The 57,671-nt window shown below is 61.3% G+C and carries 41 protein-coding genes, 5 tRNA genes and 1 pseudogene (1 of these 47 running past the window's edge); 7 read left to right on the top strand and 40 right to left on the bottom strand.

The window, feature by feature from the left end; genetic code table 11:
- Positions 1-46: 46 nt before the first annotated feature.
- From nusG to queA, 12 genes are all read right to left on the bottom strand, one after another.
- A complete protein-coding gene (gene nusG, locus GYH26_RS05820) occupies positions 47-607 on the bottom strand; it encodes a transcription termination/antitermination protein NusG (RefSeq protein WP_161540847.1) in 561 nt (186 codons plus the stop codon).
- A gap of 15 nt (positions 608-622) precedes the next feature.
- Positions 623-811, bottom strand: coding sequence for a preprotein translocase subunit SecE (gene secE / locus GYH26_RS05815; RefSeq protein ID WP_012843605.1), 189 nt, complete (start codon positions 809-811; stop codon positions 623-625).
- Positions 812-890: 79 nt separating this feature from the next.
- A tRNA-Trp gene (locus GYH26_RS05810) sits at positions 891-966 on the bottom strand.
- Between the two features lie 70 nt (positions 967-1,036).
- On the bottom strand, positions 1,037-2,233 hold the full coding sequence (tuf, locus tag GYH26_RS05805; RefSeq protein ID WP_161540846.1) for an elongation factor Tu: 1,197 nt from the start codon (positions 2,231-2,233) through the stop codon (positions 1,037-1,039).
- An 87-nt stretch (positions 2,234-2,320) separates the two neighbouring features.
- Positions 2,321-2,392, bottom strand: a tRNA-Thr gene (locus tag GYH26_RS05800).
- A gap of 12 nt (positions 2,393-2,404) precedes the next feature.
- Positions 2,405-2,477: transfer RNA gene (locus GYH26_RS05795), tRNA-Gly, on the bottom strand.
- Positions 2,478-2,484: 7 nt separating this feature from the next.
- A tRNA-Tyr gene (locus GYH26_RS05790) sits at positions 2,485-2,571 on the bottom strand.
- 66 nt (positions 2,572-2,637) lie between these two features.
- Positions 2,638-2,710, bottom strand: a tRNA-Thr gene (locus tag GYH26_RS05785).
- Between the two features lie 75 nt (positions 2,711-2,785).
- Positions 2,786-3,409 (bottom strand): DedA family protein, encoded by a 624-nt coding sequence (locus GYH26_RS05780; RefSeq protein ID WP_161540845.1) that lies wholly within the window; start codon positions 3,407-3,409, stop codon positions 2,786-2,788.
- A gap of 6 nt (positions 3,410-3,415) precedes the next feature.
- Complete coding sequence (gene ispF, locus GYH26_RS05775) at positions 3,416-3,910, bottom strand: 2-C-methyl-D-erythritol 2,4-cyclodiphosphate synthase (RefSeq protein ID WP_161540844.1); 495 nt, start codon at positions 3,908-3,910, stop codon at positions 3,416-3,418.
- Entirely contained in the window at positions 3,907-4,644 is a 738-nt protein-coding gene (gene ispD, locus GYH26_RS05770) for a 2-C-methyl-D-erythritol 4-phosphate cytidylyltransferase (protein WP_014066683.1), read from the bottom strand. The genes ispF and ispD overlap by 4 nt, the downstream gene beginning before the upstream one ends.
- Before the next feature lie 15 nt (positions 4,645-4,659).
- Complete coding sequence (gene queA, locus GYH26_RS05765; protein ID WP_161540843.1) at positions 4,660-5,706, bottom strand: tRNA preQ1(34) S-adenosylmethionine ribosyltransferase-isomerase QueA; 1,047 nt, start codon at positions 5,704-5,706, stop codon at positions 4,660-4,662.
- 230 nt (positions 5,707-5,936) lie between these two features.
- On the opposite strand from queA, the gene GYH26_RS05760 reads away from it, so the two are divergent.
- Both GYH26_RS05760 and GYH26_RS05755 read left to right on the top strand, forming a co-directional pair.
- Entirely contained in the window at positions 5,937-6,368 is a 432-nt protein-coding gene (locus tag GYH26_RS05760) for a hypothetical protein (protein ID WP_242006613.1), read from the top strand.
- Positions 6,365-8,608 carry a TonB-dependent receptor gene (locus GYH26_RS05755; protein WP_161540841.1) on the top strand — a complete coding sequence of 748 codons (2,244 nt, stop codon included), beginning with the start codon at positions 6,365-6,367 and terminating at the stop codon, positions 8,606-8,608. The genes GYH26_RS05760 and GYH26_RS05755 overlap by 4 nt, the downstream gene beginning before the upstream one ends.
- A 31-nt stretch (positions 8,609-8,639) precedes the next feature.
- Here GYH26_RS05755 and GYH26_RS05750 read toward each other — a convergent pair whose 3' ends face one another.
- From GYH26_RS05750 to GYH26_RS05700, 10 genes and pseudogenes are all read right to left on the bottom strand, one after another.
- A complete protein-coding gene (locus GYH26_RS05750; RefSeq protein WP_012843597.1) occupies positions 8,640-8,984 on the bottom strand; it encodes a M48 metallopeptidase family protein in 345 nt (114 codons plus the stop codon).
- Complete coding sequence (locus GYH26_RS05745; protein ID WP_161540840.1) at positions 8,981-11,905, bottom strand: type I restriction endonuclease subunit R; 2,925 nt, start codon at positions 11,903-11,905, stop codon at positions 8,981-8,983. Before GYH26_RS05745 ends, GYH26_RS05750 begins: the two co-directional genes overlap by 4 nt.
- A complete protein-coding gene (locus GYH26_RS05740; protein WP_161540839.1) occupies positions 11,892-12,554 on the bottom strand; it encodes a transposase in 663 nt (220 codons plus the stop codon). Before GYH26_RS05740 ends, GYH26_RS05745 begins: the two co-directional genes overlap by 14 nt.
- On the bottom strand, positions 12,551-13,726 hold the full coding sequence (locus GYH26_RS05735; protein WP_161540838.1) for a TIGR02391 family protein: 1,176 nt from the start codon (positions 13,724-13,726) through the stop codon (positions 12,551-12,553). Before GYH26_RS05735 ends, GYH26_RS05740 begins: the two co-directional genes overlap by 4 nt.
- Complete coding sequence (locus GYH26_RS05730) at positions 13,723-14,310, bottom strand: hypothetical protein (protein ID WP_161540837.1); 588 nt, start codon at positions 14,308-14,310, stop codon at positions 13,723-13,725. The genes GYH26_RS05735 and GYH26_RS05730 overlap by 4 nt, the downstream gene beginning before the upstream one ends.
- Before the next feature lie 39 nt (positions 14,311-14,349).
- Positions 14,350-15,003 carry a hypothetical protein gene (locus GYH26_RS05725; RefSeq protein WP_161540836.1) on the bottom strand — a complete coding sequence of 218 codons (654 nt, stop codon included), beginning with the start codon at positions 15,001-15,003 and terminating at the stop codon, positions 14,350-14,352.
- Positions 15,000-15,767 (bottom strand): hypothetical protein, encoded by a 768-nt coding sequence (locus GYH26_RS05720; protein ID WP_161540835.1) that lies wholly within the window; start codon positions 15,765-15,767, stop codon positions 15,000-15,002. The genes GYH26_RS05725 and GYH26_RS05720 overlap by 4 nt, the downstream gene beginning before the upstream one ends.
- Positions 15,764-17,095, bottom strand: coding sequence for a restriction endonuclease subunit S (locus GYH26_RS15070; RefSeq protein ID WP_206751742.1), 1,332 nt, complete (start codon positions 17,093-17,095; stop codon positions 15,764-15,766). Before GYH26_RS15070 ends, GYH26_RS05720 begins: the two co-directional genes overlap by 4 nt.
- Before the next feature lie 118 nt (positions 17,096-17,213).
- The gene (locus GYH26_RS05705) at positions 17,214-18,560 is read right to left on the bottom strand and encodes an AlbA family DNA-binding domain-containing protein (RefSeq protein ID WP_161540834.1); all 1,347 of its coding nucleotides are present in this window, start codon (positions 18,558-18,560) and stop codon (positions 17,214-17,216) included.
- Between the two features lie 3 nt (positions 18,561-18,563).
- Positions 18,564-20,147, bottom strand: a pseudogene (locus GYH26_RS05700) (N-6 DNA methylase).
- Positions 20,148-20,505: 358 nt separating this feature from the next.
- On the opposite strand from GYH26_RS05700, the gene GYH26_RS05695 reads away from it, so the two are divergent.
- The 4 genes from GYH26_RS05695 to GYH26_RS05680 are packed head-to-tail and all read left to right on the top strand — an operon-like array spanning position 20,506 to position 24,519.
- Positions 20,506-22,545, top strand: coding sequence for a TonB-dependent receptor plug domain-containing protein (locus GYH26_RS05695; RefSeq protein WP_161540833.1), 2,040 nt, complete (start codon positions 20,506-20,508; stop codon positions 22,543-22,545).
- A 20-nt stretch (positions 22,546-22,565) separates the two neighbouring features.
- Entirely contained in the window at positions 22,566-23,237 is a 672-nt protein-coding gene (locus GYH26_RS05690) for an HmuY family protein (protein ID WP_161540832.1), read from the top strand.
- A gap of 20 nt (positions 23,238-23,257) precedes the next feature.
- A complete protein-coding gene (locus GYH26_RS05685; protein WP_161540831.1) occupies positions 23,258-24,157 on the top strand; it encodes a sirohydrochlorin chelatase in 900 nt (299 codons plus the stop codon).
- Positions 24,158-24,171: 14 nt separating this feature from the next.
- Positions 24,172-24,519 (top strand): hypothetical protein, encoded by a 348-nt coding sequence (locus tag GYH26_RS05680; protein ID WP_161540830.1) that lies wholly within the window; start codon positions 24,172-24,174, stop codon positions 24,517-24,519.
- Here GYH26_RS05680 and GYH26_RS05675 read toward each other — a convergent pair whose 3' ends face one another.
- Positions 24,520-25,470 (bottom strand): cobalamin-binding protein, encoded by a 951-nt coding sequence (locus tag GYH26_RS05675; RefSeq protein ID WP_161540829.1) that lies wholly within the window; start codon positions 25,468-25,470, stop codon positions 24,520-24,522.
- 133 nt (positions 25,471-25,603) lie between these two features.
- Between GYH26_RS05675 and GYH26_RS05670 the strand changes: the two genes are divergently transcribed.
- Entirely contained in the window at positions 25,604-25,987 is a 384-nt protein-coding gene (locus tag GYH26_RS05670) for a PAS domain-containing protein (protein WP_242006610.1), read from the top strand.
- A gap of 5 nt (positions 25,988-25,992) precedes the next feature.
- On the opposite strand, the gene GYH26_RS05665 is transcribed toward GYH26_RS05670, so the two are convergent.
- The 17 genes from GYH26_RS05665 to GYH26_RS05585 form a co-directional block, all read right to left on the bottom strand.
- Complete coding sequence (locus GYH26_RS05665; RefSeq protein ID WP_161540827.1) at positions 25,993-26,613, bottom strand: DUF2179 domain-containing protein; 621 nt, start codon at positions 26,611-26,613, stop codon at positions 25,993-25,995.
- Positions 26,614-26,756: 143 nt separating this feature from the next.
- Positions 26,757-29,141, bottom strand: coding sequence for a glycoside hydrolase family 3 N-terminal domain-containing protein (locus tag GYH26_RS05660; protein ID WP_161540826.1), 2,385 nt, complete (start codon positions 29,139-29,141; stop codon positions 26,757-26,759).
- 29 nt (positions 29,142-29,170) lie between these two features.
- On the bottom strand, positions 29,171-31,549 hold the full coding sequence (locus GYH26_RS05655; protein WP_161540825.1) for a glycoside hydrolase family 3 N-terminal domain-containing protein: 2,379 nt from the start codon (positions 31,547-31,549) through the stop codon (positions 29,171-29,173).
- A 63-nt stretch (positions 31,550-31,612) separates the two neighbouring features.
- Positions 31,613-33,793, bottom strand: a complete 2,181-nt coding sequence (locus GYH26_RS05650; RefSeq protein WP_161540824.1) for an alpha-glucuronidase family glycosyl hydrolase — start codon at positions 33,791-33,793, stop codon at positions 31,613-31,615.
- Positions 33,794-33,926: 133 nt separating this feature from the next.
- Entirely contained in the window at positions 33,927-35,453 is a 1,527-nt protein-coding gene (locus GYH26_RS05645; RefSeq protein WP_161540823.1) for a RagB/SusD family nutrient uptake outer membrane protein, read from the bottom strand.
- 46 nt (positions 35,454-35,499) lie between these two features.
- Complete coding sequence (locus GYH26_RS05640; protein WP_161540822.1) at positions 35,500-38,937, bottom strand: SusC/RagA family TonB-linked outer membrane protein; 3,438 nt, start codon at positions 38,935-38,937, stop codon at positions 35,500-35,502.
- A 71-nt stretch (positions 38,938-39,008) separates the two neighbouring features.
- A complete protein-coding gene (locus GYH26_RS05635) occupies positions 39,009-40,052 on the bottom strand; it encodes a FecR domain-containing protein (protein WP_161540821.1) in 1,044 nt (347 codons plus the stop codon).
- A 75-nt stretch (positions 40,053-40,127) separates the two neighbouring features.
- The gene (locus GYH26_RS05630; protein ID WP_161540820.1) at positions 40,128-40,691 is read right to left on the bottom strand and encodes an RNA polymerase sigma-70 factor; all 564 of its coding nucleotides are present in this window, start codon (positions 40,689-40,691) and stop codon (positions 40,128-40,130) included.
- A 4-nt stretch (positions 40,692-40,695) separates the two neighbouring features.
- A complete protein-coding gene (locus GYH26_RS05625) occupies positions 40,696-42,465 on the bottom strand; it encodes a peptidylprolyl isomerase (RefSeq protein WP_161540819.1) in 1,770 nt (589 codons plus the stop codon).
- A gap of 29 nt (positions 42,466-42,494) precedes the next feature.
- On the bottom strand, positions 42,495-44,081 hold the full coding sequence (locus GYH26_RS05620; RefSeq protein ID WP_161540818.1) for an endo-1,4-beta-xylanase: 1,587 nt from the start codon (positions 44,079-44,081) through the stop codon (positions 42,495-42,497).
- Between the two features lie 94 nt (positions 44,082-44,175).
- Positions 44,176-46,905: a sugar-binding protein gene (locus tag GYH26_RS05615; protein ID WP_161540817.1), complete on the bottom strand. Its 2,730-nt coding sequence runs from the start codon at positions 46,903-46,905 to the stop codon at positions 44,176-44,178.
- Positions 46,906-46,961: 56 nt separating this feature from the next.
- Positions 46,962-48,020 carry a PorV/PorQ family protein gene (locus GYH26_RS05610; RefSeq protein ID WP_161540816.1) on the bottom strand — a complete coding sequence of 353 codons (1,059 nt, stop codon included), beginning with the start codon at positions 48,018-48,020 and terminating at the stop codon, positions 46,962-46,964.
- A gap of 10 nt (positions 48,021-48,030) precedes the next feature.
- The gene (locus tag GYH26_RS05605) at positions 48,031-51,462 is read right to left on the bottom strand and encodes a hypothetical protein (protein ID WP_161540815.1); all 3,432 of its coding nucleotides are present in this window, start codon (positions 51,460-51,462) and stop codon (positions 48,031-48,033) included.
- Between the two features lie 23 nt (positions 51,463-51,485).
- Positions 51,486-54,245, bottom strand: a complete 2,760-nt coding sequence (locus GYH26_RS05600; RefSeq protein WP_161540814.1) for a TonB-dependent receptor — start codon at positions 54,243-54,245, stop codon at positions 51,486-51,488.
- A 266-nt stretch (positions 54,246-54,511) separates the two neighbouring features.
- Entirely contained in the window at positions 54,512-55,561 is a 1,050-nt protein-coding gene (locus GYH26_RS05595) for a LacI family DNA-binding transcriptional regulator (protein WP_012843571.1), read from the bottom strand.
- A 76-nt stretch (positions 55,562-55,637) separates the two neighbouring features.
- Positions 55,638-57,338 (bottom strand): amidase, encoded by a 1,701-nt coding sequence (locus GYH26_RS05590; protein WP_161540813.1) that lies wholly within the window; start codon positions 57,336-57,338, stop codon positions 55,638-55,640.
- A 19-nt stretch (positions 57,339-57,357) separates the two neighbouring features.
- Positions 57,358-57,671: the end of a M28 family metallopeptidase gene (locus GYH26_RS05585; RefSeq protein WP_174238095.1), read on the bottom strand. 1,054 nt of this gene lie beyond the right edge of the window; 314 of the gene's 1,368 nt are visible here — the last part of the coding sequence; the start codon falls outside the window, past its right edge; the stop codon is at positions 57,358-57,360.

Raw genomic sequence — 57,671 nt, 5'->3', positions numbered from 1 at the left:
GGTTTCCGGACCGGATCGGCCGTTTCTTTTTTCACAGAAAGCCTGCCTACGATTCCCGCTCCACCTGCAGGTAATCGACTTCCAGGGGCGTCTTGCGCCCGAAGATGGAGACCATCACCTTGAGCTTGAGCTTGTCGGGATAGACTTCCTCGACCACGCCGGTGAAATTGTTGAACGGCCCCTCGATGATGCGCACCACGTCGCCGGGCTTGAACGGGATCTCGGGCTGTTCGCCCATTTCCCGGGCCTCATCGGCCTTCCCGAGAATGCGCCGGACCTCGTCCGGACGCAACGGCGTGGGCTGATCTCCACTTCCAAGAAAGCCTACCACCGAGGGCATGTTGGCGATCAAATGCTGCAACTCGCGGTCGAGCACCGCCTCGATCAGAATATAGCCCGGGAAGAAGGTGCGCTCACGGGTCCGTTTTTTTCCGCCGCGTAGTTCGAAGACGGTCTCCGTCGGAATCAGGATCTGTCCGACCCGGTCCTGCAGGCCCAGCCGTTCGATTTCGCGTTCCAGGTACTGTTTGACCTTCTTTTCGTGCCCGGAAAAGGTGCGCAGTACGTACCACTTACGCACCCCCTCCTGTTTTTTTTCTTCGGTCATGACCCCGGCTCCGCTTTACAGGGAGTAGATGAATTCCAGCACCGTGGCAATCACCCGATCGGCCAGGAAGATGAACAGCGCCAGCACGGTCGAGGCCACCAGCGTCAGAATGGTGTTGTTGATCAGCTCCTGACGCGAGGGCCAGCTCACCTTCTGCATTTCGCGGTAAACTTCCTGGAGATAATCCCGGACTTTTGCAAACATGGCCGATGCAGTTGATGGACGGTACCGCTCCGGACAAACAGGAAGGGCGAACCGGTGTTCGCCCTTCTCCTTTACGTGCTGGCACGGGCGGCAGGACTCGAACCTGCAACCTGCGGTTTTGGAGACCGCTGCTCTGCCAATTGAGCTACGCCCGTGTGTCCTCCGGGTCCATTGTACGCCCTGGGGGCGCCAGGATCCCGGAGGTTATGACATCAAAGGTTGACTTCAGTCGAGGATTTTGGTGACGACGCCGGCCCCGACGGTCCGTCCACCTTCACGAATCGCAAAACGCAACCCCTCCTCCATCGCCACCGGATAAATCAACTTCACCCGAAAACGCGCATTGTCCCCAGGCATCACCATCTCCACACCCTCCGGCAACGTAATATCCCCCGTCACGTCCGTCGTCCGAAAGTAAAACTGCGGCCGATACCCGTTGAAAAACGGCGTGTGTCGACCACCCTCCTCCTTCGACAACACGTACACCTCGCACTCAAACTCCCGATGCGGCGTCACACTACCCGGCGCACACACCACCATCCCACGCTCCACATCATCCTTACCTATACCACGCAACAACAACCCCACGTTGTCGCCAGCCTCACCCTGCTCCAACTGCTTGCGGAACATCTCCACACCCGTCACCACCGACGTCAACTTCTCCTCCCGCAATCCAATGATCTCCACCGGATCACCCACCTTGATCACACCCCGCTCAATACGACCCGTCACCACCGTACCACGACCCGTGATCGAAAACACGTCCTCGATCGGCATCAAAAACGGCTTGTCCTTATCACGTACCGGCGTCGGAATGTACTCGTCCACCGCGTTCATCAACTCCATGATCTTGTCCTCCCACTGCGGATCCCCATTCAACGCACCCAACGCACTACCCCGAATCACCGGCACCTCATCCCCAGGAAACTCGTACTGGCTCAACAACTCCCGCACCTCCATCTCCACCAACTCCAGCAACTCCTCGTCGTCGACCAGGTCCACCTTGTTCAAAAACACCACAATGTAGGGCACCCCCACCTGACGCGCCAGCAGAATGTGCTCGCGCGTCTGCGGCATCGGACCATCGGTGGCCGCCACCACCAGAATCGCCCCGTCCATCTGCGCCGCACCCGTGATCATGTTCTTCACGTAGTCGGCATGCCCCGGACAGTCCACGTGCGCATAGTGCCGCTTCTCGGTCGCATACTCCACGTGCGACGTCGCGATCGTAATCCCGCGCTCCCGCTCCTCCGGCGCGTTGTCAATCGAATCAAACGTGCGCGGCTTGTTGACCGGGTCCGGCACCCGCTTGGCCAACACCTGCGTGATGGCCGCCGTCAGCGTCGTCTTGCCGTGGTCGACGTGACCAATCGTCCCTATGTTCACGTGCGGCTTCGTCCGCTGAAATACCTCCTTCGCCATGGCTGTTGTCCTTTTTGGTTTTCATGCATAGTGAAAAAGCGCTCCCTTTCGGGAGCACGGCCCGATGCCCGAGGGCATCGTCGTTTGAGCCGCCTGTCGGATTTGAACCGACGACCCCTTCCTTACCATGGAAGTGCTCTACCACTGAGCTAAGGCGGCTTTGCTATCAGGAGCGGGAGACGGGACTCGAACCCGCGACCCTCAGCTTGGAAGGCTGATGCTCTACCATCTGAGCTACTCCCGCTCGACCGTGGTGGGCAGGGGAGGATTCGAACCTCCGAAGGCGTTGCGCCAGCAGATTTACAGTCTGCCCCGTTTGGCCACTTCGGTACCTGCCCGTTTCGTTCCCTTAAATGAACATCGCCGCCCCCGTGTGCCCACCCCACGCCAAATTTACAATCAGGAGCTGGCGGAGGGACTCGAACCCCCAACCTGCTCATTACAAGTGAGCTGCTCTACCAGTTGAGCTACGCCAGCTCGTCGGAGCAGCTTCGAGAATGCTAATTTAGCCCAGGAGTTCCGCGGCTGTCAATAAAAATGCGCTTCAAGAGCTCATGAAACGCGCGTCTTTCGGGCGCGCCGCCACCAGGCACGCATGGCTACGCCCAGCGCAATCAGCCCCAGTACGCCCAGTACAATCCAGCCGTACACCTGCAGATAGCGGCGCACCACGGGCCAGTTTTCGCCGACGGCATAGCCCAGATAGGCGATCAGCATGGTCCACACAAATGCGCTGAGGGTAGCCAGCAGGGCCGTCTTGCCCGGATGCATGTGGGCCATACCCACGGTCAGCGAAATGACCGAACGGGCGCCGCTCAGAAACCGATTGGCCGCCACGATCCCGTAGCCCCAGCGCTGCATCCAGCGTTGGACCTGGTAGATACGCTGCTTGGGAAGCCAGCGAAGCCGCTCGGGGTCCAGCACGGCCGTTCCGATCCGGTAGCCCACCGCGTACATGGTCATGAAGCCGGCTGCGCCTCCTATGGTCGAAAGCAGAATCACCAGCCACAGCTCCAGCGTGCCCCGCCCCGCCAGGTAGCCACAGAACACGACGAACAGATCGCCGGGAATGGGCGGCACCACGTTTTCGCCGTAGGCGATCACCAGCAGCGCCACATATACCCAGAACGGCGGCACCTGTAGCGCCCACTGCGTCAGATCGGCCAGCCAGTCCATGTGCGCTTATGATTCAACGGTGCGTGGGCGAAGCAGACAGACAGCAAACGCCACGGCCCCCTCGCCGATCCCGACAAAGCCCATACCCTCGCTGGTCGTGGCCTTGACCGAGACGGCTTCGGCCGGAAGGGCCAGCACGCGGGCAATATTAGCGCGCATCGTATCGATATAAGGCCGAAGACGGGGGCGCTCCAGTACGACGGTACTATCGACGTTGGCCACTTCGTAGCCGGCCGCAACGACCTGATGATACACCTGACGAAGCAGCTCCAGGCTGTCGGCATCCTTCCAGCGCGGATCGGTGTCCGGGAAGTGCTGGCCGATGTCGCCCAATGCGGCGGCTCCCAGCAGGGCGTCGGCGATGGCATGCAGCAGCACGTCGGCGTCGGAGTGGCCGGCCAGCCCCCGCTCCGAGGGGATGCGTACGCCGCCCAGGATGAGCGGACGCCCCGGGACCAGTCGATGTACGTCGTAGCCGAAGCCGATGCGAAAAGCCGTCATGCGTTCTCGGTCAGCTTTTGGCGCAGGCGTGTTTCCCACTGCGGCCAGAGCATCTGGGCCAGCTCCCAGTCCTCGGCCGTGGTGATCTTGAAGTTGAAGCTGCTACCGGGCACACACGCGACCGGGTAGCCCAGCCGCTGCACCAGTTCGACATCGTCGGTGGCGGCGGCTTCGCCGGGTTGCCGGTGGGCGGCTTCCAGCCAGTCGCGCCGGAATCCCTGCGGCGTCTGCATCCGGTAGAGGCCGGCACGCGGCACCGTCTCGCCCAGCAGGCCGTCGCGCACGCGCCGCACGGTGTCGGCTTCCGGAATGGCCAGCGCAGCCGCCCCAACGCGGCGCGTCGCTTCGATAACGGCCGAAATCTGCTCCGGCAGGATGAACGGCCGCACGGCATCGTGAACGAGTACCAGCGCCACATCCGGAGGCAAGGCGGCAAGCGCCGCCTGCACCGACTCCTGGCGCGTCCGTCCCCCGGCTACCACCTGCCAGACCTTCGGGATTCCGGCGGCCTGAAGCGACGTCGCCACCTGTTTCACCCGATCGGCCGGCACCGCGACGATCAGGCCGTCCACCTCCGGGTGCAGCGCGAAAGCACGAAGCGTCTGCTCCAGGAGTGGCCGTCCGCCCAGTCGCCGAAACTGCTTTCGCGGTCCTCCCAGCCGCGATCCGCGCCCGGCCGCCGGCACCAGCACAGCTACCCGACCCACGCCTTGCTGCTGCACCGCCTCGGTCATTCGCCTACCCTCCCATCAGAGAATCAGCATGGCATCTCCGAAGGAAAACAGCCGGTATTTTTCCTGAACGGCGGTGCGGTAGGCCTCCATGACAAAGTCGTACCCGGCAAACGCCACCACCAGCGCCAGCAGCGTGCTGCGCGGCATGTGGAAGTTGGTAATGAGCCGCTCGACGATTTTGAAGTCGTAAGGCGGATAGATGAACTTGTCCGTCCAGCCAAAACCGGGCTTGACCGTGCCGGTGGCCGAGATGCTCGACTCGAGCGCCCGCACCACCGTCGTCCCCACGGCCGTCACGGTGTGCTCCGGGGAAAGCAGGGCGCGATTGATGCGCTCGGCCGCCTCCTCGGTGATGGTAAAGTACTCAGAATCCATGCGATGCTTGGTGAGGTCCTCGACCTCGATCGGCCGGAACGTGCCCAGTCCCACGTGCAGCGTGATGGGCACGATGTCGACGCCTTTCTGCTTCAGGCGCTCGACCAGCTCCGGCGTAAAGTGCAAACCGGCCGTCGGAGCCGCCACCGAACCCGTCTCCTGCGCAAAGATTGTCTGATAGCGCTCGCGATCCTCCGGCTCGTCTTCGCGCTTGATGTAGGGCGGCAGCGGCATGTGGCCGACTTCTTCGATTTTCCGGTAGAGCTCTTCGTCGCTGCCGTCAAAAAGGAACCGGATCGTACGGCCGCGCGAAGTCGTGTTGTCGATCACCTCGGCCACCAGCCCGCCGTCGAAGTAGATCTTGTTGCCCACCCGGATCTTGCGGGCCGGATCGACGAGCGCATCCCAGAGGCGGCTTTCGGCATTCAGCTCGCGCAGCAGCAGGACTTCGATTTTGGCTCCAGTTTTCTCCTTGCGGCCGTAGAGCCGCGCCGGAAAAACTTTCGTATTATTGACCACCAGAACATCGCCTTCGTTGAAATAATCGACAATGTCACGGAAGATGCGATGTTCGATGGTCTTACGCTTGCGATCAAGCACCATGAGCCGGGCGCTGTCGCGCGGCTCGGCCGGATACTTGGCGACCAGGCTTTTAGGATAATCGTAGTGCAGATCAGACAACCGCATCGATGATCTTCTGGCTTACGTCCATAGAAACCGCTTACAACCGCGTCGAGCCTCGGTGGCTGTTTTTCTGCATGCACGGCTCGAACTGCAAGACGGCGGTCGAAAATATACATTCACACGGCTCCGGCGCCAAACCCTGCGCGGCGCATTCAACACGTTCCCGACCGGTTCGGTCCCGAATTCACGGACAACCCACGCGAAAGCCTTTAACCCTTTTATTTCCGGTCATCTTGCTGCTGGCCGGTTGCGACGGCGGACTGGCCCCGCCTCCGCCTTCGCCGCTGGCCGTCATCGAGGGCACCGTGTACTACAACGGTCCCTGGCCGCATCCGGACTCGGTGCGCGAACTGCGCTTCGTGGCAATGCGCTTCGTGCCCCAGAGCACGCAGGAGCTGCTACTACGCTTCAACGAGATAGAACGTAGCGACACGCTGCGGCGCTTTGTCGATTCGGACACGTTCCGCGTCGTGATCGATCTGGAAGGCGTGGCCGCCGACACGTTTCGCTACAGCGGCATCGCCTGGAAATTCGGTCCGAATCCGTTTGATTGGCGGCCGCTGGTGGTCTACGACCGGCCGCTCATCCTCCGTCCGGGCGAGCGCCGCCCCATCGTGCTGGAGGCCGACTTTCGCAATCCTGCCAGTTTTCCGGGATCGCCATGAGATACAGCAGCCTGCTGCTCCTCCTTATCGCCCTGCCGCTGCGCGCCCAGCCCGAACGGGCCACGCTGGAAGGCACCGTGCGCGACGTCTACGGCACGCCGCTCGCCGGCGTGAACGTGGTACTCGTGGGGACGCTTTATGGCGCCGCCACCGACGCCGCTGGACGCTACCTCATTGCGAACATTCCGCCCGGCACGTACACGGTACGCGCGTCGGCCGTCGGCTACGTGCCGGCGGAACAGACCGTCACACTCACGCCGGGCGCGCATCGGCGTCTGGACTTTGCACTGGTCCCCACCGTCATCGAGGCCCCGGAAGTGGTCGTGACGGCCGCGCGGCGAGCCCAGCCGCTGGAACAGGTGCCCATCAGCCTGTCGGTGCTGTCGCTGGCCGACGTGACCGCACGCGGCCTGTTCACGCTCGACGACGCACTGCGTTACATTCCCGGCGTGCAGATGACGGGCAATCAGGTCAACATCCGGGGCTCGTCGGGCTTCACCTACAATGCAGGAAGCCGCGTGCTGCTGCTGATCGACGGCTTCCCAATGCTGTCGCCCGATGCCGACGGCGTGCCCTTCGAACTGCTGCCCATCGCCCAGATCGACCGGATCGAAGTGCTCAAAGGTCCGGGCTCGGCCCTCTACGGAAGCGGCGCGCTGGGCGGTGTGATTCAGGTCGTCACGCGCGATTTTCCGGAACAGCCCGAAACGGAAGTGCGCCTTTCCGGCGGTGCCTACGAGCCTGTGCGTCATGAGGAATGGCGGGCACACTGGGAAGGGGCGCGGCACTGGCGGCCCTTCGGCACCGCGATTTTCACGCATGCCCGACGCCTGAGCGACCGGCTCGGCGGCTGGATCCACCTCACCTATCTGCGCGACACGGGCCACCTGAACTTCAGCGAACGCACCATGCTGCAGGGTTACACGAAGCTGCGCTGGCAGCCGGCCGCCGGTGCACGCGTCGTAGTGCTCTCGGGCCTGACCTGGCGACGCAACGACTCGTTTCTGTACTGGAACGGCCTGCGCGACCCGCTCAACCCCGGCAGCATTCCCACCACCGGGGCCAGAGACGCCGTCGGTGCCAACGATACCCAGTCGCTCCAGTGGACGCTCCTGCCGGCCTTCACGCACGCGCCCGGCCACAGCTTCTTCTACACGATCGGCGGTCGGCTCTACGTACTGGCGCTGCGCCCCCTCGATGAACAGGGCCGCCCCAAACCGCTCTCGAAAGGCACGCTGGGCTTTCGCTACGGCGGACAGCTTCAACTCGACTGGCAACCTGCCGAAGGGCGCTACCTGACCTTCGGCGCTTCGGCCGACGCCGTCGCCACGCGCTCCTCGTTCTTTCCGTCCGAAGACGGTCATCCGTTTCGGAGCCAGCCCGAAGTGGCCGTCTTCGGCCAGTGGGAAGAGGCGCTCACGGCGCGCTGGCGCCTGACCGGCGGCCTGCGCTTCGACGCCTACCAGATCCGCGCCGACCGGTGGATTACCCGGCTCAGTCCACGCACCAACGTACTGTTCCAGGCGCGGCCCGGTCTGACGCTGCACGCCGCCTTCGGACTGGGCTTCCGCGTGCCCGGCGTGGCCGAGCGCTACATCGAAAACCAGGAATTCTTCCCGATCGTCGCCAACCCGGACCTGCGTCCCGAAACCAGCACCGGCTACGAAGTCGGGCTCCGCTATCGTTACCGCGCGGGTCTGCTGGCCGAGCTGAACGGCACGCTGGCGCTGTTCTGGACCGACTACCGGGACCTCGTCGAGCCGCGCTTTCAGGCCGAGCGCCTGGCCTTCCAGTTCGTCAACCTGACACGCGCCCGCATTCGCGGTCTGGAGACCACCCTGGACGTCCGCCTGCTGGGCGGCTGGCTGGAAGGAATGCTCGGCTACACCCTGCTGGACGCGAAAGACCTGACCGGTCCCGAACCCCTGCCGCTGTCGTTCCGAAGCCGCCACCTGCTCAAAACGAGCCTCACGATGATGCTGCCGTCCCATCTGGCGCTGGGTGCAGACCTGCGCGTGGCCAGCCGCCCGGAGCGTATCGATACCGAGTTTGCGCGCTTCGTGCCGGACGCCGAGGTGACCGTGCCGGTGCGCGTGCTCGACCTGCGCCTGCGCTGGCAGGTCTCGTCGCTAACGCTAACTTTTCTAGTCAAAAATGCCCTGGACTACTACTATGTAGAACGGCCTGCCTTGCTGGCCCCACCCCGCCACTTTCAGCTTCAACTTCAGTGGCACCTGTAACGCCCTGCTTCCAGCCCGTACCGCCTGGCCTTTATGCATCCCTACCTTCATACTGAGTCAGATAGGCCCGCACCAGGGCGTGGAAGAGTTTCGTGTGCCCGCCGTGGCGGAGTTTGAGGTGCACCAACTCGTGCACAATGACCTGGCGCCGAAAGGCCGCTGGTTGGTCGAGCAGGTCGCGGCTCAAGGTCAGCCGCCCGCGGGTGGAAACGCTGGCCCACTTGCGCGTCATGGGCTGGATGCGCACCTCGCGCAGGCGCTCCTCCACGCCGATGCGTCGCGCCCAAGCCCACACCTCGGCCAACAGGATGTCACGGGAGATGGCCTCCTGCAAGGGCGATGTGGCTTCTGCGTGCTTTGTTCCGCGTTGGCTCATGAGGATATCCCCCGTAACAGGGTCAACACTTCGTCGGCCCAGGCGACCACTTCCTTGACTCCCGCCTCGACCAGGATTTTGTAGAGTTGCTTGCGCAGCTCGCGCTCCTGGTACTGGCTGGTGGCCCAGTGGGGGAAGGCCTGGAAGGCCGGTTCGATTTGGGCGGCCAGACGATGGGCTTGCGGTGCGTCCATCTCCTTTTGCACCCGCAACCACCAGGCCACGGCAAAGGCTTCCGGTGTAAGGTCGCTCTCGCGCCACTCTTCCTCGGCTTCTTGCAGGCGGCGCACCAGGTCGTTCAGGGCTTCCAAGGCCTGCTGGCTGTTCATCTGCCGCGCTTCGTAAGCCTGACGGATGGCTTCGGCCCGCTCGCCGATGGGGATCAGGTGGGGCTGTTCCTTCCCTTGGGCTTCCACCAGGCGATGCAGTGCCCGGAGCAGGTTGAAAACCTTGACCGCGTCGGGTTTGTCCTGAGCGACGAGCGCCAGCAGCGCACCGGCGCCGATCTCGTAGGTGGCCTGGGGCTCGTGGACGGCCTGCGTGGTGGTGTGTTGTTGGACGATCTCGGCCGTCTTGCGCAGGAAGGATTTGTCTACCGACACGTGCGGCTCATAGGCGCTGCGCAGCAGACGGTACATCGCCACCAGGGCGCGATAGTCTTCCAGGAAAGGGCGCAGGAAGGGATCGGGCGAAAGGATTTCGTACACCTCCTGCAGTTCGCGAAAGTAGGCGTAGAAAGCCTCGCGCGCCTCCCGGTCGCGGAAGTGCTCCAGCACGGCATCGGCCGCCTTGTCTTCGCTTTTGCCTGCACGCAGGGGTAGATACGCCTCCCGCCCTTGTTGCATCAAGATCTCAAAGCGCTCCTTAAGCACATCCAGCCCTTCCACCACCCCTTCCACATCCTGGGAATCGAAGGCCAGGGCCCGCTCCAGGTTGTCGAAGATGCCCACGAAGTCCACGATCAGGCCGTTGGTCTTGCGCCGGCCCTCGTCGTCCTCATAGGGACGGTTGACCCGCGCAATGGCTTGCAGGAGCACATGGTCGCGCATGGGCTTGTCGAGGTACATGGCGTAGAGGATGGGCGCGTCGTAGCCGGTGAGCAGCTTTTCGGTGACGATGAGGATGTAGGGAGGCTGATCGGGCTTGCGGAAGGCTTTGCGCACGGCTGCCTCTTCCTCATCGCTCAGATGCCAGCGCTTGAGTTCGGGCGGGTCGTTATGCCCTCGGCTGATGACCACCTGGCTGTATTCCGGCGGCAGGTGGTGATCCAGGGCTTCCTTGTACAGGCCGCAGGCCTCGCGGTCCACGGCGACGAGAAAGGCTTTGTAGCCCATGGGCTCCACATAGGTGCGGTAGTGCTTGGCCACAAAGGAGGCAATGCGCTCCACGCGCTGGCGGTTCTTGAGCAGGTTCTTGAGGGTCACGGCCCGGTCCAGGACACGGTTGAGTTCTTCCACATCGGTCACTCCCTCCAGGGCGGCGGCCTTCCAAAACTCCGCTTCCATGGCGCTCCGGTCCACGATCAGGTCGTTGGGGGCCATCTGGTAGTGCAGGGGCACGGTGGTGCCGTCCTCGATGGACTCGCGAATGGCGTATTTGTCCAGATAGCCGCCGGGGTCATCCCCGCCGAAGGTCTTGAAGGTGCCCTTGCCGTGGGCGCTTTTGTCGATGGGCGTGCCGGTGAAGCCGATGAAGGTAGCGTTGGGCAGGGCGCCCATCAGGTAGTTGCCCAGGTCGCCGCCGGTGGAGCGGTGGGCTTCGTCGATGAGCACGAAGATGTTGGCGCGGGTGTTGAAGTTCGCGTCGGCCTTGTCGAACTTGTGGATCATGGACACGATCAGGCCGCGGGTGTCCTGGCGCAAAAGTTCGCGCAGATGACGTTTGCTCCGGGCCACATGCACCCGGCCAAAGCCGACGGACTCCAGGTTTTGGAAGAGTTGCTGCTGGAGTTCGTTGCGGTCCACGATCATGAGGACCGTGGGGTTCTGGAAGCGCGGGTCCTCCAGCAGTAGTTTGGCCACCGTAATCATGGTGTAAGTCTTGCCCGAACCCTGGGTGTGCCAGACCAGGCCACGGCGCCTCTGCGGGTCCCGAGCGCGGGCAATCACCTTTTCGGTGGCCCGCATCTGGTGGGGGCGCAGGACCACCTTGCTCAACTCGCCATCACGGCGGGTGAAAAGGATGTATTCGGTGAGCACGCGCAGCACCCGCCGCGGAGCGACGAAGGATTTGACCAAGGTTTCGAAATCGGCAGGTTGTCGGGACACGGCGCGCTGTCTCTCAAGATCTTCCCGCCAGTTGAAGAGAGTTTTGCGCGATAGGCTCCAGGTGGCACCGTAGAAAAACCTGACCAGGTGGGTGAGGGCGAAGATCTGCGCCTGGGCCATGAGTTCAGGCGCTTCCTGGTGGTAACGGCGGATCTGGTCGAAGGCTTCGGCAATGCCTTCGGGGCGGGTGGCCGCCTTGGTTTCCACGACGATCACGGGGATCCCGTTGACGAAGAGCACCACATCCGCGCGGATGGCGACGTGGCCGCTGACGAAGCGAAACTCGTCGGTGACATGGAAGCGATTGGCCTCTATGTTCTCCGTATCGAGCAGGCGCAGGTTGCGCTCGCGGCGCTCGGCTTCGACGAAGACGGTTTTCATCCCCTTGAGGTACTCCCAGGCTTCCAGGTTACCTTCGATGTTAGGCCGGACGCGGATGAGACGGTTGAAGACCTCCTCGGCCTTGGTCACCGAATCCACAATTCCGGGGTTTAAGCGCTGCAGTTGCTCGATAAAAACGGTGTGCAGGATGGGGCTATCCTCTCCGCCGCGGAGCCGCAGGGCTTCCTCCGGAGATAGATACTGCCAGCCGGCCTCCTCGGCGTAGCGAATGAAGGGGTTTTGGACGATGCGGCGTTCGCTAGATAAGGTCATGGCTGGCCTCCCGTAAGGGCGACGCAGCGCGTCGCCTTACCGTTTGGGCATCTTCCTTTATCATTTGCCAGATCTCCCATGCCTGGGGGTCGGTGCCGGTAGCGTAGGGGTTGTAGCGGTCCAGGTGCCAGTGCAGGGGATTTTCGGCAATGTAGCGCCGGATGGCGTTCAGGGCGCGCTCGGTGCGGATGATGTGTTCGTAGTAATTGCGTTGCCAGACGGATGTGCCGGGAGTGCCGCACCGTTGGTTGATGCGCTGCGTGACCGCGGATTTGAATGCACCCACAATGGCGCCAATAGAACCCGGCGCAGGCCCACGCGGTTTATTCCGTCGGGGCGACGCATGTAGGGGCGACGCATGCGTCGCCCCTACGTTGTCCACGATGCATACGATGCAGTGGACATGATTGGGCATCACCACGAAGGCGTCCAATTCCACGTGTTGGAAATGGTCCGGGATTTCATGCCAACACGCGCGCACGATTTCCCCCATGTCGTTCAACCGCATTTCCCAGTCCACCACGTCGCCGAACAGAGGGGCGCGCCCGTGGGTGCAGATGGTGACGAAATACGCGCCCGGTTGGGTGTAATCGTATCCCTTCAACCGGATGGAACGGCGGTGGTGGCGTTGGAATTTGTAATAGGTCACAGCGTTTCCTCTGAACCTAATTTTGCTTGAGCCCTTTCTACTCGCTTGAAAATGTAGCTGATAATCACAAGTTGATCCAATGCTTCCAAAGCGTCTATTTGCACCTGAGGGCTATCCTCCGGCTCGTGTCCTTTAGGGTTGCGAAAAGCAGCACAAATGCCTTCTGCTATCAACTTTAATCCCTCTTGTTCATTTTTTTCTGATTTAGTACGACAGTTGTTGAATTTAATGCGAGGAGAATTCCCGCCCATGCTTTGCTGCACCAAAGGACGGCATGTTTGTTCTATTCCTGTCAGCTCCTTTAAATACTTCTCAAAAGCTTTTGCAGCTTCAAAAACCGCAGTCAAATAGTTACCATTTTCGAAATGTTTTCGGGCAATATCCTTTACGCGTGGATGAAGCAGATAAAACTCAAACAGCAAATTGGGATCGGGCTCAGCAGTCTCACGAGTGAGTGCTTCATACAGCAGGGCTACTTCCGAATCTGAAAGAACACGGACTCCTTCGCGCACTTCATCTCGGTCAAAAGATAACCCATCCTTGATGTTTTCAAAGGCCTTCCACAACTTTGCCTGCTCACCGCTTGGGGCATATCGCTCCCAATACCATACTAACGCGATAACATCGCTGGGATCGCTCACGTCTTCTATGGATATGGAAGGATTCTCGCCCAACTCCCTTAACGCTGCGCAGTAAAGGATCCGGCGCTTGATCGCGCCTTGGATTCGTGTACGGGCTACCTCTTTCAGAAAATCCTTGAGGCTCTGAGAGGCTTCCTCCAGAAATCCAACCAGCAGAGCCATTGGGAAGACCTGCTCTGGATCATTCACCGGCGAAAACTTGTGGCTCTTCTGCTCCTCTAATCGCTCGATCTGCTCCAAGACCCGATCTGTGAAGTCCGGTGCATCTTTGGACATTTTGCTCAGGAAATAGCCCAGGAAACATAGCGCTCCCAGGTTCCGTCGCGCAGCCCAGGCCTCATCGTTTTCTGCCCAACGGCTAAGCCTTCGGACTAATTCTAATAACGGTTGATTTTCTTCAAAACCATCTTGGCTAAGAGCATAGGCCAACCAAGAAACACCAAATGGGTCCCATGCAGAGTTCAGACGAGCGACCCGCTGGAGAATTGCTCGCTTGACCTCTTCTCGATACCGGTAGAAGTTCATTCTCATAGGAACCATGCCTTATCCCTCAATCGACCTGCACTGATAACTTGGTTCCATCTATTCGCACCGATCTCTACGATAAGACGGGCGATGAGGTAGGAATAGTTGAGTGTAACGGGAACGGCACGCGCGTTAAACCCACGCCAATTAACCCGGGCGAAATTGTAGATCTGGCGAACCAAACGGGGGAATTCATCAGCGGAGATCGTAGAGCGTTTATCCATGGAAATATCTAACACCCGTGGTACGCCTCTACGATAGCGCCTATCACCGATGCGTCCATCAAGCAGTAACAGGACGTTGCGCCGGCCCAAATCCACCTTCAGCCCGGCCTGGGGGACATAAGTGGCGTGACTTGTATCGAATAGCCGATAACTACTGTCGTCGTTGAGATGGATCAGGGCATAAGGAACATCGCCTATCTGCTGAAGGGCTCGCTGCACAGCCTCAACCTCCCGGAAGCGGCCAGGCCGTTTGCAAAGGTGCAGTATGATTGCGTCAGGTGTGCCTTGAATCTCGCGATATTCGTGGTAGGCCTCGACGATCAAGTCGGTTAGCCCTTTTACGTATTTCTCCTGCTCCCATTCCAAAACCGGTGCCAATGAGTGCAGCAATAGAAAATCACCATCCTAGGTAAAAAGAGTGACGAATCCCACGAGAAACTGCTTGTTACGATCTTGCGTACGGCTGATGCCGATAACAAGTTCGCGTCGACTGCTCTCGGAAGCAATAACCCAGGGGGTGCCCCCACTTTTAGCGTAGCAGGCTAACGCAATATTTTCTAACACCCAAGGCAATTGTCTTGCATCACGCAACTTCTCAACTGTCACAATCTGGTTTGGGATACCGTTGCCTAGGAGTTCTTGCTTGATGATTCGATATAGGTCTCCATCCTGTGAAGTGATAAGAATTAACGCCAGATCTACGTTGCCCTGACACGCCAAGTCTCGGATTGCACTCTGTACTTCTTTCTCATTCTCTACAGAAAGGGGATATTCTCTCTCTATGCTTAAAGAGATTTTAAAGAGGTTTTTAAAGCCTCTAAACGATCCGTGCTTGGATGTATAACCGTTCGTTAGCCAGCGTACCAGCGTAGTCTTTTCTCTATCATACTGAGAAGGGAAAATCACAGCAGCGCGGATACGATCTTTACCCAGGATGTCAGAGTCGTAAGGGCCATAAGTTTTTAGTCCTTCCCGTGGGTTGTCATGCTGAGCAGAGGTTGATGAGTAATTAAATCGCAGTGCTGGCGGCTTAAGCATTTCACCTGTAAAAGTGCTCATTGCTCCTCACCTCCCAGGATGATTCGGATAGGCTTCGCGTGAATCCGGGCCACCCCACCGCAAGGCAGTTCAAACTTTGAATGTCTTTGGATGAAAGGTAGTATATTCTCCCGGAATCGCTGACGAGCCACTTCGGTATTGATCCTATTGCTACCCGGCAAGTATTCTCCTTGAACTTTGCCAACTTCAATTATCGCATTGTACCCATATCGCTGCCTGATCTGGCGCATATTGAGCGACTGATTTTCATCGTCCCGCAGTGCCCAAATAATGTCCACGATCAACCCGAAGGCAAGCTGTTCAGAAACGATGTCTTTCCAGAAGAAAGCACGCAGGTCATACCCTTGATGCACGCGAATCCCACTACCGGCAACTTTTTTGAATTGGTTCGGGTGATAGAGTTGCCAGCGTCCCTTGATTGATTCGGAGCGTTCCTTTGGAAAAAGAGTCTCATAGCCTTCCTGCCTAAGTAGGTTCACTATCCCTTCGACGATTAGCCAAGCAGCCAATCTGGGTGTTTCTCTAAGCCTGACCTCAGTTTCCTGAAACCCCTGATCTTTCAAAATGGCTTTGTCAGGGCCGTAGCCATATACGATTTTTCCGTCTGGATAAACCCACACTTTGTGGTTGTTGATCCTTTCACGAAGAGGTCGCAAGTCGGTCCACGATGCCCTATTAGCTTGAACCATAGGAATGGGGTCGTCCGGCAACGTCACGGGAAATACATTTAGGTAAATGCCAGGGTCTAAATGAATAGGATTCATGGTTCCAAATCCTCCTTGCTAAATCCTTTCACGAATTCCTCGGGCAGGCGAATCTTGGCCGTCATCAGGTGGTGCAGCAGGGTCTTGAAGAGCGCCTCCAGCGCGGCTTTTTTCTTCTCCTCGGCCTCGATGCGGGCGTCCACGGCCTGCAGCATGCGGGCGATTTCCTGCTGTTCGGGGAGCGGGGGGAGGGGGATAGCAAAGCTTGCCAAACGACTTCTTGAGAGATTGGGAATCGTGGTTTTATTGCTTGTACCAAGATAAAGCCCCAATAAAGTCATCGCTGTCTGCATCCAATACATTACAAAACGGGGCTCAACATCCTGGCTCTTTGCGCGCAAGCGGTGAAGGTGATTCTGGTAATACACGTCTTTTAATTGCCCTTCCCAAATGGCTGTACGCCCAACATCTCCACCTTCGCATACAAGCAGATCCCCTGGCCTCAATGCGTACTTCTTCTCTTCCTCCTCGCTAAAATCCATTTGATCCAAATTTGACAAGTCAAGACGTCCCCAAAAGACATTGGCAGTTCGCAAAAATGGACGCGGTCGTAAGCCTTTGTCCTTTTTGCGAGAAAGTGCCTTACCTTGTTGGATATCAAACACCTCCTCCAACCTAACCACCCGCCAGTGGGCGGGGAGGGGGCCGATTTCAGTCTCCTGCAATTCCACGCGTTCAATGGCGTCCACGGGCACAGGGCCGTAGGTGAAAAGATGCCGCATTAGGCTCTTTTTCAATTCCCGCAGAACAGTAATGACCCGCTCCGTAGCTTCCTTACTCTCCTGAACCGTGCGCAGAACATAAGCAATAGCCCGCTGTTCGGGGAGAGGGGGGAGGGGGATTTTTGTTTCCTTTATCTCGCTCAATCTAAGAGTTGGATATCCCTCTGCCTTGGTCTCAGCGAAACGTACGTTCCTCAGAGCATAAAAAGCAAAGAGACCAAGCACACGGCTCTCATCAGGTAACACTGCACATAAATGACTCACAAGGTAAGCATCAACGGGAAGCATTGCTCGTTTCTCAAGGCGGATAGCGGCCCCGCTTTTGGGGAAAACAATAGTCCCTTTCGGAAAGAGTTTCAGCTTGTACCTTTTTACGGCTTTATCGGTGATGAGATCCCAGCGGCGTACCATATCATTGTCAACATCAAGGTGTTGTACTCGTACGAAAGGATAAGGGCCACCAAAATAGCGGTTACCTTGCGGCGCCGAACCCCCTGACGCAATCGTTGCCACCTCCCCCAACCTCACCACCCGCCACTCCTCGGGCAAAGGCCCCAGTTCGGTCATCCGGTAGCCGGGAGGTATATCTGAACGCTCAGGCATCATGCTTTTCCTCCATCGGGTTGTTTGTTGCCCCTTTGACCCGTTTTTGACCCCTTTGAGTCCTTTTTGAGCCCTTATTGGAATCTCCAAGTAATCGCCAAAATCGCCAAGAAAACGCCAATTAATCGCCAAAACTCCCCAGCACATACCTCGTTGCCCTCCCTTTTCCTTTAACCCGCAACACCTTCCGTTTGACCAGCGCCAGGAGGTCTTGGCGGGCAGTTTCGTCCGACACACCTGTCAGACTTCTGTAGTCACGATTCGAGATCTCCCCATGCTCCTTCACATACAGCACTGCCCTGATCTGCCGCTCGTTCAGGCCCAACTTGCGTAGCCGCTCCGGGGTGTAAGGGTCCTTCAGGAAGGTCACCCGAAAGCCACCCTGCCAGTTCGCAAACTCGGGCTCCGGAAGCCCTTGCTCCCGGCAGAGGCGGACGATGCGCGTGGTGCCCGTGCCCCAGCGTTCGATGACGCCGGCAAAGTAGAAGGCCTGGGCGAGAAGGGGATTACGAAGCACCGACGAGTGGGGTTGATAGAGCTGCTCAGGCGTAAGCGGCGACGGCAACTCCCCCGGACTCCAAACCTCCAAGCGATCTTCCTCCAAACGGATCTGGATGTCCGCCGGATAGGTGTAATCCCGGTGGATGAGGGCGTTCACCACCGCCTCCCGCAGGGCCTCCAGCGGATATTCCCATGTCTCTTCACGCTGTAGCCCCGCTAAAGACGGCTCTTCCACCCGGATGGCGAAACGCACCTTGAGCACCTGGCGAAAGCGCGCCATCACCCCGTCTAACTGCTCCCACAAGGTGCCCGTGAAATCGTGGCTATCCAGGATCTCATCTCCCCGGAAGATGCCGACGCGCACCTGCGCCTGGGGAAAGAGGCGCTGGGGCCGCTTGCCAAAGAGCAGCACCCCCGCGTTCTTCAGCCGCTTCCCCTCTACGAGGTTGAGGTTGCGCAGCGTCCCTTCGGGATCGGAGGGATCGAGATGGGGAAGCCTCTCTCGAGCCAGGCGGGCAAAGGCCTTCAGGGCTTCCGGATCCACCTCCTCCAGCGACCAATCGCTGGGCAGCCCATCCCAACTCCTCCCGGAACGCGTGAGAATGTGGCGGGCCAGTTCCTCGGGCGAGAAATCGCGGTTTGTGGTGCCCACGCGGCGGAGATACCGCCCCTTGTAGGGCACCAACCCCGGGGCCGGATCTACCCGAATTTCCACCACCGGCAGGCCCTGCATCTCAATCACGCGAACCGACGGCGTGATGCCCAGATGGGCGGCGATGAGGTTGGCGATGCGCTGGAGTTCTCGGTCATCCGCTCGCGTGCCCACAACTTCCCCATCGTCTCGGACGCCGAGGAGGAGCCTACCGCCTTCCGTGTTGGCGAAGGCCGCCAGATCCTCCAGAGCCCGATCGGTCCATTGCCTTTTGAACTCCAGGGTTTGGCCTTCCGTAGCCTCAAGCTTCTCCATGCGCTATGTCCCCTTGCCTTGAAGCCCCAAAACTCCCAGCACCTCTTGTAGGCGGTGCTCCATCTCGGTGCGCTCTTCTTCCGCTTCGCGCAGCAGCACCATGGCCTCTTCCAGCGGCAGGGTCTCCTAGGCGCCGTTTTGGGCCACGTAGCGGCTGGGGCTCAGGTTATAGTCGTTGCGGGCCGCCTCCTCGTTGGTGATGATCGCGGATACGCCCTCCTCCGCTTTCCATTCGTGGTACAGCCGGGCGATGGTCTCGATGTGTTCGTCGGTCAGGTAGTTCTTGGGGCGGCCCTTAGCAAACCGTTTGCTCGCGTTGATGAGCAGGATCTCGCCGGGGTGGCGCTTCTGGCGGTTGACCACGAGAATGATGCCCGGCGCGGTGGTGTTGTAGAAAAGGTTCTCCGGCAACAAGATCACCGCCTCGATCAGATCGCGTTCCACGAAAGCCTTGCGAATGTCCCGCTCGCGGTTGGAGCCCTGGTTGCCGCTGCCCCGGCTCACCGCACCCGTGTCCAACACCACCGCCATACGGCCCTCCTCTTTCAGCGAGGCCAGCATGTGTTGCAGCCAGCCCCAATCCGCGCTGGAAGCGGGCGGGATGCCCAGGTGAAAACGTTCGTAGGGGTCGTTCTCGTACAGATCCGTAGGAAAGTTCTGGTTCCACATGGGATTGGCGGTGACCAAATCAAAGGCCATGAGGCGGCCGGTCTCATCGCGAAAGGCGGGGTGGCGCATGGTGTCGCCCAGGCGAATGTCGGCCTCCATGTCGTGGATCACCGCATTCATGCGCGCCATGGCGAAGGTGGCCGGGTTGATTTCCTGGCCAAAGAGTTGAAGCGGCGCATGATGGGCAGGCAACCGGCGGTGGCCGTTTTGTTCCTCTCCATGGGTCTCCAGCAGGCGGAGGTGACACTTGATGAGCAGCCCGCCAGATCCGCAGCAAGGGTCGTAGACGGTCATGCCCGGTTGGGGCTCCAGGATGCGGGCCATGAGCACGGCCACCTCGCGCGGGGTGTAGAACTCGCCCGCGCTCTGGCCCTGGCCCTCGGAGAACTTGCGCAGCAGGTACTCGTAGGCGCGGCCCAGGATGTCGGGTTCCACATCACGCAAGCCCAGGCGATGGCGAGAGAGTACGTCCACTAGGCGGGCCAGGTACTCATCTGCCACGATCCGCTGCCCTGCCGTTGTCGCGTTGAAGTCGACGATGTCGATAACGCCCTGCAGACGCGGGTTCTCGCGGGCTACGGCCCGCACGGCATCGGTGAGGAACTGGCCCAGGCCGGCCTGGCCACGGGTACGGATGGCTTTCCAGCGGGCGTTTTCGGGAATGTAGAAGCGCACCGAGCCGCCACCACGGGCGATGATGCCTTGCTCCCGTTCCTCCTCAACGATACGTTGTGCTACCTCTCGGCTGCCGTACTCCTCGGCCAGACGGTCCATCTCATCCTCAAACACGTCGGAAAGGCGCTTGAGGAAAACCAGCGGAAGGATGTAATCCTTGAACTTCGGGGCATCTACGGGGCCGCGAATGGCACAGGCGGCATCCCAGAGCCAGGTTTCGAGCGTGGAGATATCAAGGGCCATGACTTTCGGGTTCGGGTTCGGTTACGTGACTTCCTTCAACTAAAGAGCTGTCCGCTTAAGTTAAGGGCAGCCTTGCACTTTTTCCAGCTGCACCACTCTGAAGAAAAGCGTCCGGGCGCTCGGCTGTCCCTACCTGCCCTATCCGGAATCCATCAGGCCTGCGCTGCTTCCAACGGCTGCAGCTCCCAGGGCTGGACTTCCAGCAGGGCAGATGCGAGGCGGTCTGGGAAAAGCATCGGAGCCCAAACAACAGCCAGCCGGCGCTTACCCCTTTTTTACCATAGCTTCACATATCCCCACTTTTACATTCATTTACCCAGTTTTATTATTTAGACCAAATCCAAATAAGTTGTCTCTTATGAAACTCCTGTTGTTGCTACTGCTCCCACAGGTTGCTATCGATACAACCCGGGCGGTGCCGCTGCCGCCTGTCGTCATCACCGCTACGCGTTCCATGCGGGCCGTGAGCGATGTCCCGGTCCCCGTGCAACTCGTCCCGGCCGAAGCCATTCGTCGGAGTGGTGCTGCTCGCCTATCGGATGTGCTGGCCGAACAACCCGGCCTATTGCTCTTCGAAGATCATGGCACTGGTCTCATGATCCAGGGCTTTGAGCCCGATTACACGTTGCTGTTACTCGATGGAGAGCCGGTCATTGGCCGCACAGCAGGTACGCTGGACCTAAAGCGTTTCACTGTACAGGGCCTGGACCGCATCGAAATCGTACGTGGTCCCACGTCGTCGCTTTACGGCAGTGAAGCACTGGCTGGGGTGGTTAACTTGATCCGGCATCGTCCCGAAGCACCGATGGCCACTACCCTGCACGCCCGTATGGAAAGGTTCGGGACTTACCAGCTCGGCGCTACCAGCGAACTGCGACGCAACCGCCTGGGCGCCACCCTGCTGCTTGACCACTACCGCACCGAAGGCTACGATCTGGCCCCGGAAGTTTTTGGTCCTACTGCTCCTGCGCTACGCGACTACACGGCCGACGCTTACCTGACCTGGGACCTGCCCCGCCGTTCGCTCCTCTCGCTGGCCTTCCGACGCCACCAGCAACAGCGCCGGAGCGCCTTTGCGCTGGACGGCATCCCCCACGACGAAACCTATCGCCAGACGGACTGGAGCCTGCATCCCCGCCTGCAACAGCAGCTCACCCGTCGTCTGCGGCTCGACGCGTCGCTCTACCTGACCGGCTACGAAACGCGCACGCGCATGACCCGTCGGCAAGACGGCGCGCTGTACTACGCGGATCGATTTTCCCAGGCCTACCGCAAGCTCGAGCTGCGACTGCAGCAGCTTCTGACCGATCGCCAGCTCCTGACGCTCGGCGGAGGCGCTATCGAAGAAGCACTGGAAGGCGACCGCTACGCCGGACGCGTCTCGGCCCGGAGCGGCTTTCTTTTCGCCCAGCACGAATGGACACCCCGCCGCTGGATCGAAATGGTCACGGGCTTTCGCTTCGACGCCCACAGCGACTACGCCAGTCGGCTCAGTCCACGCCTGGCCGTACTGATTCGTCCCGCCGGGGCCTACCGGCTGCGCGCGTCGATCGGCAGCGGCTTCAAAGCGCCCGACTTTCGCCAGCGCTACCTGGTTTTTACGAACGCGGCGGCCGGCTACAGCGTGTTTGGCGTCACCCGCTTCCGGGAAGAACTGGCGCGGCTGCAGGCCGAAGGCCAGATCGCGCGGCTGCTGATCGATCCGGATCGCGTCACCACGCTGCGACCCGAAAGCTCCGTCGCCTTCAACCTCGGGGGCGAGGCGACGTGGTTCGACGAGGCGCTGGCGCTGTCGCTCAACCTGTTTCACAACGAAGTGCGCGATCTGATCGATACGCAACCCGTCGCCCAGAAGACCAACCAGGCGTTCGTCTATTCCTACTTCAACCTGGACCGCATCTACACCCGGGGTCTGGAAGCCACGCTGACGGCGCAGCCCGTGTCGGCGCTCACGCTCAGCCTCAGCTATCAGTACCTGGAGACGGCCGATCGCGACGTGCTCGAGGCCATCGACGCGGGACGGCTGTACGGGCGCACGGCGTCGGGCCGCGATTATCGCCTGCAGCGCAGCGACTACGGCGGACTTTTCGGGCGCTCGCGCCACAGCGGCACGGTCCAGTTACGCTGGCAACCCACTTCGCTCGGACTGACCGTGGCGCTTCGCGGCGTGTGGCGCAGCCGCTACGGCTACCGCGACGTGGACGGCAACGGTGTGCCCAACCGCGCCGACGAGTACGTGCCCGGCTACAGCCTCTGGCACCTGACCGTCGGACGTCGGCTGGGCCGTCACCTGGAGCTTCAGGGCGGTGCTTTCAACCTGTTCGATCTACGGCGTCCGGCGCTGATGCCCTTCCAGCCCGGTCGCCGCTGGTTTGTGATGCTCACCGTTCATGTGTAACCTCAAACCCGAAGCGAACCATGCCCACACGAACCTTCCTGCTGCTGAGCCTGACGCTGGTCCTGCTGCTGGCTGCCTGCGACAGCAGCGAACCGCTGGATGAAACCACGCCGGTCGAGGCCGTGCGGGTCGAAGACCTGCCAGCCGATCCCACCACACCGGATCCTCAGACCGGACGGCCGGTCGGCACCGGACGCTACACGTTCTTCAGCCTGCGCACCGGCGAGATCGTGCTACGCTACGACGAGCCGGACCGAAGCGACTCGGCTTCGACGGCCTGGGACCTGGCCTTCCAGGGCACGAACATTTTGATCAACGGCGGCACGAGCGGTCCGGGACAGGGCGGCGCGGTCGTGCTGGAGGTGCCTTTCGACGAGGTGACGGAAGCGCCGACCGACGATCAGTTCCGGGTGGACGGCGTGGACGAATGCCCCAATGGCGTCAAGCGCGCCATCTGCCCCGGCTCCGGCAACGGCTGGTACAACTACGATCCCACCACACACATCGTCACTCCGATTCCCGGCCGCACGATCGTCGTGCGTACGGCCGACGGTCGCTATGCCAAGGTGCGGATCCTGAGCTACTACAAAGGCGCTCCCGATCCCGGTGCCATCGATCCCGAAGCCAATCCTTCGCGCTACTACACGTTCGAGTACGTCTTTCAACCCGACGGCTCCCGTCGTCTGCAATAACCTGACCGGAGGGCAAAGCCATGCTGACACTGCTTTTGATCTGGAGCACACTGATCTCTACGCCCGACAGCACGAAGCCGGGCCTGCTCGTGATGGCGCACGGTGGCCCCCCGGCGTGGAACCAGGCCGTGCTCGAAGCGGTGGCGCCGCTGCGGGCCGGACGGCCAACGGCCGTCGCGTTCGGGATGGCCGATCCGCACACGCTCCAGCAGGCACTCGACACGCTGCAGGCACTGGGTGCCCGCCGGGCCGTGGTGGTCCGGCTGTTCATGGACGGCGCTTCGTTCAAGCACCAGACCGAATACCTGCTGGGATTGCGTCCGGACCCGCCCGCGCGCTTTCTGCTGCATCGCCACGGTAGCCCTGACGGGCACCACTCGGAAGGCCCACCACCTCCGCTACGGCACAACCTGGAACTGGTGCTGAGCGAGGCGGGCCTGATGGAAGCGCCCGAAATCGGTCCGATCCTGGCCGATCGGGCGCTGGCACTCAGCCAGAATCCCAACCGGGAATCTGTGCTGCTGCTGGCACATGGCACGGAAGACGATGTGCTCAACGCCCGCTGGATCGTGGCCATGGAGCGCCACGCGCAGCTCATCCGCGGGCTGGGCTTTCACGCCGTACGCGTCGAGACGCTGCGGGAAGACTGGCCGGCGCTTCGCACCGACGCCGAGCGACGCATCCGGGCTTTTGTTGAGGCCGAAACGCAGGCCGGCCGCACCGTGCTGGTCATTCCGTTCCGGGTCTACGGCTTCGGTCCCTACCGGAAGGTGCTGGACGGGCTGACCTACCGGGCCGACGGAACCGGCCTCTTGCCGCATCCGGCCATCACCGCCTGGATCGAGCGCCAGTGGGAGCGGCTGAGCCGTCAGGCCGGCTGGCTGAAAGAGACAAGCACGGCGCTGCGTCCCACCCACTGAAACCACCGAAAGCCATGCATGCAGCCTCGGCCGAACGTCCGTACCTGTTCTGCACCGAGCACGGCTACGTGCTGCGCTGCGCCTGCTGCGGCCGCTTCGAAGTGGCCCTCGGACGATTGCTGCTGCAACTTTCGCCCGAGTGCTTCCAGGCGCTCTGCGAACGCGTGCGCTCGGTCCCCCTCGACGCCTGGGAGCCCGGGAGCCTGTGCGCGCTGTCGCTGACGGGACGGCTGGAGGCGGCCGACGTGCGCTACGCCTGCACCCGCGCCGAACTGATCGAGCTGCGCGAGCTGCTGGAAGGCGCGCAGGCCATGCTGGAACTGGAACAACTGCTGCGCCAGACGCTTCGGCGTCGCAGCTGATCAGGCCAGTGCGGTCTCCAGCGTCTGCAACTCCCAGGGTTGCACGTCGAGCAACTCCGGCGAAAGCCGGTCCGGGTGCAGGCAGACCGCCACCAGTTCGATGGAGCGGTACAGGCGGGGTCCCGGACGGTTGAAGTAGGCGTGGCCGTCCAGCACGAAGACCCGTCCTTCCTGCACGGCCCGCAGCGCCTGCCATTCCGGTCGCTGCACGAGCTCCGGCAGTTCGCGTGCAGTCTGGGCCACGGTAAAGCCACAGGGCATAAGCAGCAGCACGTCGGGATCGGCCGCCTGCAGTTCGGCCCAGGTGATCGTGCGGGAAGGCTGGCCTGGCTCGGCCAGCACGGCCTGTCCGCCGGCCATCTCCACCACGTCGGGCATCCAGTGGCCTGCCACGATCAGTGGCTCAATCCATTCGATGCAGGCCACCCGCGGGAACGCGGACGGATCGCTACGGCGACGCAGGCCGAGAAAGTCCCGAAGGTGGCGCAGGCGCTTCTCGGCCCGGGCCAGGTAGCTCATGGCCTCGTGCAGGCGGCCGATGTGGCGGCCGATCTCCAGCGCGGCATCCAGCACCTGCTTGAGCGTCTGGGGCGCCATGGCGAGCACCTGCGGCCGGGGCGCCGGCCAGTCGGCCAGCCCGGCTTCCAGTTCCGAAACCGACACAGCGCATACCGGACACTGTGCCTGCGTCAGAATCAGATCCGGTTGGAGCGCACGAAGTCGCTCCCAGTCGATTTCATAGAGGCTCAGCCCCTGCTCCCATACGGTGCGGACCTGGCGGTCGATTTCGGCCGAGGTGCCCCGGGCATCGACCCGCGGGCGGGTCAGCACCGGCCGATCCAGAATTTCCGGCGGAAAGTCGCATTCATGGGAGCGTCCGACCAGCGACGCGCCTGCCCCGAACGCACAAACCCATTCGGTGGCAGCGGGTAAAAGCGAGACAATACGCATGGAGATACCTGTTGGACCGAATGTTTTTCACACGGTTCGTAGCCGGAAGCGCTTGCGTCGGCGCCGACTTTGTCGTACGTTCTAACTGCGTAACCCTGCGCATGGTTTGGTAAGGAGGGACGCATCTATGCCCATGGAGACCATAAAACCAAAATCGGCTTCCTCGATTCGGAAGCGCTTTCAGCAGCAAGAAACACTGGATCCCCGGCTTCCCATGCTGCTGCTCAACGCGGACGGCGACATCCAGCACATAACTCCGGCCGCCCGTATGCTGCTCGAATACCCGGACCGGCAACCGCTCGACCCCTGCTTTTTCACGCACGTGCACAGCCGCAACCTGCAGCAGGTCTGGCACGATCTGGCCGCCATGACCCGCCAGCGCAAGCAACAGGCCTCCTGGCTGCTCCGGCTCCGCACCGGACGTGGCCACTGGCGGTGGTTCCAGGTGCGCGCCCGCAACCTGCTGGCCGAGCAGGACGGCATCCTGCTGCTCCTGCAGCCGCTTCAGCAGGCCTGACGGCCTCAGCGGCGCCGAACCAGCCAGCCCAGCAGCATCCGCGAGCGGGAAGGCAACGTCTGTAGCCGCGTCAGGAAGGGAAGTTTGCGGCCACCCGGCCGCACATAGCCTCCCTGAATGGCGCGTACTTCCTCGATACTGATGAATACGTTCGGGTCCACCTGGCGAAGCAGCTGCACCACTTCCGGCACGTGCCGTCGCTCGACGATCAGATCCAGGATCTCGACCACATCTTCGCGGCCGCGCCCCTGCACTTCCGTCACGCCAAAGCCACGCTCACGCAGCAGCTGGGCTGCCAGCGCCCCGCGACGCTCCGTACCATTCCGGAAAATAGCCCGCACCACCCGTAGCCCGATGGCAAACCGCTCCTCCAGCCACACGCCCACGTAGTTGCCCGTTGCAAATCCGGCCGCGTACCCCAGCACGTGCCAGATGGAATGCAGATGCTGCAGCGCCTGGCCGACGGCCATCAGCCAGACGAGCACCTCAAAGAAACCGATCACCGCCGCCCGGCCCCGATAGCCGCGTACGGCCAGAATCATGCGAATCATCGACATCGATACGTCGACGATCCGCAATCCGAAGATCAACAGGGCACCCCAGGGCGATGCGAACCAGGCCTCCATCGAAGCACGCCGTGTTCAGACCGCGCCGGCAAACGACGGCTTCGCCCACAAGTTCATGCCAGAACTTGCAGCGCGCGTAAAAAAACAGGGTCGGCCTCCCGGACGGGAAACCGACCCTGCTACCGGGGCCGCGCAGCCGGACCTCAGGGCCCCAGATTGCAGTCTTCGGTGATTTCCAGGGGCACGCTGATCAACTCCTCCGAATTACCCCCCACCAGCACATCAAACCATCCCGCCTCCACTACCCGCTCCATCTCCAAGCCGTAAAACGCAAACGCCTCCGGCCCCAGCTCAATCTCCACTACCTTCCGCTCCCCCGGCCCCAGATGCACCCGACGAAATCCCTTCAGCTCCTTCACCGGTCGCGCCACACTGCTCACCCGATCCCGAACATACACCTGCACCACCTCATCCCCGGCACGATCCCCCACGTTCTCCAACTCCACCAGCACCCGAACCACTCCACATCCCCCCACCCGATCCGGCTCCAACCGAACGCTCCGATACGCAAAACGCGTGTACGACAAACCATACCCGAACGGGAAAAGCGGCCGACTCGTACCGTCCACGTAGTCCAATTCCTTGCTCGGCTTGTGACTGTAATAGGCCGGAAGCTGCCCCTCGTGACGCGGTATCGTGATCGGCAAACGGCCCGCCGGATTGTAATCCCCCAGCAACACCTCCGCCACCGCACGACCCGTCTCCTGACCCAGATACCAGCCCCACACGATCGCTCCCACCCGGTCCACCAACTCCGTGATCACGTACGGCTGCCCGCCAATCACCACCAGCACCACCGGAACCCCCGTCGCCGACACCGCCTTCACCAACTCCTCCTGCTGACCCGGCAACCGCAACGACAAACGATCTCCAAGATGGTTCACCGCCCAGGCCTCGCGCGAAGTCTGCTCGTTGCCGCCAACCACCAGAATCGCCACATCACTCCGACGGGCCAGCGCGACCGCCTCCTCAATGCGTCGGCGGTTGGATTCCGGATCGGTCCAGACCACCGTGTCGGCCACCCAGCGCGGATAGGCGCGCTCGCCTCCCAGATGCGGCTGGGGTTCGTCGGTGAAGACCGAGTCTTCCGTGATCCGAACTCCCTCCGCATACAACACCTCCGCCTCCCCACGCAACCGCTCACGCAATCCCTCCAGTATGCTCACCGTGTAACGCGGACGCCCCGAATATCCCCCCAGCAACACCTCCCCCGCATGCGGCCCAATCACCGCCACCCGATCCAACCGACCCGCCTCCAACGGCAACAACCCGTCGTTCTTCAACAAAATGATCGCCTCGCGCGCCGCCTCCAACGCCAGCGCCCGATCCTCCTCCGACGCGTTCACCCGCGAAGCCTCCGCCTCGTCCACATACGGCTCCCCGTCAAACAATCCCACTGCAAACTTCGCCCATAATAACCGACGAACCGCCTCGTCAACCGCCGACTCCGGAATCAACCCCTTCTTCACCTGCTCCAGCAATACCGGGTACACATCGTAGTCCGGGAGTTCGATGTCCACCGTGGCGGCCAGCGCCCGCCGCGCCGCCTCGGCCTCGTCGGCTGCTACATGATGCTTCGTGATGAGCTGACGAATCGCAAACCAGTCGGAGACGATGACGCCGCGGAAGCCCCACTCGCCCCGCAACACATCCCGCAACATCCACGCGTTCACATGCGACGGTATCCCGTCAATCTCGTTGTACGAAGCCATCACACTCAGCGCATGCGCCTTCTCCACAGCCTCCCGAAACGGATACAAAAACACCTCCCGCAAATGACGCTCCCCGAAAAACACCGGCGCCACGTTGATCCCGCTCTCCGGCTGACCATGACCCGCCATGTGCTTCAGCGTCGCAATCACGTGACCCGGACCCACCGGCGGAACCCGACGGCCCTGCAACCCCCACACGGCCGCCTTCCCCATCTCCGCCACCAGGTACGGATCCTCCCCAAAGGTCTCCTCGATTCGACCCCAGCGCGGCTCCCGACCCACGTCCACCACCGGCGCCAGCACCTGATGCACCCCGCGCGCCCGCACCTCCCGCGCAATCCGCCCGTAGACCCGCTCCACCAGCGCCGGATTCCACGTGCTCGCCAGCGCAATCGCCTGCGGATAACTGGTCGCCTCGGCGGCCTGAATGCCGTGGAGGGCTTCCTCGTGGAAAAGCACGGGAATGCCGAGACGGGTGTTTTCTTTGACCCAGCGCTGGATGGCGTTGGTGAAGGCGGCCGCCTCGCGCGCCGTCTGGAAATACTCGCTCGGCCGCTCGATGCGGCCAATGCCCAGTTTGAACCATTCCGGCGCCCGGCTCGGATCGAAACGGTTCTGCTCGTCGACGATCAACCGCTTCGTCTGCCACATGCTCAGCATCTGGGCGACTTTTTCTTCGAGCGTCATGCGGCCGAGCAGGTCCTCGACGCGCACTTCGATGGGAAGCGTCGGGTCCAGATACGCCGGTCGCTCCTGCGCTGCAGCTTTCAGATGCAGCAAAAGCATTACGCCAAGAAAAACAAGAACCTGCCTCATCGTTTTCCGTAGTTGGTTTGCAGAAACAACTATCGTCCCAGGTTACAGCCCTCGGTGATTTCCAGGGGCACGCTGATCAACTCCTCCGAATTACCCCCCACCAGCACATCAAACCACCCCGCCTCCACCACCCGCTCCATCTCCAGGCCGTAAAACGCAAACGCCTCCGGCCCCAGCTCAATCTCCACTACCTTCCGCTCCCCCGGCCCCAGATGCACCCGACGAAATCCCTTCAACTCCTTCACCGGTCGCGCCACACTGCTCACCCGATCCCGAACATACACCTGCACCACCTCATCCCCGGCACGATCCCCCACGTTCTCCAACTCCACCAGCACCCGAACCACTCCACATCCCCCCACCCGATCCGGCTCCAACCGAACACTCCGATACGCAAAACGCGTGTACGACAAACCATACCCGAACGGGAAAAGCGGCCGACTCGTACCGTCCACGTAGTCCAATTCCTTGCTCGGCTTGTGACTGTAATAGGCCGGAAGCTGCCCCTCGTGACGCGGTATCGTGATCGGCAAACGGCCCGCCGGATTGTAATCCCCCAGCAACACCTCCGCCACCGCACGACCCGTCTCCTGACCCAGATACCAGCCCCACACGATCGCCCCCACCCGGTCCACCAACTCCGTGATCACGTACGGCCGACCTCCAATCACCACCAGCACCACCGGCACACCCGTCGCCGACACCGCCTTCACCAACTCCTCCTGCTGACCCGGCAACCGCAACGACAAACGATCTCCAAGATGATACGGCGCATAAGCCTCACGGGCGGTCTGCTCATTACCACCCACGACCAGCACCACTACATCGCTCGTGCGGGCCAGCGCGACCGCCTCTTCGATGCGCGACCGGTTCGCCTCGGGCGGCGTGAACACAACGCGATGTGCAGCATTGCGCTGCTGAGCCCACGTGCCTCCGAGGTGCGGCTGGAGTTCGTCGGTGAAGACCGAGTCTTCCGTGATCCGAACCCCCTCCGCATACAACACCTCCGCCTCCCCACGCAACCGCTCACGCAACCCCTCCAGTATGCTCACCGTGTAACGCGGACGCCCCGAATATCCCCCCAGCAACACCTCCCCCGCATGCGGCCCAATCACCGCCACCCGATCCAACCGACCCGCCTCCAACGGCAACAACCCGTCGTTCTTCAACAAAATGATCGCCTCGCGCGCCGCCTCCAACGCCAGCGCCCGATCCTCCTCCGACGCGTTCACCCGCGAAGCCTCCGCCTCGTCCACATATGGCTCCCCGTCAAACAATCCCACCGCAAACTTCGCCCACAACAACCGACGAACCGCCGCGTCAACCGCCGACTCCGGAATCAGTCCCCGACGCACCTGATCGACCAGCGTCGCGTAGGCTTCGTAGTCGGGCAATTCCACATCCACGGTGGCCTGAAGGGCCAGACGGGCGGCTTCCTCCAGGTTTTCGGCTACATGATGACGGGTAATCAGCTGAGGAATGCCATGCCAGTCGGAGACGATGACGCCGCGGAAGCCCCACTCGCCCCGCAACACATCCCGCAACATCCACGCGTTCACATGCGACGGTATCCCATCAATCTCGTTGTACGAAGCCATCACACTCAGCGCATGCGCCTTCTCCACCGCCTCCCGAAACGGATACAAAAACACCTCCCGCAAATGACGCTCCCCGAAAAACACCGGCGCCACGTTGATCCCGCTCTCCGGCTGACCATGACCCGCCATGTGCTTCAGCGTCGCAATCACATGACCCGGTCCCACCGGCGGAACCCGACGGCCCTGCAACCCCCACACGGCCGCCTTCCCCATCTCCGCCACCAGGTACGGATCCTCCCCAAAGGTCTCCTCGATTCGACCCCAGCGCGGCTCCCGACCCACGTCCACCACCGGCGCCAGCACCTGATGCACCCCGCGCGCCCGCACCTCCCGCGCAATCCGCCCGTAGACCCGCTCCACCAGCGCCGGATTCCACGTGCTCGCCAGCGCAATCGCCTGCGGATAGCTTGTGGCTTCGGCCGCACGTAGACCGTGCAACGCCTCTTCGTGAAAGATCACCGGGATCCCCAGCCGTGTGTTTTCTCTGACCCAGCGCTGGATGGCGTTGGTGAAAGCGGCCGCCTCGCGCGCCGTCTGGAAATACTCGCTCGGCCGTTCGATGCGGCCAATGCCCAGTTTGAACCATTCCGGCGCCCGGCTCGGATCGAAACGGTTCTGCTCGTCGACGATCAACCGCTTCGTCTGCCGCATGCTCAGCATCTGGGCGACTTTTTCTTCGAGCGTCATGCGGCCGAGCAGGTCCTCGACGCGCACTTCGATGGGAAGCGTCGGGTCCAGATACGCCGGTCGCTCCTGCGCCCATGCGGCGCAGCTCCAGAGCAGCAACAGGAAGACAATTCCCAAACGCATCGGTAAGGCGGGCCGATTAGAACAGGCGTTCACTGTCTGAGACACATCGACTCGGACAATTCCCTATCGTCCGACCCAGTGCCCCGGCATGGGGAATCGTTGAAGTTTGCGTTGCAGTTCGACGTAGTAGTCCAGCGTGTGGGCGGGCTGCTCGTAGCCGGCCGGAATCGGGCGCCGGCTGAACGTCTGGAAATACAGCACGCAGGCATCGCGCCACCAGACGGCTTCTTTTTCCTGAATGCGCAGAAACATGGCGATCTGCTCGAAGCGCTCCGGATCGACAAACGCCCGGAGCGACTTCCAGAGCGACTGCCAGCGCCGGACCGTCTCGACGCCCCGGTAGTAGTGATCGACCAGCTCCTCCCAGAGCGTGCGACCGGAGCGCATTCGGTAGTCCCACGGCACGTGATGAAACCACAGCAGATATTTTTCCGGACAGCGCTCCAGGCTGCCAAAAATTTCCCGCAGGGGTGAAAAGTACTGGGCCACTGCGTTGCTGCCTGTTGCCGTCCGGTCAAAGCCGATACCCAGCGTGTCGGCCCGGTGGTAATAGGTGTTGTTCCAGTCGGGACGTGGCGCCTGATCGAACCAGGGCGCCGGGCCGTAATGGTGGCCGGGACCCATCAGGTGGGCTAGTCCAAGCGGCGTCATGTAGTTGACGACGGCCTCGCGCGACTCAAGCATCATCTGTTTGACCGGTGCGACGAAGCGCGGGTCGTTCGTGAAGGTCATGCGGATCCACTCCTCGGCAATCGAGTCGGCCCGCAGGTCCGGATTCCACGCCAGGCGCCCGAAGGCATACCAGTTGGCCTGATCGAAGATGCTGCCGCACCAGTTGCGGTCGGTGCCGATGTTGGCCACGCCGGCCATGCCGGTCAGCTCGTGGCCGAAGAGGCTGCCGTCGATCACGCGGGCCACCGTCGAGCCCTCGCCCCGGGCGTACGTGTCGGCCTGCAGGACCTCTTCCCACAGCGTTCCCAGATAGGCCAGGTGCGTCGAGAAGCCCAGGTATTCTTTGGTGATCTGGAATTCCATCATGAGCGGCGTCCGCGGCATGGCGCCGAAAAGCGGATGAAACGGCTCGCGCGGCTGGAAATCGAGCGGCCCGTTTTTGACCTGAATCAGTACGTTTTCGCGAAACTGTCCGTCCAGCGGCACAAATTCGTCGTAGGCCTGCTTGACCCGGTCTTCGGCCTCCGGTGCGTAGACGAACGCCCGCCACATGACCACGCCGCCGTAGGGCGCGAGCGCTTCGGCCAGCATGTTGGCCCCGTCGGCGTGCGTGCGGCCGTAATCCTGGGGCCCCGGCTGGCCTTCGGAGTTGGCCTTCACCAGAAAGCCCCCGAAGTCCGGAATGTAGCGATAGATTTCCGCCACCTTTTCCCGCCACCAGGCCCGGACGTCGGGATCGAGCGGATCGGCCGTGTCGAGTCCCCCGATTTCGATAGGAGCACTGAAGCGCGCCGTCAGGTACACCCGGATACCGTAGGGCCGGAAGATGTCGGCCAGCGCCGCCACCTTTTCCAGAAATTCCGGCAAAAGCACCCGCGCGTCGGCGTTGACGTTGGTCAGCACCGTGCCGTTGATGCCCAGCGAAGCGTTGGCGCGGGCATAGTCGCGGTAGCGCGGGTCGATGTAGTCCGGGAGTTTGAACCAGTCCCAGAGCGAAAAGCCGGCATAGCCGCGTTCGACGGTGCGATCGAGGTTGTCCCAGTGGTTGAGCACGCGCAGCCGCACGCGGGGCGCTTCGCGAACATTCAGCGAATCGATCGGCCGGTGCGTCTGAAGCAGGCGCAGCAGATGAAAAGCTCCGTAGAGCACGCCCACATCGCTTGCAGCGGCCAGTACCGTGGCGCGGTGTCCTTCTACCGTCATGGTTCGGAGCAGGAACCCTTCGTCGCTTAGCGCCTGCAGCTCCGCCTCCAGCCCCAGCGCCGCGATGGTCGGGCAAGAAGCCGGTGTGCCGACCAGCAGCACCCCTTCTTCGACCCGGTCCACCGATGGAATCGACGTGCCGAGCAATCCCTGCAGGCCGCGCCGGAGCTCCTCCTGAACGATTTCGAGCGTAGGCGAGGTGGCCTCCAGGTGAAGCGCTCGGAACTGTTGCAGGTAGCGTTGTCGGAGCGCTTCATCCTCGATGCGCACGTAGCGCAACCAGAGCTGATAGCCGTCTTCCGCCAGACCCGGCCGGCTCCAGAAGCCAATGCCTGCCAGCAGAAGGATCCATAAAATCAACCGATACATGGTGCTGTTGCAAAATGGTCCCGAAGGGTACGGGGTAAAATAAGCCCCATTGTTTGTCAGAGATAGCAGGACGGGGTACCACCCGAAGTCGGCGCTTCGAGCGGTACCCCGTCCTGTCGCGCGCTACAATCGCTCAGCGATAGCAGTCATTCTGCGGGAAGCCCGTCAGGTCCACAAATTCCTGCGGAATGGGCATGTTTACATGGCATTCCCGGATGTTCGGAGCGGCCTGCGGGTTGTACAGGCGCACGTGCTGCACCAGGCGTCCCATGCGTTTGAGTGTGAACCAGCGATCCCCCTCGAAGGCCAGTTCGCGGGCATGCTCCTCGAGCAGAATGTCCTCGTTGAGTTCGGTCAGGTCGGGCACACCGGCCCGCCGCCTCAGCGGGTTAATGTATTCGAGCGCTTTGGCCTGATCGCCCAGGCGCATGTAGGCTTCGGCGGCGATCAGGTAGGTTTCGGCCAGGCGATAGCGAATGATGCCCTTGTAGGAGTCGGCCTGGTTGATCGTGCGCGTCGATCCGTACTCCCAGTACTTTTTGCAGGCCGGATGCAGGTAAAGCAGCGAATCCGGCGGCGGGTTAAAGTCGGAGGTGCGCACCGTGTCGCCCACCTGGCGGCCCGGCGGCAGTCCTTCCTCGGGCGCGTCGTAGACCCAGTGCGTCTTGTACCAGGCTTTCAGCCGCTTGTCGTTTTTGTCGAAGAGACTGAGCAGGTAGGCGCTGGGGTACATCCGGGCCCAAGGCCGGCCCCCCTGCTCAAAGCTCCGTCGCACCCCCTGAATGCGATCGTAAAGCGGCGTGAACATCACGGCCAGGAAATGGCCGTAGTTATCGGCCTGCGGATCGAACTGCAGCGTCCAGATCGCCTCTTCGTTGTTTTCGTTGTTATCGGCAAAGATTTCGGCCGGGTCGTCCAGCAACCGATAGGGTCCCTGCTGGATGAGCGTTTCGGCCATCTGCGCTGCCTTCTGCCAGTCCTTTAGCACCAGATAGACCTTGGCCAGCAGGTGCATGGCCGCGCCCTTCGTGATCCGGCCGGGCTGATCATAGATCCATTCCAGATTGTTGATGGCAAACTGGAGGTCGTCGACAATGACCCGGTAGATCTCCGCCGGGTCGGCGGGTTGTTCTTTTTCGCGGATGGTCTCCGAAGGCTCGGTCACCAGCGGGATATTGCCGTAGCGCTGGTGGAGGTAGAACAGGATGTAGGCTCGGAAGAAACGGGCCTCCGCGATAATCCGGTTGCGTCGGGCCTCGTCGCCGCCAAAGTCCACGTTTGGAGCCGCAGCGATAATGGCATTGGCGCGGTAGAGGGTCTGGAACGACTGGTTCCAGTATTCTCGGGAGGCCGGATGTTGCGGGTTGAGGTCGCTGTTGTAGAGCGCCGTCCCCAGGTCTTCATGCAGCGGCCCCACGCGCGTGACGTCGGTGCCCGAGATGAACCAGTAGCTATAACGCGTGCTGTGGTACATCCAGGTCGGGAAGTCGTAAAGGGCCACCACGGCCCCTTCCAGGCCCTCGGGCGAGTTCAGCACGGCCTCGGTGCTGACGAACGTGCGCGGCTCCTCTTCCAGAAAGCCCTCACCGCACCCGGTCAATCCGACCAGCAGCAAGAGGCTCAGGAGCCAGCGGGTTGGCATCGACAGATATGTCTTCATGGCAATTCCTCTGTTTTCGGTTAGCGAGCGCTCACAATCCGGCGAGTCAGAAGGACAGATTCACGCCAAAGGTCAGCGTCCGGGCTACCGGGTAGCCTTCGACGTCGCCCTGCTCGGGGTTGTAGGACTCGAAGTCCGTCCAGTAGTAGAGGTTATTCCCCGAGAGATAGAGCCGCATGCGATCGACGCCAATGCGGGCCGCCAGCGAGGCCGGCAGCGTGTAACCCAGCGTGATATTGCGGAGCTGCACGTAGGAGGCATCCCAGACGGCCCGGGCCGAGAGGTAGCGTGGCATCTCCCGCTGACGGTTGGGCCGCGGGAAGTCGGCGTCGGTGTCCTCCGGCGTCCAGTAATCGACTTTAATCTGGTTATTGCGGCCCTGCAGGAAGATGACTACAATGTTCGGGTCGTAAGCTCGCGGATAGATGTAGGGGTTATAGCGGGTGACCCCCTGCACGGCCGTAAAGAAGACGCTCAGGTCGAAGTTCTTGTAGGTCAGCGTAGTCCCCAGACCACCGTACCAGTCCGGTTCGGTCGTGCCGACGATGGTCCGATCCTGGTCGTTGATCACGCCGTCGCCGTTCAGGTCCCTGACCCGGATGTCGCCGGGCTGCGCGTCGGGCTGGGCGCTGCTGGCGATCTCCTGCTGGCAGGCCGCCTCGTCGTAAGGCCGTCCCGAACAGAAGATGCCGTCGAAGACCCAGTCGTAGATGACGCCGATCGGGTGCCCGATGAACCAGCGGTTGGCGATGTCGTCCACCGGATTGCCTTCTTCGTCAGTCTGTCCGGTCAGCTTCACAATTTTGGAGCGGCTGAGCGACCAGTTCAGACTCACCTGCCAGGAAAAATCACGACGGTTAACCAGATAGGTATCCAGGTTAAAATCGATGCCCCAGTTTTCCGTCTTGCCGATATTGTCCAGGAAACTGGTAAAGCCGTTCGTGACCGGGATCTGCCGCTGGAGCAGCAGGTCCGAGGTCCAGGAGCGGTAGAGGTCGATTGTGGACATGATGCGCCCGCCGAAAAGCGAGGCGTCCAGCCCCAGATTAAGCTGTGTGGTCTTTTCCCATTTCAGATTCGGGTTCGGCAGCGAGGCCGGCGCATAGCCTTTCACGACATTGCCGCCGAACGAGTAGGTGAACAGGCTGGTCTGTCCGAGCGACTGATAGATCGGAATTTCCTGGTTACCGGTCTGCCCCCAGCTCAGACGTAGCTTCAGGTTGTCGATCTGGCGCACGGAGGCCAGGAAGGGTTCCTGGCTGAGCTGCCAGGCAAAGGCAACGGCCGGGAAGAAGCCATACTTGTTGCCTTCGCCGAACTTCGAGGAGCCGTCGATGCGGCCGGTGAGCGTCAGCAGATACCGGTCGGCGAAGCTGTAGCGCAGACGGGCCATGTAGGATTCCAGGCTCCAGGCCGAATAGTTCCGGGTGGGCGAACGCAGATCGGCGCCGCTGCTGATGGCGTTGTAATCGAGCAGATCACTGGGGAGGTTGCGCGTCTGGGCCTGCAGGTCTTCGTCCTGCACGCGCTGCACGCTGTAGAGCAGCGTGGCGTGCAGGTTGTGCAGCGTGCCCAGCTGTCGCTCGTAGGTCAGGATGTTTTCGATGGTGTAATTTGAGCTTTCGCCGTAGCCCAGCACGGCACGCTGCTGCCCACCGCCGGAGTAGTTGCGGGTGCGGTATTCCCCCATTTTGTTCGCGATGTAGTCCAACCCCGCGTTGAGCTGGTAGGTCAGTCCTTCATACAGATTGACCTGCGCTACGACGTTGCCGAGCACGCGGGTGCTCCACCGGTCGTCTTTCGATTCCTGCAGTTGGTAGAGCGGATTCCAGGAGGTCAGATCAGCCGTCACGTAAGGCCGCAGCCGACCCTGCTCGTCGTAAATTTTGCCCAGTGGTGAAAGCGTATAGGCCGTCCAGAAAGGCCCGTAACGCTCACTGCCGGCCACGTCCTGTCTGGTGCGCGCCAGCAGGAAGTTCGTGGTAAACTTGAGCCAGGAGATCGGCCGGTAGTCGGTGTTCAGCCGGAAGGTTCCTCGCTCGAAGAAGGTGCGTTTCAGGATTCCCTCTTCGCGCAGATAGCCGCCGCTGGCATAAACCTGAAATACGTCCGATCCTCCGGAATAGCTGAGGTTATGATTGTGACGCACACCGGTACGCAGAACGGCCTCCTGCCAGTCGACGTACTGCCCGCTCTGCGCAACCTCCCGTTCAACAGGGTCCATAATCGTTTCGTCGTCGGTGGGCATACCGGCCGCACGATAGGCCTCGCGCCGCAGCGCAATGAATTCCGGCCCACTGAAAACGTCGAGCGGATTGGCTATTTCTGAAAATCCGATACTACCGTCATAGGAAAAGCGACCTTTGCCTTCGCGACCGCGCCGCGTGGTGATGAGCACGACGCCATTGGAACCACGCGCCCCGTAGATGGCCGCCGCCGAGGCGTCTTTCAGCACCTCGATCGAGACAATGTCGCTCAGATTCAGTTCGGACAGATTTACGCCTTCGACGGGCACCCCGTCGATGACAAACAGCGGCTGGTTGCTGGCTGTCAGCGATCGAGCGCCTCGGATTTGAACTTCCAGGCCGCTGCCGCCCGGCCGCCCATCGGAGGTGATCACGCGCACGCCGGGAGCCCGCGTCTGGAGCGCCTCCACGACGTTCGTGACGGGCAGCTCCTGCAGGCTTTCGACGTTCACCGACGAGACGGCACCTGTCACATCCCGACGCCGCTGCGTACCGTAGCCCACCACCACGATTTCTTCCAGGCCGAGCACTTCCTGCTCGAGCGCCAGGTTGACCACGGTAACTTCGCCTGCACGCACCTCGACACTGTCGACCGTGGCCGTCCGGTAGCCGATGAAGGACGCCTGCAATGTGTAGAGACCGGCCGGGATATTGTCGATCCGGTAGTTGCCATCTACGTCGGTGCTGGCTCCCAGCGTGGTACCCACCAGAAAGACATTCACACCGGGAAGCCCTTCCCCGGTGGCCGCGTCAATCACGCGCCCGGCAATGCTTCCTTCCTGCTGGACCGGAGCAGGCTCCGCCGTTTCGGCCGAAGACTTCCGCGCACGACCGACCAGCAGGTAGCCGCTGCGTGTGATCATCAGTCGCAGGTCGGTGCCGGCCGTCACGGCGTAGAGCGCGTCCAGCACGGTGCCCTGCGACTGGCGGAGCGTAACGGGCTCGTTCATCGCCTCGCTCCACTCGTAGGAAAGTCGCAGGCCGGCCTGTTGCGCAATGATGCGGAGTGCCTGCTCACGCGTTACCTGCTCCAGTGTCAGACGCAGGGGCTGGCTGAGTCGCGCAGCGTTTTCGAGATACGGGTCGTTCAGCCAGGCAATAGGTGTGTCCACTTTCGAAGCCGTTCGGACCTCCGGCTGCTGCGCCCGGACCTGTGCGCCCAGCAACATCCCCAGCACCAGCAACCACAACCGGCACGCTTCGATGCGCTTCCAGAAAAGGCGTTGACGGGTAGCCATGGCGACGCTCCTTGTTCGGTTTAGTTAACGTTCACGTTCAGCGATTTCGGAGGGATCTTCTGGCCTTGCTTTCAGGATGGCGGTGAAGCCTCCCGCCAGCGGATTCGCCGGGGGTTTTCGGCGTCTCGCACGACCTCCAGGTTCATGGTGGCCGCAATGATCTGCAGGACCTGGTAGGCCGGAGCTTCCTCGAAGGTGGCCGTCAGCTGCCGCGCCCCCAGCGCCGGATCGTCGAGCTGGATCTCCAGGTCGTACCAGCGCGCCAGCGTGCGGGCCACTTCGCGCAGCGGCGTGCGCTCGAACACCAGGCGCCCTTCGGCCCACCCCACGTAGGCGTCCAGGCTGGCCGGTCGCCTTATTTCAAGCCGTCCGGCTTCTTTCAATCGGGCTACTTGACCGGCCTCCAGCAAAGCTGCTGCTGTTTCGGCGTGAGCCGACTCGGGCTGCACCTGCACCCGACCATGGCGCACGGCCACATAGGCCCGGGTTTCTTCGGCGTAGGCACGCACGCCGAAAGCCGTCCCGAGCACCTGCACACGCAGCCGGGGCGCCTGCACCACAAAGGGATGCAGCGAGTCGGACGCCACCTCGAAATAGGCCTCGCCGGCCAGCGTTACGTGCCGCCCGGTCCGACCGTAATCGGCCGCCACCTCAAGCCGCGACTCGGGCGCCAGCAGAATGCGCGTGCCGTCGACCAGCTGCACGGTGGCGCGCTGTCCTCGCTGCGTGACAAAAACCCGGGGAGCTTCGGACTCGTGGGCCGACTCCGGCCGCGGAAGCCACCCCAGCTCGTGGTACAGCAGCGCAACCCCGAGCGTCACCGCCAGCACGGCCAGCACCCGTACCCCCCATGCTCTGGCCTGATGCCGCCGTGCAGGGATGGCCGGACGATCGGCGGGCCTTTCCATCTGCGCCCGCACGCGTTGCCAGGCTGTCTCCACCGAAACCGGCGGGGGCATCTGCTCCATCACCTGCCAGGTCAGCCTCAGCTCTTCCAGCAGCTGGCGATGCATCGGGTCGGCCGATGCCCAGGCTTCCACGGCCGCCCGCTCGGCTTCCGAACAGGCGCCCGCGATGTATTTAGCCAGAAGATCCCAGTCGATGCCTTCGTGCATGATGACGCGTTGCCCCTTGCTGTAGAAGAGATCCGTCAGCGAGCCGATACCCTGACAGAAGGGCTTTCGGAAATTTCAGGGCGCAACGTTCAACCACGCCTGGAGACGCTCCCGAAGCTGACGCAGGGCGCGCCCCATCTGCGTTTCGACAGTCTTGATCGAGATGCCCAGGGACTGCGCAATTTCGGCGTAGGTGAGCCCGTGATCGCGCGAGAGGGTGAAGATCAGCCGTCGCTGCTCGGGCAGCTCCTGGATGAGCCGTTCGATCAGTTCGGTCAGGTCGTTGCCGACCAGTTGCTGGTCCGGGTGGGGACGGTCGCAGGCCATTTCGGCCGCTTCTTCCAGCGGTACGGCGGGCGGACGCCGCTGGCTGTATTTGACGGCTTCGTTGCGCACGGCGCCGTAGAGATAGGCCGCTACCGAGACGTGGGGCGCCCAGGCGGCCCGGTTGCGCCAGATGTTGACGAACACGCGCTGCACCACTTCCTCGGCCTCCGGGAGCGTGCCCACGATGTGCACGGCAAAGTGCACGAGCGGCGTGTAGTAGGCCCGAAACAGCCGCTCGAATGCCGCCGCATCGCCCCGGCGCACCCTTGCCACCAGTTCCTGCTGCTCGGCAATGGATAGTCCCGGCCTCATGGCACTATGGCTGTTTTCTCCGGAGGGTCTCCGGACCGGCCATCTGGCGTAACACCGCTTCGCGACGGGCCGGCCCTTCGGCCTCCTGTGGGATCCAGGGACCTTTCATCCGCAGGGCCTGCATCATCTGGACAAACAGCGTGGTATCCACTTCAATGGAAGCCTTCGGGTACAGCGTGGCCAGCAGCTGCATTTCCGGAAGCAGACGTGCAAGCTGCGCGCGAATGGTGTCGGCTACTTCTTCCAGCTCGGTATAGCGCAGGGTACGTTCGGCTACATAGAGCACATAGCAGGAGTCACGCTGCAGACAGAGCACCAGAGGCTGCTGCAGCAGTGCTTTACGTACGTAGGCGCTCAGTTTGTCGCGGCCCAGCTCGCCCCGGTATTCCACATAGCTGGTATCCGTGCGGGGATCAAGTGTACCCGCAGTGATCTGTTCCCGGAGCTGACGAGCTCGCTCCGCCGAGCCCGCATAGATCGTCCAGTAATGGACCCGGGCCGACTTCAGTCGCCGATATCCCAGCTCCTCGAAAGCCCGGCGCACCTGCATTTCGGTAGGTTCGACACGCTCGTGCGTTTCCAGGTGACGACGCAGTGCATCGCCCAGATAGGCGTTGGCCAGAAAACGCACGGTTTCCAGCACGCGAGGGTCATGCTCCAGTCCCTCGGCAAAGCCCAGTTCGGCCAGCACCTCATTACGCAGCGCCCGCCCGACCGAAGCCATCGTGCGGTACCGCACCTCGCGATAAGGCAGTACGGGCAACCAGCGATAATAATCGCCTGCCGTAAACGTACGCTGCTGCCCGTTGAGCGTGTAGGTAATCAGGACGGTCTCGGGCGTCAGCGCCTGCTCGACCGCCTGCAATTCCTCGGCCGAAATGGTACTGACAAGGGGCGGTGAGGCCGATGGCCGCAGCGCTTCCTGTACGGCTGCCACCACCTGGCGGGCAGCGGCTTCGTCAACCTGCACGTTCAGGCTTTCCATGAGCCGCCGCACGAACCGATCACCCTCCAGTCGCAGCCGCCGTAACCGGAGCTGTGTTTCAATGCTTTTGCGCCGATACTGAAACTCTGACTCTGTCAGCAACGGATTGTAAAGGCGCTCTTCCACCCGCAGGATGTGCCAGCCGTAGCGAGAACGCACCGGTGGCGAAAACTGACCAACACGAAGCGTTTCGGCCGTTTCGGCCACGGCATCGTCCAGCTCGCTATAGCGCACATACCCCAGGAAACCGGCCGAAGAGTCGAACGCTTCGGTCCGAAACACCTCGTTCGCCAGCTGAACGAAGTCCTCGCCGGCTTTCAGACGTTCGTAGGCCTCCTGGGCCTGCCGTGCATCCCGGAAAAACAGGTGCCGCAGCGCTATGGTCTCCTTGCTGCGCCGAAAGGCCTCCCGCACCTCCATTTCTGTCGGGGCCGGGAGCGAGTCGGAAAAGTGCTTTTCAAAATAGCGAGCTCCGACAGCCAGCTTGATCTCGCGATCCGCGAAGGCGAGAAAGTCAGGGCGCTGATCAAAACCACGACGCCGAGCCTCGTCGGCCAGCAAATAGGTATCAATGATCAGTTGCAGGTGTCGCCAGCGATTGGCAGGGGTATCATTGCGGCCGGTTCGGATCAGATATTCCAGATAGGATTTATTGAAGCGTCCGACCGTCAGCTCATGCCCGTTCACCCGGGCCAGCACCAGCGAGTCGGCCGGTGCCGGCTGTGCCAAGAGCCTGCCACTCAGCAACCAGCACCCCACACAGACCCAGAACAGCACACGCACCCGCATATCCCTTCCTCTCGATCAGATGGTAAAGTTTACTGGATTTTCAGGACGCGTCCGGTGTGGAGTCGCCCATCCACTTCCAGCCGATACACATACAACCCCGACGGCCACGACGAAGCCTCCAGCCATTCCGCATGCCAACCCGCCACCCGACGTCCCTGCCATCGATACACCCGACGCCCCAGCACATTGTACACTTCCAGAACCACTTCCGCCGGGCGCCCCAGCCAGTAACGCAGCACCGTCCCCTCTACAAACGGATCCGGGCCAAAACCCTCCACGCGCAACCAGCTCTCCTCTGGCTCCTCCTCTACGCCAACCCCTGTCAATACTACCTCCACTTCCGTCGTATCTGTGTTACTTTCCAGATGCACCTCCTTCACCACCGAAACCTCTCCGTAATCCACCTCCACTACATAATCCCCCAGAAATCCCCGCACCATCCAACTTCCATCTGAGCCCGTCACTCCTGTCGTATCCGTCCACCACCGATCAAATACCAGCTCCAGAAAAACCTCTCCCGACGGTTTCAGACTCCAGTCCTCCCGGAATAGCGGCGCATTGTCCCGCCAGTGCGCCCCATCCCAGAACCCCCACATCACAAAACTCTCCACGGCCGGATGGCTGAAGACCATTGTCAGAAAATCCTCCAGAAATGACGCCTCCGCCTGCTCGGACACCCCGCGCACATCGTACTCCGTAATCGAAAGTGGCAGCCCGAACACCGCCATTTCGTCCAGAGCCGCCTTCACCTCCGTCATGCTCGGCAACGGCGCACTGAAATGTCCCTGAATTCCGATCCCCTCCAACGGCGCCCCTTTCGAGAGCAACCGCGCGATGATCCACTTGTAATAGTTCCGCGTCGACTGTTCGTTTGCATAGTTGTTGATAATGTTGTACTCGTTGATGAACAACCGCGCCGTCGAATCGGCCTGCTTCGCCCATTGAAATACATCCACATAGAAATCCTCCCCCACCTCATACGAACCCCACCCGTTGAACACATCCCGAAGCGCTGTCAGATGCGCCGGCTCGTTGAGCACATCCCACTCCCGCAGCTTACCCCGAAGGTCCCGATGCCCTGCCACCTCAAAAATGTGCTCCCGCACCCGATCGTAGATGTACTGCGGATTGTCCCGATTCTGCTCGAGGTCATCCGGCATCCACTGCCAGTCCGGCCACAGCAGGTTGTGTCCGCGGATCTCGTATCCCTTTGCACGCAGCCAGTTGATGATATCGATTTTGCGGCGGTTAGATACGGGCCATTCCCCTTCCCACGAGGGCCATTTCAGGGCATTTTCGGGCGTGGCCAGATTGAAGCTGCGCCCATCGCCGGTCAGGTCCTCCAGTTTGGCACGATAGGTAGGATTATAGCCTGTGCCCAGCACCAGTCCGAAACTGATGGCCGTCCCAAACCCAAAGGCATGGCGGGTCATGCGGACATGTACCTGAGCGCCCTCGACCGGCCGGCCGTCAGGCCGCACCACACGCACACGGAGGGGGCCCTTCCGATACTGTTCGATCCGTTGCTCGGCGGCTACCCGCCACGACTGACCATACCCGACAATGGGCCAGACAGAGCAGATGCACAACAGGAAAAATGTTAGAATCCGATGCATTTGGCTTGAAGGCTTACGTCTTTGATTGGATGCCGGGGGTAGGCGAAGCAGGAGTGGTACCCACTGCTTCGCCTACCCCCGAACGCTCAGCACTTTATCGGATTACGATCATAGGACGGGTTTCCATGTGGCGACCGGCCTGCACCCGGTAGAAATACAACCCCGCCGGCAAACCGGTCGCATCAAACCGCACCTCATACGTACCCGCCGACTGCAACCCGTCCACCAGCGTCACCACCTCCTGCCCCAGCGCATTGAACACCTGCACCAACACCCGCTCCGCCCGCGGCAAATCATACCGAATCCACGTCGAGCGACCAAACGGGTTCGGGTAATTCCCGTACACCCGAAACACCTGCGGCACCTCCCCCGCCAATGGCCGCACCACGTTCACCGCAAATCGATCCCCAATCCACGTGTAAAACCAGTAACGCGGCGACTGCCACGAATTGTCATCATTGTAAGGCGAGTAGGTCAAAATCCCCTCGCGCGCCTGACCACCCACATCATTGTCCATGATCACTATGTCCAGCGGCACCCGCATCCCGTTCTTCGGCACAAACACCGGCGCCGTATCGTAAGCGTGCACGTCAAAACGAATGCGCGCCTCCAGCGCATACCCCTTCGCCGTCTGCACCCACGCATAGTCCTCCGTGCCCGCCTGCACCTCCGGACCACCGTCCCGGAAAAACACCTGCTTGTAGAGATAGAACTTGTAGTCCGGCTCCTCGCCACTCTGAAAACGCTCGTGCTTGGGACCGCGCCAGTCGTAAAGCCCGATGTAGAGCTCGGCCCCGTCGTAGAGCCAGCGCTCCGAAGTCACCCCGTCAGGCACCGGATTGTAGGCATCATCGGTCACGTCCATCGCCACATAGAGCGCCTCGTTGTCAACGGCCAGGTACACGTCGGCCGACAGGTCCTGCGGCCCGTCGATCTCAAAACCACGCGCCACGTGGCCGTAGAACTCCCCGCCCGGCTCCAGATGAATCGGCGTAATGCCGCCCTGCTTGGCCGCCGCCACCCATTCGCTCAAATCCCCGTCGGCCACAAAATTGGTCGGCGGCGCCATCGCAATCGTCGGCAACCCCTTCGCCGTGTTCGTCACCGGACTGGAGAGCCTGGTCGGCTCCGATACGTTGCCCGCCTCGTCGACGGCCACGATGGCATAGTAATAGGTCACCTCCTGATCGTTGACCGGATAAAAGAGCTTGTGCGTGTAGATCTGAGTGTTCTCCGGGATATTGGCCTCGACGACCATCACGCCGGGCTGGTTGACCGAGTCGATGGGCGACTCACTGAAGTAGATCGTGTAGGTTTCCCGGCTTTCACCCGGCACGTCCTGCCAGGTAATCAGGTTTTCGTAGGGCGAGGTGGCCAGCACATCGAAGCCCTGGACAGGCTCTGGCGGCGTAAAGTCCGTCTGGCGCTCGCCGTAGCTGGAGAAGCGGTCGAAGAGAATCCGCCCGCTGGAGGTGGCCCCTTCTGCAATCTGAATCTGAATCTGCCAGCCGCCGATCTTGTCCAGGTTCAGCACTTCGTCCCCCTTGTAACTGATCCAGCTCGGAATCGCAAACCCGTCCAGCGGCACCAGAAGCCGACGCCACACCCCCGTCGTGTCGTCCAGCACATGCGCAATCCCGCTGTAGTGCCACTCCTCTTTCTGTCCCGTGCTGTAATCGAACAGCTTGATGTTCAACCACACGCTCGACGGATCACTGGCCGGCTCCAGCACCTTGTAGAACAGGCTCAGGTGCGTGCGCGCGGTCATGTCGGGGAAGAATTGCCCCTGGGGCAACTCGTACTGGATGTCGACGCTGCCGCCCCAGCCCTGGTCGCCCACCAGGTTGTAGGTCAGGTCCAGCGCCCCGCTTCCCTCGACCGTATCGGTGGTGGCGACGAGCTGGTAGGAGCCGGCGTTGCTGTTTTTCCAGTGACCCAGCGCGCTCGGGTCGTCCAGGTTGCCCAGCAGTTCGTAGCGCACGCCGGAGACCCAGAGCTCGTCAAAAACAATCGTACCGAAGATGGTGCTGTCGAGCTGAGCGCCGGCCTGAGGACCGGTAAATTCGATGGTCAGCGCGGCGATTTTGTCGAGGTCGAGTTTGCCGTTGCCCAGCAGGCCGCTCCAGCAGCCTGACTGCTGCAGCGGATCCCCACCGGCCTGACAACCCGGCCGCGAAAAGCCGCCATCCGGAACTGTCTGACCGGGCAATCCCAAATCGACCAGCGGCACCGTCCACACTTTCCACTGTCCGGAAGCGTCGTCATAGACATCCTGTGACTGGGTGTACCAGTCCTCAGTCTCTGAACTGGGCGAGGTACCTACCCCTTCGCTGGCATCATGCAGCTTGATACGAATGGTCGCATCCGGATGATTGGCCGGCACCAGCGTTTTGTAGCGCAGGTGAATATGCGTGAAGTCGGAAATATCCCAGAGAGATGCCCGTGCAAAGAAAGAGTCGGGTTGTGGATTGCTCGGGCTGCTCACTTCGGGGTCTGGGCGAATATAGAGCAGACCGTTTGAGCCGCCCCAGGACTGGTCCGTGAAAAGAGACCAGTCTACCTGGAGCGCTTTCCCCATGGTACCTTCATCCTGGTACTCGAAGAACACGAAGTACTCACGTCCTTCGGGATAGGTCACCGTGTCAGGATCATACCCGAAGCGCACCGGTGCTCCGTAGCTTGTCCACAGGCTGTCGAATTCCGCCAGGGAATTGAAGGTGAAGATCTGGGGCACCGGTGGTACGGGCTGTGCCGGGGCCTGCGCAGTCAGGCTCAGCGCCAGCAGCAGTCCCAGCAGGGTTCCGGTGGTAGCAAGGCGCTTCATAGGACCTCCTCAGGTTGGTGTGTTGATTTTTTCAGCAGGCCGTAGCTTTTTCTGCTTCAGAAGTACAGGCGCAGATCCAGCATGGTCACGTTCCCCAGCAACTCAAAGGGGATGTAGCCAAAGTCAGCACCGAAGCGCACCGCCCCCACCCGCATGTCCAGCCCACCGCCCAGCGTCAGGTGAGAGTAGGCATTCTGCAGCGGAAAGTCTTTGTACCCGGCACGCAGGTCCAGATTCATCCCGCCCAGCATGAAGCGCAATTCGGTACCAAAGTCGGCGTTCAGGTTGTTGTCGGTGGGCTGATGCGCGTCGGCGTAGAAGGCCATCTCCATCTGATCGGACCGAAGCAGCGGCCAGGCCACACCGAACTTGAACGAAAGGGGCAGATCCCAGCTGTTCGTTTCGAGCTGCGCGGGCAGCCGGTCGTTGCTGCCGCTGTGTGTGGGATCCAGATCGACGAACACCCGGGTGTTCACCCCCCGCATCTGCATCTCTCCCCCGAAGTTCATGATGGAAGCGGCCAGGCGCAGTCCATTCAGATACTGCGTTTCCAGCACGAAGCCGATGTCGATGGCCACGGTGTGGGCCGACATGTCGTAGATCTGCTGGCGTACGTACTTGACGGTGCCGCCGATGTAGAAGGTATTCGTCAACGGCTGGGCGTAGCTGAGGCCGATGACCAGATCGGTAGCCCCGAACGTCTCGCCGGTACCCTCGGGCAGGTCCACCGTGCGCACCTCCATCCGACCGTAGTCCACCTGCGCCAGCGACAGCCCTACGGCTCCGGCCGTCATCACAGGCACGACCAGCCCGAAGGCATTGTAGTCAATGTCGGCCAGCCAGCGCGTGTGCGTAAAGAAGACAGCCCCACGGTTCTCGCCGTCGTAAAGGCGAGCGGCGCCGGCCGGATTCCAGAACAGCGCGTCGGCGCCGGTGGCCACGGCCGTATAGGCGTGCCCGAGCGCACTGCCCCGAGCACCGGTGCCCAGAATGAGGAACGGGGCGGCGGTTGTGCCCACCCGGCTCTGTGCCACCACCTGCCCGGCCAGACTTCCTCCCAGCAGACCTACCAACACCAGCCGCTGGATGTATGGAAGCAACCGTCGATTTTGCATGGCATACACGTCACTTGATGATTGCAAATTTGCCGACCTTCTCGCCAATGCCCGGCGCCTCTACATGGTAGATGTAGACGCCATAGGCCACTTCCTGCCCGTCCTCGGTGAGCAGATCCCACCATTCCGCCCCGTCGCCGTTGATGCCATGGTGCTCCAGTTTGCGCACCAGCTCACCGCGCATGTTGAAGATGCGAATGGTGCAGCGCTCGGGCAGATGAATGAACTGGATGCGGCGCGGACCGCGGCCCTGAATCTGCGTGCGCGGCTCCCACTCGGCTGCCGCAATATAGGGGTTGGGCACCACGGCGATACGATCCAGCTCCTTACGGGCCAGCTCGGTATCCACGTACCCCGGCCGCATGGTAAACTGGAAGTAGTCGTTGCGCGAGAAGGGGCGGAAGGTTGAGATCCGGATCCGGTCGCCGGGCGAAGGCGCAATGCTTTCGGGACCGGCCACCGAGAAGGTGAGTACGTAGCGGAAGCGGTGCACGTTGAAGCGTACATCGGCAACCACCAGCGCATCGCCCGGCAGGTCCACCTGGCCGTTTTCATTCAGATCACGCACCAGCAGGTGGCACTGCTCGCCAGTGGTCAGGTTACGGCACCAGATCGGAATCTCCACGCGCCGCAGGTGACCCGGATAGGGGCGATTGGGCGTGCGGTAAAGCGAGTCGGCCCACCAGATTTCGTACTCGTAAGGAGCCGCTGCTGCAAAGTTCGTCTGGTCCGTTTCGATAGAGACCACCCAGTTTGTCTCGTACCCTTCCAGCGGACGCGGATTCAGGTTGAAGACTTCCTCGCCGGTTTCCGGGTCCTGCCCCACCCAGCCGGTCCGGCTCCAGTCCACCTCCAGCGCGTCGTTGTAGATGGTGATCACGAAGCCGTCCACGGCCACGGTCTTCTGGGGCGACTCGATCAACGGCGTGCGCGGAATAAGCACCTCGTTTGTCGTGGCATTCCAGAGCGTGTAATGCGTGGTGCGATAGGTATCGCCCGTACCGGAAGTATCCGAAAAGGTCAGCTTATAGACCACGTTCGGATTGATCGCCTCACTGTTGACCACGGTGACTTCAATGTGACCGGTACCGATGCCTTCGGTGGGCTTACTGAGGTCTTCGTTTGTCGAGGCAGGCACATAACCGGCCGCCCGGGCTCGAGGTGTCACAATCGCCACATTGGGCGAATGCCCCCGGATGTTACCGGCCTGGTCTACGTTGATGCTGAAGACGTTTTCCTGCGGGTCAATGGGCTCCGGATTGGGATTCAGCGAGTCGGGCTCGGGCCGATAGCCGTGATCGTAGGCTACGATGGCGTAGTAGTACGTTTTGCCGTTGACCACATCACGGTCGATATAGCTGAACTGGAGCCCGGTGTTGCTGCCCAGGTTGAAGAAGGCCGTGTTTTCCAGGACCGGCACATTGCCCGCATATTCGTTGACCAGGTCCCACTGAGCAATGGGCTTATAGAAGGTGGGCACTCCGCTGGCGTTTGTGATGACCCGGGCATCAGAAAAGAGCGGATCAGTACCCTTGTAAAGCTTGAATCCTTCAAAATCGAACTGCTGCGTAAAGCGGTCGAAGCTTCGAAGCGCCAGCGTATCCCAGGAGAGCACCACGTAGCCGTCGCCGGCCTCCGCCTTCAGCGTGGGCATGATAGGCGGCTGGGCAAAGCGGTAGTCGGCATCGTAGATGCGCTGAACGGTCTGACGATTTTTGAAAAAGTCCTCCTCGTCTTCGCCGAAGATCCAGCCCAGCGAGAAAAAGTCTGTTTCGTTGGGGCCCAGCTCGACAGGGCCAGAGCTAAAGTTCAGGAACGGTTCGACGTTGGCCACAAGCTGACGCGGCTCCTGCCCCAGCCGGAACTGCGATTCCCGGATGCGCGCCCACATCCAGGTATCGTCACGCAGATTATCTCCTGCCTCATAGAAAGGCCGCGTCCCCAGGTGGAAGCCGGTCAGTCCAATCTGGTCGCTCTCGTCGATATCCACTTCGTCAAAGTTAGGCTCACGAATCGAGGGCTGATTATCGCACTCACCGGTATCAGGCCCGGGGTAGCCAAGGTCATAGGGATTCAGTCCGTCGCGACCCACGTCGTCGTTCAGCAACTCACCCTCGTCACAGACGCCGTTGTTGTTGGCGTCGTCGAAGCCCACCCAGTCCAGATCTTCATCACCGGTCCACCAGCGCCCGGCCAGATAAGCCCGACGATTCTCCAGGGGGCCATAATGCCGCTCGAAGTTGGCCATGTTATAATTGGCCTCCACATAGGCGCGGATATTGTCGCGGCCTTCGATGAGAAAGCCCGGACCGCTGAAGCGGCTTTCGTCCGTAATGCCGTCCTCGTCATTATCGAGGCCATCGTGGTCGTTGGCCGGACTTTCCAGGAAGGCAAACCCGACGTAGCCCAGCTTGTAGGTGCCACCGGTCATGTGCTGGCCGATGCCATCGTGGTCCCAGCCATAGGCCACGTCAATCTGCGGGTTGAAGGCCGCGCTTTCGTCTGTTTCTTCGTTACCCATGCCGTAATCCACGAATTGCGCGAAATACAGGCCGGTCTTGGGATCCGGGACGTTCGTCAGATCCGAAAGCACCTCGCCGAAATTTGTCTGGCCCAGATTGGTGATGCGGTAGATCATGAACATCACATCTTCGGCGAGGATGTTGGCCCATTGCAGCAACCGCACATTGACCTGCAGACCGATCCCTCCCTTGGTCGAATCGAACGGATCCGGGTAATAGATACCGTACTGACTGTTAGGCCGTCCCGTTGCGGGATCGATCAGGTACTCGGCATCGGACAGGTCGTCCATCACATAGAAACTTTCCTGGTCAGCGTTGAAGACGCCCTTGCCGAACATCCCATTCCACTTCCCGGGCCAGCCGGGATCGTCCGGTTCACTGAGCTTGTCGGGCCAGAAGGGGGGCCAAGACGTCGGGTCGGTACTGATGGCCGGTACGGGCTGCCGCTGGTTGGTGATGGGATCACGCCGGAAGGGATTGTGGAAGCCGGGCAGCGGCAACCACCCCCAGACCCGTCCGGTGGCCGGATCCACCTTGGTGCCTGCCGAGCGATAGTGAATGCTCACGGGATTGAGCAGCGTATCGGGCGTACCAGGCGGCCAGAAATTGTAAGGCGGCTGGCTCCACTTGGCCCGCTCGCCCCGGACCAGTCCGACCACGACCACGCCGATCCCGTCGATATGGCGCCCACCGATCGTCTTGGGCCAGATACCCCAGGGCATATCGTTCCAGCGGGCCATCTCGCCGTGGTTGCGGTAGTTTGTCTCGATCAAATTGCCGTTCATGATGCCCCGCGCCACGGCATCTTCCGTGCCCCGATATTCGGGCGGAATGGTCGTTCCTTCCTGCGCGCGGGCACTGCCTGCAAGCAGCAGCAACAATCCCAGCCCCAACCACCGATGTAACCGTCCGAACTGCATGGTACGTACACCCTCTGTTGCGTTCAGAAATCGTAGCGAAGGCCAAAGTAGACCCGCCGCGGCGGCGAGAACCAGTCCTGGCGGTAGAAATACTCGTCCAGGCTGTTAACGCCACCCGGACGGGTGCCCGTCCGTTCGTACTGTTCTTTGGTCACCGACTCGTCACCTCGCCCCGTATCTTCATAGACGCCGTAGTGAATCCTGGCATCAAAGAGATTGTCGACCTGCAGGATCAGGCTGAGCCGGTTGTTGAAGACCGGCGGCCGCAGGTACATACGCAGGTCGGTCAGGAAGCCGCTGGGTCGGTCGGCGTTGTTCTTGATGTAGGAGCGAATGAAGCGGCGCACCGTGGTATACGGCGTTCCGGTCTGGTAGCGACTGTAGATTGTCAGCGAGAGCGCCGGACTGGGATTCAGCGTGATACTGGCATTGAGTACGTGCCGACGGTCCCAGTCCAGGCGCACCAGCGAGAGAATCGGCTCCTCACCACTCTGGAAGCGCTGAAAGGCTTCGTCCGGGTTCGAAGAAGTGCCTTTGGCAAACTGGAGCGTGTAGTCAACATCCCAGGTAACCGGTCCGCCGGGCCGCTGGTAAAGCGAGAAGGTAAAGCCACGGGCTACACCGACGTCCCGATTAATGTAGCGCACAAAGTTGGCCGTCGTGCGTACGTCGCGTTGAATCTCAACGCCCGTCAGATTTCGGATGTCTTTGGAAAAGAGCGTGAGTTCCACCCCCAGATCCTCGGTCAACCCCTGCTGCAGCCCCACCTCAAAATGCAGCGTGCGTTCGGGATTCAGGGCCGGATTGCCAAAGTAGGTGCTGTTGTCCTGCGGGTTGACTTCGTACTCGGGATTCGTGTAGAGAATGCTGAGCTGCGGAATCTGGAAAAACAATCCGGCCGAAAAGCGAATCACGCCGGAGGACGAAATCGGAAAAGCAATACCCAGGCGCGGACTGATCTGATAACGCGCCGGTGCCGGCTTTCGGTTGTAGAGTGAGTCGCCGGTCGTCTGACCGTTCTCGTCAATGACCGGAATGTAGAGTTGGTTGGCCTGCGTCCAGTCGATGGGAATTTCGTAGTCCGGATTGAAATAGTCGAAACGAATTCCCGCATTTACAATCAGGTTTTTGAACTCCATTTTGTCCTGAATGTAGGCCGCCAGCTCGTACGGATCGGCCCGCAGCGTGTCACGGCCGTAGGGATCCGGCGAAGGCATCGGCAGCCAGCCCGTGCGCGAGCTGACCTCAATGCCATAGCTCCCGTTTCGAATGCGATGCAACCGAGCCGAGAAGCCTGCCTTGATCTGGTGTACCTGGTTGATCTGGTTTGTGTAATCGGCCAGAATCGTATGCGTAACGGTCAGGTCGCTGGCATTGTAAAGGTCGTTACCGCCAACATCAAAGGCATTCCCACCTTCCAGCGAACTGAGCCTGGACGAAACGTAGCGCCGATCCAAGATGCCCGTCTCTTTGAAATCCTTCGGAATGTCGTACAGCCGCGAGGCACCGGCATCGCGCAGATAGCTGTAGTTGATGTTGGCAAATGAATGGGCATTGGGCGTAAGACGCAGGCTGAAGAGATGGAACTGGCTGTTGTTGAACCAGCGGTTGATGCCGTCGGGCACATATTTCTGTTGATGGTTAATGTTGCGTCCGGTGGCGTCCTGCCAGAGCAGATTGTACTCAAAGCGTACGCCCGGCGTAATCTGGTAGGTCAGCGCCCCGTTGATGGAATAGCGGCGCATATGCGAGGGTACAAACTTCTGATCGCCGGTCGACTCAATGATCCAGGTCTCCGGATTACCCGAACTCAGGTTCTGAGAGGAGTCCGAGGGCATGAAGAGTCGGCGACCGATCACATGCCCCTCGGTATAGAGATAGCGGCCCGTTACCCGAATCCCCAGCTTATCCTGCAGCAGCGGCCCTCCCAGTGAAAACTGCAGATCCTCATGTCCCGGAAAGCCCGCCGCTTTGGAATAGGGCACCATCTCCGAGGTAAAATCATCGTAGCGCAGGCCGTTTCCAGGTGGCGCCAGCCGCTTGACGAATTCCAGCTTCCGGTTACTGGCGATTCCGCCGATTTCGGCCGAAAACGAACCGGTCCATTTTCTTGGAACCCCTTTCGTTACAATGTTCACCACGCCCGACATGGCCTGGCCATACTCGGCATTAAAGACGCCGCTGATCACCTCCAGCGCCGAGACCATGTTCTTTTCGACCTCCAGCGCAGCGCTGTTGGTATAGGGGTTATTGATGGGCACGCCGTTGATCAGATAGGCTACCTCACCAAGGCGTCCACCCCGGAAGTGGCCGTCCACCACACCCGCCTGCTGATTGATGACCTCTCCGATATTCGTAACGGGCAATGCCTCCAGCTCTTCCTCACCGACGAACGCCGTCGTGGTCGTCCGGTCAATCTGCACAATTGGCCGTTCAGCCACTACCACTACCTCTTCCCCCTGAATCACCGTCTCCTGCATCTGGACGTTGATCGTGGTGGTTTTGTCCACCTCCACGCGCACGTTTTCCACCCGCACATCCGCATATCCCACGTATTTGAAGACCAGCGTATAGGTCCCCGGCTTCACATTGATGATCACATAGTAACCTTCCGCATCGGTGGTCGTCCCCTGCATCGTCTCTTCGATGTAGACCTGCACGCCGGGTAGCGGCTCACCTGTGGCCGCATCGGTCACATAGCCGGCAATCTTACCGGTTGTGCCGGCCCGAACGACCATCGTCATCAGCCCCCCACCCAGCAGCAACAACAAAAAACGCTTCATAAGACCATTCAGGTTTGTCTTTCATGGCAGGATCGCTTCCCTTCAATACACCTTCTCCCTACAATGAATCGGTTCAAAATTCACTTTTCCTCCAAGATAACACAGTGGTACAAATGTGTCAATCCCTCGGTAAGTACCCTGCTTATCTCTTCTAATCTGCCAACTAAAGACTAGACTCCGGAATCGCTTTTCGAAAATCGGGAAAATCAAACAGTTTTACCGATTCAAAACGGCAAAATCAGACCTGCTATTCTGTAGGGGTGTTTTTACAACGCCCGTGTGGTGGCGCGTTCGACAAGCTCGGCTTCCAGTACGATATGCCGCGGAGGGAGCTGTTCGCCCCGGTCGTGCGCTTCGATCAACTCCAGCAACAGCTCGGCCGCGCGGGCGCCCATCTCGCGCTTGGGCACGCGTACGCTCGTCAGCGGCGTGCTCAGATAGGCGGCCATCGGAATGTCGTCGAACCCGATCACCGATACCTCCTCGGGCACGCGAATCCCCAGTTCGTGCAATGCCCGGAGCACGCCCATTGCCACCAGGTCGTTGAAACAGGTCACGCCCGTGGGCAAGCTGTCGCGGTGCGTGCGGAAATACTCCAGCGCCGCTTCGTAACCGTCCTGCAGGTGCGCCCCGGCCGGAATGATCACCTCGTCGGTAAAACGCAAATGCGACTGGCTGAAAGCTTTCTCCACGCCCAGAATGCGGTCGCGCGTGTGCTGCGTGTAGGGCGGCCCGGCAAAATGCACGATGCGTTCATGCCCGCGCTCGATCAGATAGCTGACGGCCATCTGCGCGGCCCGGACGTTATCGACGCTGACCACGTTCACCTGCAACCCCTGCACGGCCTCCAGCAGCACGAAAGGATATTCGGCCCGTCGCAGCATGAACAGATGGGATAGATCGGCCCGCGCATCCAGTACCGGCGCAATCACCGCACCCTGCACGTACCGGTTCTGAAAGGCCCTGAGCAGCTCGCCTTCTTTTTCGTAGCTCCCCTCCGAAGTGCACACAAACGAAATGTACCCGCGCGACGCCAGATATTCCTGCGCTCCGATGACCACCTCCGAGTAGAACGGATTGTCCATCTCTTTGATGATCAACCCGATCGCCGGCTCGAAGACCTTCCCGTCGCCCTGCATGGCGCCCAGCGCCCGCGCCGAAGGCGAGGGCTGATAGCCCAGTTCTTCGATGGCCGCCAGTACCCGCCGTCGCGTATGCTCGCGAACGGTCGGCCGGTTGTTCAGCACCGCGGAAACCGTCCCCACCGAAACCCCGGCCTTCCGGGCCACATCGGCAATGGTCACGCGCTTTTTCATGGGAGTATGCTCCGTTGCATGAGGTAAGGGCTTTCGCAATAATTTACAAAAATGAATCCCTTCATTCCAGGCATTTTCAACGAATCGGCGGGCGGCGCCGGTGAAAATCGGTGGCCTGCTGGTAGGCGTGCGCCAGCATGAGCACCTCGGCATCCCGATACAGGCCGCCGATGAACGTGATGCTGCCGGGCCGGCGACGCGGCGACAGCGGGTTGTCTTTCAGCGGATGGAAGGCGTTCGGCACGCACACGCAGGGATGGCCCGTCAGGTTCGTAATGCGAAGTGTTCCACCGCCGAACGTCGGTGAAACGAACACGTCCACCTCTTGGAAAACCTCGGCCATCCGCTGCATGAGCAGCGTGCGGATGCGGTTGGCCTGCAGAAACTCGACTGCCGGCACAAAACGCGCCACCCGGAACACATGCGGCCAGGTGTTGCGTCCCTGCCGGACCATCAGGTCCACCCCGCCTGTCCGGGTCAGTTCATCAAAGGCGGCGGCCGCCTCCACTTCCAGTGTGAGCAGCATGGCCGAGACGGGCAGGTCGTCCGGCAGGCGGATGGGCTTCAGTTCAATGCCCAGGTCGCGCAGCACCTGGAGCGTCTGCAGGTCGGCTTCCCGGTTCTCGTAATCTTCCTCAAAGGCTTCGGCCAGATAGCCCACGCGCAGTTGCCGCACGTCGAAGTTCGGATCGAAGGGGAACGGCATATCGCGCGTACTCGGATCGCGCGGGTCGCGTCCCCGGATCACATCGAACACGAGCGCGCAATCCTCGGCCGAACGGGCCATGGGGCCGAGCTTGTCCATCGTCCAGGCCAACGTCATGGCCCCGTAGCGGCTCACCGCCCCGAACGTCGGACGATGGCCGGTCACTCCGTTACGTGTCGAGGGCGACACGATCGAACCCAGCGTCTCCGACCCGATCGCGAACGGCACCAGCCCGGCTGCCACCGCCGCCCCGGGTCCCGCCGAAGAGCCACTCGAGCCCTGCTCGATGTTCCAGGGGTTTTTCGTCTGGCCGCCGAACCACACGTCGCCCCAGGCCAGCGCCCCCAGCGTCAGCTTGGCCACGAGCACGGCGCCGGCCGCATCCAGCTTTTCGATCACGGCAGCCGTCACATCCAGCACCTGGTTTTCGTAGGGTTTCGCGCCCCAGGTCGTGCGATAGCCGGGTACGGCCAGCAGGTCCTTGGCGCCGTAGGGCACGCCGTGCAGCGGCCCTCGCCAGTGGCCGGCGTCCAGCTCTTCGTCGGCCTGTCGCGCCTGGGCCATGGCCCGCTCCTCGGTATAGGTGATAACGGCCTTCAGCACGGGATCGTAGCGCTTCAGACGGGCCAGATACAGTTCGGTCAGTTCCACCGAGCGCACCTGCCGCGTCTTGAGCAGGTACGAAAGTTCGGCCACCGTCATGAAGGCCAGGTCTTCGTCGCTGCGCGGCCGCTCCACCGGTCGGGGTTCCCAGCGCATTCCGGCCGTTCCTTCCGGGATCGGCTCGCCGCCGATGGTCGGATCGAACACGAAGGCCGGAATCACATCGTTGGGAAGCGGGACCTGACGCATCGCCTCGTAATCCTTCAGGCGCTCGGTCAGGTCCTCCACCATCATCTGGCGCTGTTCTTCCGTAAAAGACAGGCCGGCGATGCGTTCGGCACAGGCGATCGTTTCCGGCGTGATCGGCTCGCCTTCTTCGATTTTCGCATACAGTACGCCGGGGAAAAGCGTACCGGTCAGCCCCAGCGCCGAGCAGTACTGGAGGAACAGACGACGATCCAGCGGCATGGCGCTATAGCGGTTTGCGTTAACGGAATCGAGGGACAGGAAACAGGATGCGGCTTTCGTGGCCCTGTGCATCCACCGACTGAATGCCGAAGAAGTAATCGTCCTTCGACCAGCCCACGAAGGTGTAGCTGGTGTCCGTGGCCGGCACGAACCACTTCTGCTGCCATTGCGGAGCGGTGGTCTCACGCACGAGCACGTAGTAGCCCGCCAGCCGGTCGCGTCCGGCCCGCGGAGGCTCCCAGAGCAGCCGGGTATCGACCGAGAGCCCCCGCGCGTCGATATAGGCGGCTGCGGGTGGCGGCGGGGCCATCGCCAGGTTGGCCAGCACAGCTG

It is taken from the genome of Rhodothermus marinus (genome assembly GCF_009936275.1).
Taxonomy (GTDB): Bacteria; Bacteroidota; Rhodothermia; order Rhodothermales; family Rhodothermaceae; genus Rhodothermus; species Rhodothermus marinus_A.
Note: the sequence above shows the minus strand (reverse complement) of the source record. Positions and strands in the feature narration are given on the sequence as shown.

What these genes read in the sequence shown, in the direction of transcription:
- nusG (WP_161540847.1), bottom strand. Translation starts at nt 607, where the DNA reads ATGACCGAAGAAAAAAAACAGGAGGGGGTGCGTAAGTGGTACGTACTG.
- secE (WP_012843605.1), bottom strand. Translation starts at nt 811, where the DNA reads ATGTTTGCAAAAGTCCGGGATTATCTCCAGGAAGTTTACCGCGAAATG.
- tuf (WP_161540846.1), bottom strand. Translation starts at nt 2,233, where the DNA reads ATGGCGAAGGAGGTATTTCAGCGGACGAAGCCGCACGTGAACATAGGG.
- GYH26_RS05780 (WP_161540845.1), bottom strand. Translation starts at nt 3,409, where the DNA reads ATGGACTGGCTGGCCGATCTGACGCAGTGGGCGCTACAGGTGCCGCCG.
- ispF (WP_161540844.1), bottom strand. Translation starts at nt 3,910, where the DNA reads ATGACGGCTTTTCGCATCGGCTTCGGCTACGACGTACATCGACTGGTC.
- ispD (WP_014066683.1), bottom strand. Translation starts at nt 4,644, where the DNA reads ATGACCGAGGCGGTGCAGCAGCAAGGCGTGGGTCGGGTAGCTGTGCTG.
- queA (WP_161540843.1), bottom strand. Translation starts at nt 5,706, where the DNA reads ATGCGGTTGTCTGATCTGCACTACGATTATCCTAAAAGCCTGGTCGCC.
- GYH26_RS05755 (WP_161540841.1), top strand. Translation starts at nt 6,365, where the DNA reads ATGAGATACAGCAGCCTGCTGCTCCTCCTTATCGCCCTGCCGCTGCGC.
- GYH26_RS05750 (WP_012843597.1), bottom strand. Translation starts at nt 8,984, where the DNA reads ATGAGCCAACGCGGAACAAAGCACGCAGAAGCCACATCGCCCTTGCAG.
- GYH26_RS05745 (WP_161540840.1), bottom strand. Translation starts at nt 11,905, where the DNA reads ATGACCTTATCTAGCGAACGCCGCATCGTCCAAAACCCCTTCATTCGC.
- GYH26_RS05735 (WP_161540838.1), bottom strand. Translation starts at nt 13,726, where the DNA reads ATGAGAATGAACTTCTACCGGTATCGAGAAGAGGTCAAGCGAGCAATT.
- GYH26_RS05725 (WP_161540836.1), bottom strand. Translation starts at nt 15,003, where the DNA reads ATGAGCACTTTTACAGGTGAAATGCTTAAGCCGCCAGCACTGCGATTT.
- GYH26_RS05720 (WP_161540835.1), bottom strand. Translation starts at nt 15,767, where the DNA reads ATGAATCCTATTCATTTAGACCCTGGCATTTACCTAAATGTATTTCCC.
- GYH26_RS15070 (WP_206751742.1), bottom strand. Translation starts at nt 17,095, where the DNA reads ATGATGCCTGAGCGTTCAGATATACCTCCCGGCTACCGGATGACCGAA.
- GYH26_RS05705 (WP_161540834.1), bottom strand. Translation starts at nt 18,560, where the DNA reads ATGGAGAAGCTTGAGGCTACGGAAGGCCAAACCCTGGAGTTCAAAAGG.
- GYH26_RS05695 (WP_161540833.1), top strand. Translation starts at nt 20,506, where the DNA reads ATGAAACTCCTGTTGTTGCTACTGCTCCCACAGGTTGCTATCGATACA.
- GYH26_RS05690 (WP_161540832.1), top strand. Translation starts at nt 22,566, where the DNA reads ATGCCCACACGAACCTTCCTGCTGCTGAGCCTGACGCTGGTCCTGCTG.
- GYH26_RS05685 (WP_161540831.1), top strand. Translation starts at nt 23,258, where the DNA reads ATGCTGACACTGCTTTTGATCTGGAGCACACTGATCTCTACGCCCGAC.
- GYH26_RS05680 (WP_161540830.1), top strand. Translation starts at nt 24,172, where the DNA reads ATGCATGCAGCCTCGGCCGAACGTCCGTACCTGTTCTGCACCGAGCAC.
- GYH26_RS05675 (WP_161540829.1), bottom strand. Translation starts at nt 25,470, where the DNA reads ATGCGTATTGTCTCGCTTTTACCCGCTGCCACCGAATGGGTTTGTGCG.
- GYH26_RS05670 (WP_242006610.1), top strand. Translation starts at nt 25,604, where the DNA reads ATGGAGACCATAAAACCAAAATCGGCTTCCTCGATTCGGAAGCGCTTT.
- GYH26_RS05665 (WP_161540827.1), bottom strand. Translation starts at nt 26,613, where the DNA reads ATGGAGGCCTGGTTCGCATCGCCCTGGGGTGCCCTGTTGATCTTCGGA.
- GYH26_RS05660 (WP_161540826.1), bottom strand. Translation starts at nt 29,141, where the DNA reads ATGAGGCAGGTTCTTGTTTTTCTTGGCGTAATGCTTTTGCTGCATCTG.
- GYH26_RS05655 (WP_161540825.1), bottom strand. Translation starts at nt 31,549, where the DNA reads ATGCGTTTGGGAATTGTCTTCCTGTTGCTGCTCTGGAGCTGCGCCGCA.
- GYH26_RS05650 (WP_161540824.1), bottom strand. Translation starts at nt 33,793, where the DNA reads ATGTATCGGTTGATTTTATGGATCCTTCTGCTGGCAGGCATTGGCTTC.
- GYH26_RS05645 (WP_161540823.1), bottom strand. Translation starts at nt 35,453, where the DNA reads ATGAAGACATATCTGTCGATGCCAACCCGCTGGCTCCTGAGCCTCTTG.
- GYH26_RS05640 (WP_161540822.1), bottom strand. Translation starts at nt 38,937, where the DNA reads ATGGCTACCCGTCAACGCCTTTTCTGGAAGCGCATCGAAGCGTGCCGG.
- GYH26_RS05635 (WP_161540821.1), bottom strand. Translation starts at nt 40,052, where the DNA reads ATGCACGAAGGCATCGACTGGGATCTTCTGGCTAAATACATCGCGGGC.
- GYH26_RS05630 (WP_161540820.1), bottom strand. Translation starts at nt 40,691, where the DNA reads ATGAGGCCGGGACTATCCATTGCCGAGCAGCAGGAACTGGTGGCAAGG.
- GYH26_RS05625 (WP_161540819.1), bottom strand. Translation starts at nt 42,465, where the DNA reads ATGCGGGTGCGTGTGCTGTTCTGGGTCTGTGTGGGGTGCTGGTTGCTG.
- GYH26_RS05620 (WP_161540818.1), bottom strand. Translation starts at nt 44,081, where the DNA reads ATGCATCGGATTCTAACATTTTTCCTGTTGTGCATCTGCTCTGTCTGG.
- GYH26_RS05615 (WP_161540817.1), bottom strand. Translation starts at nt 46,905, where the DNA reads ATGAAGCGCCTTGCTACCACCGGAACCCTGCTGGGACTGCTGCTGGCG.
- GYH26_RS05610 (WP_161540816.1), bottom strand. Translation starts at nt 48,020, where the DNA reads ATGCAAAATCGACGGTTGCTTCCATACATCCAGCGGCTGGTGTTGGTA.
- GYH26_RS05605 (WP_161540815.1), bottom strand. Translation starts at nt 51,462, where the DNA reads ATGCAGTTCGGACGGTTACATCGGTGGTTGGGGCTGGGATTGTTGCTG.
- GYH26_RS05600 (WP_161540814.1), bottom strand. Translation starts at nt 54,245, where the DNA reads ATGAAGCGTTTTTTGTTGTTGCTGCTGGGTGGGGGGCTGATGACGATG.
- GYH26_RS05595 (WP_012843571.1), bottom strand. Translation starts at nt 55,561, where the DNA reads ATGAAAAAGCGCGTGACCATTGCCGATGTGGCCCGGAAGGCCGGGGTT.
- GYH26_RS05590 (WP_161540813.1), bottom strand. Translation starts at nt 57,338, where the DNA reads ATGCCGCTGGATCGTCGTCTGTTCCTCCAGTACTGCTCGGCGCTGGGG.